The organism is Zongyangia hominis (genome assembly GCF_014385095.1).
GTDB lineage: Bacteria > Bacillota > Clostridia > Oscillospirales > Ruminococcaceae > Zongyangia > Zongyangia hominis.
In genome coordinates this window covers 1-44488 of sequence record NZ_JACRTC010000011.1, presented here as the reverse complement: position 1 = coordinate 44488, position 44488 = coordinate 1, and the positions used below count along the sequence as shown (strand labels likewise).

Annotated in this window: 41 protein-coding genes, 1 tRNA gene and 1 rRNA gene; 18 read left to right on the top strand and 25 right to left on the bottom strand. The window is 56.8% G+C overall.

Going from position 1 to position 44488, the window contains the following annotated elements; all coding sequences use genetic code 11:
* Nucleotides 1–496 precede the first annotated feature (496 nt).
* The 4 genes from H8709_RS11365 to H8709_RS11350 form a co-directional block, all read right to left on the bottom strand.
* The gene (locus tag H8709_RS11365; RefSeq protein ID WP_262398455.1) at nucleotides 497–1246 is read right to left on the bottom strand and encodes a cohesin domain-containing protein; all 750 of its coding nucleotides are present in this window, start codon (nucleotides 1244–1246) and stop codon (nucleotides 497–499) included.
* Between the two features lie 63 nt (nucleotides 1247–1309).
* The gene (locus tag H8709_RS11360) at nucleotides 1310–5989 is read right to left on the bottom strand and encodes a DUF2961 domain-containing protein (protein WP_262398454.1); all 4680 of its coding nucleotides are present in this window, start codon (nucleotides 5987–5989) and stop codon (nucleotides 1310–1312) included.
* Nucleotides 5986–6192, bottom strand: coding sequence for a hypothetical protein (locus H8709_RS11355; protein WP_262398453.1), 207 nt, complete (start codon nucleotides 6190–6192; stop codon nucleotides 5986–5988). The genes H8709_RS11360 and H8709_RS11355 overlap by 4 nt, the downstream gene beginning before the upstream one ends.
* A 620-nt stretch (nucleotides 6193–6812) precedes the next feature.
* Nucleotides 6813–7580: a DeoR/GlpR family DNA-binding transcription regulator gene (locus tag H8709_RS11350; RefSeq protein ID WP_262398452.1), complete on the bottom strand. Its 768-nt coding sequence runs from the start codon at nucleotides 7578–7580 to the stop codon at nucleotides 6813–6815.
* 264 nt (nucleotides 7581–7844) lie between these two features.
* Between H8709_RS11350 and H8709_RS11345 the strand changes: the two genes are divergently transcribed.
* Genes H8709_RS11345 through H8709_RS11335 form a run of 3 tightly spaced genes read left to right on the top strand, consistent with a single transcriptional unit; the run spans nucleotide 7845 to nucleotide 10790 of the window.
* Nucleotides 7845–9155 carry a transaldolase family protein gene (locus H8709_RS11345; protein WP_262398451.1) on the top strand — a complete coding sequence of 437 codons (1311 nt, stop codon included), beginning with the start codon at nucleotides 7845–7847 and terminating at the stop codon, nucleotides 9153–9155.
* Between the two features lie 21 nt (nucleotides 9156–9176).
* Nucleotides 9177–10292 (top strand): 4-hydroxybutyrate dehydrogenase, encoded by a 1116-nt coding sequence (locus H8709_RS11340; protein WP_262398450.1) that lies wholly within the window; start codon nucleotides 9177–9179, stop codon nucleotides 10290–10292.
* Nucleotides 10293–10316: 24 nt separating this feature from the next.
* Nucleotides 10317–10790: an RpiB/LacA/LacB family sugar-phosphate isomerase gene (locus tag H8709_RS11335; protein WP_262398449.1), complete on the top strand. Its 474-nt coding sequence runs from the start codon at nucleotides 10317–10319 to the stop codon at nucleotides 10788–10790.
* A 589-nt stretch (nucleotides 10791–11379) separates the two neighbouring features.
* On the opposite strand, the gene H8709_RS11330 is transcribed toward H8709_RS11335, so the two are convergent.
* Nucleotides 11380–13497, bottom strand: a complete 2118-nt coding sequence (locus H8709_RS11330) for a M56 family metallopeptidase (protein ID WP_262398448.1) — start codon at nucleotides 13495–13497, stop codon at nucleotides 11380–11382.
* A 2-nt stretch (nucleotides 13498–13499) separates the two neighbouring features.
* A complete protein-coding gene (locus tag H8709_RS11325) occupies nucleotides 13500–13862 on the bottom strand; it encodes a BlaI/MecI/CopY family transcriptional regulator (protein WP_262398447.1) in 363 nt (120 codons plus the stop codon).
* Nucleotides 13863–14052: 190 nt separating this feature from the next.
* Between H8709_RS11325 and H8709_RS11320 the strand changes: the two genes are divergently transcribed.
* Nucleotides 14053–14760 carry a hypothetical protein gene (locus H8709_RS11320; RefSeq protein WP_262398446.1) on the top strand — a complete coding sequence of 236 codons (708 nt, stop codon included), beginning with the start codon at nucleotides 14053–14055 and terminating at the stop codon, nucleotides 14758–14760.
* 124 nt (nucleotides 14761–14884) lie between these two features.
* On the opposite strand, the gene H8709_RS11315 is transcribed toward H8709_RS11320, so the two are convergent.
* From H8709_RS11315 to H8709_RS11280, 8 genes are all read right to left on the bottom strand, one after another.
* Nucleotides 14885–14961: transfer RNA gene (locus H8709_RS11315), tRNA-Met, on the bottom strand.
* A gap of 124 nt (nucleotides 14962–15085) precedes the next feature.
* On the bottom strand, nucleotides 15086–15283 hold the full coding sequence (locus H8709_RS11310) for a hypothetical protein (protein WP_262398445.1): 198 nt from the start codon (nucleotides 15281–15283) through the stop codon (nucleotides 15086–15088).
* Nucleotides 15284–15686: 403 nt separating this feature from the next.
* The gene (gene gpmI / locus H8709_RS11305) at nucleotides 15687–17204 is read right to left on the bottom strand and encodes a 2,3-bisphosphoglycerate-independent phosphoglycerate mutase (protein ID WP_316248759.1); all 1518 of its coding nucleotides are present in this window, start codon (nucleotides 17202–17204) and stop codon (nucleotides 15687–15689) included.
* A gap of 130 nt (nucleotides 17205–17334) precedes the next feature.
* Nucleotides 17335–18102, bottom strand: a complete 768-nt coding sequence (gene tpiA, locus H8709_RS11300) for a triose-phosphate isomerase (protein ID WP_262398442.1) — start codon at nucleotides 18100–18102, stop codon at nucleotides 17335–17337.
* Nucleotides 18103–18182: 80 nt separating this feature from the next.
* The gene (locus tag H8709_RS11295) at nucleotides 18183–19373 is read right to left on the bottom strand and encodes a phosphoglycerate kinase (RefSeq protein ID WP_262398457.1); all 1191 of its coding nucleotides are present in this window, start codon (nucleotides 19371–19373) and stop codon (nucleotides 18183–18185) included.
* Nucleotides 19374–19813: 440 nt separating this feature from the next.
* The gene (locus H8709_RS11290) at nucleotides 19814–20692 is read right to left on the bottom strand and encodes a DegV family protein (RefSeq protein WP_262398441.1); all 879 of its coding nucleotides are present in this window, start codon (nucleotides 20690–20692) and stop codon (nucleotides 19814–19816) included.
* 4 nt (nucleotides 20693–20696) lie between these two features.
* The gene (gene trmL, locus H8709_RS11285; RefSeq protein ID WP_262398440.1) at nucleotides 20697–21206 is read right to left on the bottom strand and encodes a tRNA (uridine(34)/cytosine(34)/5-carboxymethylaminomethyluridine(34)-2'-O)-methyltransferase TrmL; all 510 of its coding nucleotides are present in this window, start codon (nucleotides 21204–21206) and stop codon (nucleotides 20697–20699) included.
* A gap of 34 nt (nucleotides 21207–21240) precedes the next feature.
* Nucleotides 21241–22203 (bottom strand): type I phosphomannose isomerase catalytic subunit, encoded by a 963-nt coding sequence (locus tag H8709_RS11280; RefSeq protein WP_262398439.1) that lies wholly within the window; start codon nucleotides 22201–22203, stop codon nucleotides 21241–21243.
* A 389-nt stretch (nucleotides 22204–22592) separates the two neighbouring features.
* Between H8709_RS11280 and typA the strand changes: the two genes are divergently transcribed.
* Entirely contained in the window at nucleotides 22593–24416 is a 1824-nt protein-coding gene (typA, locus tag H8709_RS11275; RefSeq protein WP_262398438.1) for a translational GTPase TypA, read from the top strand.
* A 130-nt stretch (nucleotides 24417–24546) separates the two neighbouring features.
* Here the strand turns inward: typA and H8709_RS11270 are convergent, their stop codons facing one another.
* The gene (locus H8709_RS11270) at nucleotides 24547–24924 is read right to left on the bottom strand and encodes a helix-turn-helix domain-containing protein (protein ID WP_262398437.1); all 378 of its coding nucleotides are present in this window, start codon (nucleotides 24922–24924) and stop codon (nucleotides 24547–24549) included.
* Nucleotides 24925–24970: 46 nt separating this feature from the next.
* Between H8709_RS11270 and H8709_RS11265 the strand changes: the two genes are divergently transcribed.
* Entirely contained in the window at nucleotides 24971–25357 is a 387-nt protein-coding gene (locus H8709_RS11265) for an SLOG family protein (RefSeq protein ID WP_262398436.1), read from the top strand.
* A gap of 141 nt (nucleotides 25358–25498) precedes the next feature.
* Here H8709_RS11265 and H8709_RS11260 read toward each other — a convergent pair whose 3' ends face one another.
* The 3 genes from H8709_RS11260 to H8709_RS11250 all read right to left on the bottom strand — a co-directional run bounded on the left by H8709_RS11260 (nucleotide 25499) and on the right by H8709_RS11250 (nucleotide 29607).
* The gene (locus tag H8709_RS11260; RefSeq protein WP_262398456.1) at nucleotides 25499–26665 is read right to left on the bottom strand and encodes a phosphoglycerate dehydrogenase; all 1167 of its coding nucleotides are present in this window, start codon (nucleotides 26663–26665) and stop codon (nucleotides 25499–25501) included.
* Nucleotides 26666–26859: 194 nt separating this feature from the next.
* Nucleotides 26860–27945, bottom strand: a complete 1086-nt coding sequence (gene serC / locus H8709_RS11255; RefSeq protein WP_262398435.1) for a 3-phosphoserine/phosphohydroxythreonine transaminase — start codon at nucleotides 27943–27945, stop codon at nucleotides 26860–26862.
* Nucleotides 27946–28113: 168 nt separating this feature from the next.
* Complete coding sequence (locus H8709_RS11250; protein WP_262398434.1) at nucleotides 28114–29607, bottom strand: ATP-binding cassette domain-containing protein; 1494 nt, start codon at nucleotides 29605–29607, stop codon at nucleotides 28114–28116.
* A 55-nt stretch (nucleotides 29608–29662) separates the two neighbouring features.
* Here H8709_RS11250 and H8709_RS11245 point away from each other — a divergent pair, with 55 nt between their 5' ends.
* Nucleotides 29663–30043 carry a DUF6483 family protein gene (locus tag H8709_RS11245; protein WP_262398433.1) on the top strand — a complete coding sequence of 127 codons (381 nt, stop codon included), beginning with the start codon at nucleotides 29663–29665 and terminating at the stop codon, nucleotides 30041–30043.
* Between the two features lie 309 nt (nucleotides 30044–30352).
* On the opposite strand, the gene H8709_RS11240 is transcribed toward H8709_RS11245, so the two are convergent.
* Nucleotides 30353–30979 carry a nuclease-related domain-containing protein gene (locus H8709_RS11240; protein WP_262398432.1) on the bottom strand — a complete coding sequence of 209 codons (627 nt, stop codon included), beginning with the start codon at nucleotides 30977–30979 and terminating at the stop codon, nucleotides 30353–30355.
* Nucleotides 30980–31375: 396 nt separating this feature from the next.
* Here H8709_RS11240 and H8709_RS11235 point away from each other — a divergent pair, with 396 nt between their 5' ends.
* Nucleotides 31376–32137: a heparan-alpha-glucosaminide N-acetyltransferase gene (locus tag H8709_RS11235; protein WP_262398431.1), complete on the top strand. Its 762-nt coding sequence runs from the start codon at nucleotides 31376–31378 to the stop codon at nucleotides 32135–32137.
* Nucleotides 32138–32460: 323 nt separating this feature from the next.
* Here H8709_RS11235 and H8709_RS11230 read toward each other — a convergent pair whose 3' ends face one another.
* On the bottom strand, nucleotides 32461–32754 hold the full coding sequence (locus H8709_RS11230) for a (2Fe-2S)-binding protein (protein WP_262398430.1): 294 nt from the start codon (nucleotides 32752–32754) through the stop codon (nucleotides 32461–32463).
* A 209-nt stretch (nucleotides 32755–32963) separates the two neighbouring features.
* Nucleotides 32964–33146: a hypothetical protein gene (locus tag H8709_RS11225; protein ID WP_262398429.1), complete on the bottom strand. Its 183-nt coding sequence runs from the start codon at nucleotides 33144–33146 to the stop codon at nucleotides 32964–32966.
* A gap of 347 nt (nucleotides 33147–33493) precedes the next feature.
* On the opposite strand from H8709_RS11225, the gene H8709_RS11220 reads away from it, so the two are divergent.
* Both H8709_RS11220 and H8709_RS11215 read left to right on the top strand, forming a co-directional pair.
* Nucleotides 33494–34354, top strand: coding sequence for a pyridoxamine kinase (locus H8709_RS11220; RefSeq protein ID WP_262398428.1), 861 nt, complete (start codon nucleotides 33494–33496; stop codon nucleotides 34352–34354).
* Nucleotides 34355–34399: 45 nt separating this feature from the next.
* On the top strand, nucleotides 34400–34960 hold the full coding sequence (locus tag H8709_RS11215) for an ECF transporter S component (RefSeq protein ID WP_262398427.1): 561 nt from the start codon (nucleotides 34400–34402) through the stop codon (nucleotides 34958–34960).
* Nucleotides 34961–35326: 366 nt separating this feature from the next.
* Here the strand turns inward: H8709_RS11215 and H8709_RS11210 are convergent, their stop codons facing one another.
* A complete protein-coding gene (locus H8709_RS11210) occupies nucleotides 35327–35530 on the bottom strand; it encodes a hypothetical protein (protein WP_262398426.1) in 204 nt (67 codons plus the stop codon).
* Nucleotides 35531–35546: 16 nt separating this feature from the next.
* Complete coding sequence (locus tag H8709_RS11205) at nucleotides 35547–36815, bottom strand: AfsR/SARP family transcriptional regulator (RefSeq protein WP_262398425.1); 1269 nt, start codon at nucleotides 36813–36815, stop codon at nucleotides 35547–35549.
* A 272-nt stretch (nucleotides 36816–37087) separates the two neighbouring features.
* Between H8709_RS11205 and H8709_RS11200 the strand changes: the two genes are divergently transcribed.
* The 8 genes from H8709_RS11200 to H8709_RS11165 all read left to right on the top strand — a co-directional run bounded on the left by H8709_RS11200 (nucleotide 37088) and on the right by H8709_RS11165 (nucleotide 43392).
* A complete protein-coding gene (locus H8709_RS11200) occupies nucleotides 37088–38050 on the top strand; it encodes a transglutaminase-like domain-containing protein (RefSeq protein ID WP_262398424.1) in 963 nt (320 codons plus the stop codon).
* A gap of 97 nt (nucleotides 38051–38147) precedes the next feature.
* Complete coding sequence (locus tag H8709_RS11195) at nucleotides 38148–39221, top strand: type II secretion system F family protein (RefSeq protein WP_262398423.1); 1074 nt, start codon at nucleotides 38148–38150, stop codon at nucleotides 39219–39221.
* A gap of 30 nt (nucleotides 39222–39251) precedes the next feature.
* Nucleotides 39252–39593 carry a hypothetical protein gene (locus tag H8709_RS11190; protein ID WP_262398422.1) on the top strand — a complete coding sequence of 114 codons (342 nt, stop codon included), beginning with the start codon at nucleotides 39252–39254 and terminating at the stop codon, nucleotides 39591–39593.
* 162 nt (nucleotides 39594–39755) lie between these two features.
* Nucleotides 39756–40238, top strand: coding sequence for a DUF4860 domain-containing protein (locus H8709_RS11185; RefSeq protein WP_262398421.1), 483 nt, complete (start codon nucleotides 39756–39758; stop codon nucleotides 40236–40238).
* Nucleotides 40239–40294: 56 nt separating this feature from the next.
* A complete protein-coding gene (locus tag H8709_RS11180; RefSeq protein WP_262398420.1) occupies nucleotides 40295–40708 on the top strand; it encodes a hypothetical protein in 414 nt (137 codons plus the stop codon).
* A 56-nt stretch (nucleotides 40709–40764) separates the two neighbouring features.
* A complete protein-coding gene (locus H8709_RS11175) occupies nucleotides 40765–41274 on the top strand; it encodes a hypothetical protein (RefSeq protein WP_262398419.1) in 510 nt (169 codons plus the stop codon).
* A 19-nt stretch (nucleotides 41275–41293) separates the two neighbouring features.
* Nucleotides 41294–42376 carry a type IV pilus twitching motility protein PilT gene (locus H8709_RS11170; RefSeq protein WP_262398418.1) on the top strand — a complete coding sequence of 361 codons (1083 nt, stop codon included), beginning with the start codon at nucleotides 41294–41296 and terminating at the stop codon, nucleotides 42374–42376.
* Nucleotides 42377–42624: 248 nt separating this feature from the next.
* Entirely contained in the window at nucleotides 42625–43392 is a 768-nt protein-coding gene (locus H8709_RS11165; protein WP_262398417.1) for an exodeoxyribonuclease III, read from the top strand.
* Between the two features lie 91 nt (nucleotides 43393–43483).
* On the opposite strand, the gene lexA is transcribed toward H8709_RS11165, so the two are convergent.
* Together lexA and rrf are read right to left on the bottom strand one after the other, a co-directional pair.
* On the bottom strand, nucleotides 43484–44095 hold the full coding sequence (lexA, locus tag H8709_RS11160) for a transcriptional repressor LexA (protein ID WP_262398416.1): 612 nt from the start codon (nucleotides 44093–44095) through the stop codon (nucleotides 43484–43486).
* Between the two features lie 277 nt (nucleotides 44096–44372).
* Nucleotides 44373–44488 (bottom strand): 5S ribosomal RNA (rrf, locus tag H8709_RS11155).

Sequence of the window (44488 nt, the reverse complement as noted above, 5' to 3'; positions counted from 1 at the left end):
AGCGCTGCTGCTCATGGCGGGCGCTGCTGGAACAGCGGTCTTCCTTACCAGAAAGCGGAAGAAATAACGAAACCCTTCTTCTTCTCAATAAGACCCAGCTAAAAAAGCAAAAGGCGGAGTCGGACTTTTGTCCGGCCTCCGCCTTTTTGCCGCGCAATGGGGAAGGACGGCCTGGCCACTGGCACATGAGTGGACAGGATGGGCCCATCCTCCAAGAAAGCGGCCAGCTCCAGGGGACGGGCCCACCCGGTCCTTCCCATGCGCCTTCCTTGCGGGGGTCCCTGCGTCCCGACCTTCCTCACGCCCCTTTCTACACCGTGGTCCCCTCGTCCGGCCCCTACGCTCGCCTCTGCTAAAGGAAATCTGGGCCGCCCGGGACTTTGTAGCCTGAGACATGGCGGGAAATTTCTCGCTCGACGGCTCGCCCGAATATTACTCTCGAGGGCATCAAAAAAGGGCCCGCCAGATGGCGGGCCCTTTTACTATTGCCTTGTGCTTATTTCTTCCGCTTCTTGCTTGCAAGGAAGACGGCCGTGCCGCCTGCGCCCGCCAGCACCACCAGGGAACCGATCAACAGCGCCGTATCATTGGTTCCAGGGTTGGGCTTTTTGCCGGTATCCGTGGGTATCGTCACGCTGCCGCCGCCATTGCCGCCGGGGATGTGGGGCTTCTTGGTGGTGGTCGGCTTGGTGGAAGAGGTCACCGGGGGCTCTTCCGAAGTGACCGGCGGCTCACTGCTGGAGCTGCCGCCGCCCTCACCCTTGATGTTTACCGTGGTGCCCGCGCCGGCTGCTCCCGGCACCAGGTCGCCGTTGACGCCTGCCACCAGCAGGTCTTTGATCCCCATACCGGTGTCGCCCTCGGCCGCGTCGCTCTTCACCTGGAAGGTGATGAGAAACAGACCGGCTGCATTCTGCACCGGGGCGCTCAGATCCGCCGTGTCGTCATAGGCAAGCAATCGGATATTGCCTTCCCCCATATCAGCAGACTCCGCATACCAGGATGCGGGGGTCTGGGGCTGCGCACTTTTGTATTCCAGCACGGCTGGGTCATAGGTGACATCCATCTGGAAGCCGTAGAGGTCATCCGCGGTTTCGGTGGACACGGTAACAACAATGGTATCGCCGGGCTTTGCCTCCGCCACACCGGGGGTCAGCTTGACCGCCGGGGAAGCGGCGAACACCTGGCAGGCCAGCACAGCGGCCAGAATGCAGCACACGAGTAGGCTGCTTAGGATTTTCTTCATCTTAAAGTTTCCTCCCTCTCTATTTGGGACGGATCTTCTGCCGTCCTCTCTCCGCTGTGCGGGTTATTTTTTCACAAACTGGAGGTAGTCAATACCAAACACATAGTCCCTCGAGGACGCGTTTTTGCCCTTGATGACAAATTTGATGGTATGCTCTCCACCGGTGACAGTGCCCAGAGAGATTTCACCCGTGGGCTTCAGGTCGGGATCATAGAGGTCCTGGGTGCCGACGGAATTGCCGTCCACAAGGATTTCGATCTGGCCGAAATCCGCCGCCTTACTCAGTGCCGCGGAGAAGTCATAGCTTCCCGCGGGCAGGGTAATTTGGGTCTCGATAAAGCTGTCCTGCTGGCCGCGGATCACCACCAGGTGGGAATTCTGGCTCCAAGCAGAACCATCAAACCAGAAGAACCGCTGATTCCAAGGAATCATGCCATCGGATTTCCCAGTCACTTTCAGATCCTCGCCCTCCACCCGGATGGAGGTGGGGTTCGCTTCGGGGGTGTAGGGGGTCAGACGGATATAGTCCAGAGCATACACCTTGCCGGCATTGAGAGAATCCACGACGGTGGCTTTGAACTGATGATCGCCCGCCGTCAGGTGGATGCGGCCGAGGAAGGTCTCGCCGGAGGGAACGCAGTTGCCTTCGTTGAGGTTCACAAGGTTTCCAAAGTCCACGCCGTCGATGGCGTGTTGGACGATGCCGAAATCACCCGCCCGAGTCATGCCAACACTGACGATGTAGTCGCCCTCCACCGGTACGGGGAGCTTGAGAGTCATGTATCCGCCAAACTCGCTGGCCTTAAATAAATTGTGCTTATTGCCGCTCCATCTGTCATCCATATCTTGGAGGAGGAACATTTCCGTCTTATCGGAATCCACGATTTCCAGATTCTCGCCCTCGTAGAATACCTCCGTGGGCAGGGTGGCGGCGTCGCCGGTGCGGATCAGTTTGACAAGATCAAGACCGAAGAGGTATCCGACTGCGGCCTCGTTTTTGTCCTTACAGGTGATGGTCAGTTGATGCTTGCCGGCTTTGAGGTCCATGCTGCCCAATTTGACAAGGCCGGTGTTCACTAGGTTGGCATCATACAGGTCGACAGTGGAACCAATGTCCTTGCCGTCGATGGCATACTGGAAGATGCCGAAGTCTGCCGCCTTGGACATGGCTGCGGAGATATCATAAGCGCCGTCCTTGGGCACGTCGAGACTCAGGGTGATGGACTGATTCGCCTCGGTAAATTTGGTCACCAGATGGGAGCGCTGGCTCCAGGCGCTGGAATCGGTCCAGAAGATGTACTGGGCGAAGGGGGTGATGCCGTCGGGATGGGCGGTAACCTCCATCTCCTCGCCTTCATAGGTCCATTCGGTTTCGCTCTTTTCAGGGATATACTGCTGTAAGGTCAGGGTGTCCAGGGCGTAGAGCCAGCCATTGGAGGCCGGCGTTTTGTCTACCATCTCGATTTTGAGCGCGTGGTCCCCTGCCGTCAGGTGGATCTTGCCGAGAATGGTGTCCGGCGTGACCATTAAGTTACCCTCGTAGTAATCAATGGGGTTGCCGAGTTTGACGCCGTCCATAGAATGCTGGGCAAAGCCGAAGTCGTTGGCTCTGGTCATGGTGCCCGAAATGATGTAGTCTCCCTCTTTGGGGACGTTCACTTTGAGGGTCATGGAATCGCCCGCTTTGCTTCCGAACATCAGCTTCTGGGCGCCGGCGCTAAACTTGTCGCCGCTCTGGTTCTCAATCTTGATGCCCTCGGTCTGGGCGGTGACTTCCAGGCTCTCGCCCTCATACGTGACTTTGACCAGCGTGTCGGGGCCGCTCTTCTCCACCTTGAGGTAGTCAAGGCCGTAGAGGCGGTTGGCGGACGCGCCGTTCTTGCCGGCGATGCGCACTTCGAAGACATGCAGGCCACGGGTCAGATGGGTGGTGCCAAGCTCTGTCTCGGGTGTACGGCTGACGCCGTTTCCATACAAATCGATCTGACCGCCGATGGCTGTGCCGTCGATGTAATGCTGTGCAATGCCGAAGTCGGGTGCTTTGGTGAAGGCGGCGCTCAGCTTATAGTCGCCCTCCTCCGCCACATTGATATAGAACTTGGTGTAGTCGCCCACATTGTTGGATTTGAAGACAAACTGGGCATTGTTGCTCCACTGGTTGCCGTAACCGCTCATGTTCTGGGTCTCGGCCTGGAGCATGCCGGTGGATTCGATGATCTTGAGATCCTCGCCCTCGTAGAAGTCGGAGGCCGCAGGATAGGGATCTTCATAATAGGAGGTGCGGTCCGCCAGAGAGATGGGTCCGTAAGGATCGTTGCCGTTTTTATCTAAGTAGAAGAAGTTCGTGAAGACCCAGTTGGCGTACTCATCCCGGTGATATTTTTCCAGATAGGCGTTAAAGGACTCCTGGAAGGGGATGCTGTCGATGACATGGAAGCGGTTATTGAGCCGGCTGCCGATGCCGAACATGCCGCCGTTGGTAAAGGGCTGGCTATGGTAGGCCTGGGTGAAGGGCTTCCAGGTGCCCCAGGCGTAACCGAAGTAGTCCTCACACCCGGTACCGAACCAAGAGGGGAACTTCTCGCCGTCGACGAAGAATTTCTCGTCGCCCTCGCCCCACCACCAGTTGGGCTCGTAGGTGGGATCGCCGGTGCCGATGGCCTTATAGATGTGCAGGGAGGTCCCCACAAAGCGGCCGGTACCGGTGATGGAGAGGAATTGGGAATCCGGCCACATCTCGTTGCCGTTCTTGGGCGGGTCCTCGGCCCGGACCCATTTGGCGTGGAAGCGCATCAGATCCTTCGCCTTGGCCGCATCCAGCGGAGCGGCATTGACCGTATAGGTGATGGAGTAGTCCTCGTCCCCGTCGTTGCCGATGGTAAGCTGTGCCCCGCTTTCAAAGGGCATGTACCAGTTCGAGTACATGGTGCCGTCGTCCAGGACGCCCATGGGGAAGGACTCATATTCGTTGAGTCCGGTGATGCTCGAGAAGAAGCCGCCCAGGGTGGTCCAGACCGAGGGATTCGATTCCCCATCCCATTTGGCGGAAATGGTCATGTCGGAGAGGGACTTCCAGTCCTTGGCCACGCCGTCCTCACCGATTTCCATATCCAGGTCGTTGATCTTGACCTGCATCCCGGTGATGGCGCCGGAACCGATGGCGTCGAAAATATTCACGCTGCCGCCAGCGGGCACCGTAACAGTTGTGGTGACGGAATTCCCATTTTCATAGCTCTTGGGGGAGGTGCTCATATCCCCGGCAAAGACGCTGTTCACCGCTTTGATGGCGTTTTGCTGCTGTGAAGTCAGCGGCATCTCGAAGGGCTCCACTTGGGTGTCCTCGGGATAGGAGACGTAGTTGACCTGATAGAACATGCCCCAGCCCTCATAAAGGACCACCTTGCAGGACTCGTTGTAGGTGATGGGCACGTAGCAGTTTTTGCCTCTGGCCGCGTCATAGCACAGCTCCGACTGGTTAAAGGGGAATTCCCCGCTGCCGAAGAGCTGGCTGAAGGGCATGTCCACCGCGGGGGTGGGATCGCCGTCGATGAAGATTTTGATATGTCCCTGCTGGGGATTGGCCGACCAGATGCGGACGATGGAGCCGGGGCCCTCCATCTCAGCGATGATGTAGCCGCCGTCCTCCGAGCGGGGCGCGTCGTAGCCCTCGTCGCCGTTCTGGCCCCAGTTTTCGTAATGGCCGGTTGTTTCATTGTATTTCGATTTCTTGTTATAGGCGGAACTTTCCCAGCACTTCTCGCCCGCACGGGCAGGAGCCGCCAGGGATTCCAGATCGGTCATCCGGGAAACCACGTCGGCGTAGCTGAGCTTCTCGGTGACTTCGCCGCTGCCGGACATCAGCATTTTCACTTTGAGGATGTCGGCCACGGTGATGGCGCCGTCGCCGTCCAGGTCGCCGTTGACCAACTGCCAGGACTCCGGGACCGCTCTCTCAAAGATAAAGTCCCGCATCAAGGCGATATCGTCGGCGTTTACCTGTTTGTCGCCGTTCACATCCCCCGCCAGCCCTCTGGCCCGGCGCACCTTGATGAATTTGTACATCTCAATGCCCTTGTCCGGATTGATGAGCTTGAGGGTGATGGTGGTGTAGCCCTGACCGATGACGATATCGGGGGACTCCTCGCCGGAAGCGAGGTCGATTTCTCCCAGGACCTGCCCCGTCTCGTTGGCGGCGCTCACCTTCATGGCGACGCCGTCCTCAGCCACGGCTTTGATCTTGACGCGGGTCATGGAGAAGTCCACCCGGCAGGTATAGGTATCGGCCGCCGCGTCAAAGCTGAGGGCGTCCTCGGCCCCCACCAGGGTGAGACCGGTGAGCTTGGGAATCGAAGCCTCATCCACGGGGGTGAAGTTGACGCCCTGATAGAGCACGTCACAGGAAAAGGTCAGCAGACCGAATTTTCCCGAGGTGTACGCGCTGTCGGTGGCGTTGACGGCCAGAACGCCGTCCACATACATTTTTAAGCTGGAGCCAATGGCCTCCACCCGCAATGCAAATTCCCGCTTGGATTTGTCGGGCAGGGTGTACTCGCCGATATCGTGGCCACCCTCTCCGAAGGAGAAGATGCGGGCGGTGCCCCGCCCTAAATCCACGTTGGCCACATAGGAGCCGTCCCCCTTCGGGTCGTTGCCCGACCGGAAGACCAGGGAAGCCGCACCGCTGTTGCCGGTGAGCTTCACCTTTGCCTCATAGATAAAATCGCCGCCTGTAGAGTCGCTCATGGCGAAGCAGTCGCCACTGCCCTGGCCCGCAGACCGTTGTCGGTCTCGGTCCAGTTGCCCTGCTGGCCCGTCAGGTTTACCAAATTGGTGATGAAGCCCTCGTCCGCAGCAAACGCCGTGACCGACGCCGGGATGAGCATGCACAGTGCAAGCACCAATCCCAATACCCTGCGGCCGAAGCCTCTCTTCTTTGACAGTCGCATGTTGTTGTTACCCCTCTTCCTCTCGTTTTGCTTGGTGTCGCGCCGTCGGGGCGACACACTCATATTCTTTCGCGCAGCTTCTTTGTCCCCGGCTGGGGGATATCTCCTGCCCCGCTTGCCCTCTTTGGGACCTGGGTGCGTTGTGCCGTTTGATCGTTTCCTTGGTTTTCTGCCGTTTGGTAAGAAAATCGTTCCAATGGGTTCCATCTGGGCGCAAAACATCCCATTTGGGCTTGAAAGATATATGTTTACATTATAGTAAAACGGGGATAAATTTGCAATAAAAGGTGAGATTGTATAAATATTTTGTTTATTTCAACATAAATCGCTATGGTTCTTTGGAAATAATGCCCTTGTTCCAACGTACTACTCAATGAAATCGGTACAAATAGGGCAAAAAACGCCCTTAAAAAATGGACCCGCCCCGCAGGGTGGGTCCGCCAAAGGAAACGGCCGCTATTGGACCGGCGCGCAAAAACGAAGCGGCGTCATCGCCGCGCCGCTACCGGGCTGCAAGGCAAGGACCGCCCTCCTCCGCACTGCCGCTCCGTGGGCCCCACAGCCGGGCGCGAAGCACTCTGCAACCGGTCAGCGAAGATCAGTGGGAGCGGGCCGCGCCGCTACCGGTCCGCATAGATGATTTCTACCCCGGACTTTCGCAGCTGGTCTTCCAAGCTCTTCTCCAGTATCCCGGTAGTGATGAGCACATCCACGTCGGCAAAATCGGCAAAGGTATTGATGCCGTAGGCCCCCACCTTGCTCTGGTCCATCAAGATGAAGACCTGTTCGGCGGCGGCGATCATGCTGCGCTTGGCCTCGCTCTGAAAGGGGGAGCAGACGGCGAAACCCTGGCCCGCCCGCAGACTGGTGGTGCCGATAAATGCCTTGGACACCGAGATGGAACGAAAGAAGGCCTCGCAGTCGGGGCCCACTAAGGACATCATCTTGTCATCGAAAAAGCCGCCGCTAAACTGCAAGGAGATGCCGCTGCCCGCAAAGGCGTAGGCGGCGGAGATAAAGTTGGTAACCACCGACAGGGCGGATCGCTCTTGCAGGCTCTCAGCCATCTGAAGCACCGTGGTAGAGCTGTCGAGGATGAGGGAATCCCCGTCCTCCACAAAACGGGCCGCCGCCCGGGCAATGGCCTCCTTTTCACCCAGGGAGCGCCCCTCCCGCTCGGCGGGCGGCGCCACCGTGGTGATGGCCGAGCCGATGGTCGCCTTGCCCCAGGAGCGGGTCAGGGCGCCGATGCCCTCCAAATAGTCTAAGTCCCGGCGAATGGTGGCCGGCGTGGCCCCAAACAGCTCGGCCAGCTCCTGGTTGGACACGGTGCCGTGCTTTTGCAGCAGTTTGATGATCTGATCCCGGCGTTCACTCGCGTTTTTCATTCCACTTTTCCCCCATTTTCTTTCTTTTGCGCGGCCGTCCCCGTGCGCGCTTTCCTGGCTTTATTATAACAGATCCCACGGTATCTGTACAGTCAATTCGATAAAATAGACATACAAATTCAAACATTTTCTTTTTATATGTGTTCGTTTTTATGCAAATCGGCCTCAAAACGCAAATTTACATTGACAATTCGATAAAACGATCATATACTGGACCTGTAAGAAAATCCATCCCTTTGATAGAAGCGGCAGGAGGCAGCCAACATGATTTTAAGCAGCATGAAGTGTACATTCGGCGCGCTGGTAGAATCCGGCAAACTGTCGGTGGCATTGGACACCGACGCCGGCCTTTTTGAAAGAATCAAAAACCTGGAACTGGACTTTGACGATTACGAGAGACTCTCCGGGGTCTCCTCCACGGTGGGCGTCACCGAAGAGTTCCAAAAGGTCCTGCGCACCTTCCCGGTGCCCCAGGGGGAGATTCCGGCGGGCTTTCGTCCCGAGCTCCTCTTAGGCGGGGACGGCAGCGTGCGGGTGGACCTCAAACGGGACATCTCCTATGAGAAAAACGGGAAGAAGCGCCCCACCAGCGTCCTCTACTCGGCCAATTCGGCCAACCCCTTCGAGGTCTCGGCCATGAAGGACATGATCGCCAGCCTGACCACCAATCCCCAGATCATCTACGACCACTTTCTTCATAACCCCAAGGCCAATGTGGGCGGCCAATTTAGGGACCGCTTCGAGGTATTGGAGGAGCTGGCCCGCATCGTGGGGCCGGGGGTGGACATCAGCGTGGAGGTCAACGACCCCTTCGCCCCCGAGAGCGAGCTGATGGAAGAAATCGCCCGGTGCGAGGAGATCCTGACCCCCTACCGCCTGGTGGTCAAGGTGCCCCACACCGGCGCCCTCAACAAAGAGAACGTGGGCGATTTCCTCGCGGGCACACTGGACGTCCCCTACGACGGCGGCAGCGTGGAGGACAACTTCTACGGCCACAACTTCGCCTACAAGCTCTCGGAGCAGGGCTACCGGGTCAACTTTACTTTGATGTTCGACCCCCACCAGACGGCGCTGGCGCTCTTGGCAAAGCCCTACTTCATCAACGCCTTTGTGGAAACCCGGCATTTGGACACCCTGAAAATGCGGGATCTCCTCCAAAAGCTGGATCTGACCGGGGACGAAGGCTACGCCCAGTCCCTGCGGCAGTTCATGATCGACACCGACACCCTGCCCCGGTCGAGCCTGGGCGCGCCGGTCAAGGACGCGGTGGAAAAGGCCCGGGCCCTGGTTTCCTACCGGCAGGCGGACACCCATGAGGGCAGCGACGGCCTGGACAGCGTCCGCCACAGCCTGCGCCTGCTGCGCCAGTCGAACCTGCCCGACACCCGTCTGATCATCTGCAACACCAACTACCCCCAGATCTACTGGGACATCGACAAGATGCTCACCGAGCCCGAATTTGCTGACATGGCAGGCCGGGTGGTCATCACCGCCACCCCCACCTATTTCGGACAATTCACCTGCGCCCCCGGCATCTTCAGCTACCAGCGCAAGTTTTTAACGGCATCCAACTAAGGAAACGGAGGAAGCTGCATCATGAAAGAAATCATTTTCCGCCCCGAACTCTATGAATTTGAATCCTGCGCCGATTTTGCCCGGGAGTTTCAGCTGGGCGAGGGGGATCTCATCCTTACAAACGCCTTTCTCTTCGAAGACTATTTTAAAGGGCTTGATCTGCCGGTGTCCACCCTCTTCCAGGAGCGCTACGGCGCCGGGGAACCCACCGACCTGATGGTGGACGCCATTTTGGAGGACGCTGCCAAAACCGGCTGCAAGCGGATCATCGCCGTGGGCGGCGGCACCATCATCGACATCGCCAAGGTCATGGCGGTGTCAAGCGGCGAAACGGTGGACGATCTCTACGCGAAAGCCGCCGCCCTGCAAAAGAAGCGGGGGCTCGTCATCGTGCCCACCACCTGCGGCACCGGCAGCGAGATGACCAACATTTCCATCATCAACCGCACCCGCATCGGCACCAAGATGGGGCTGGTGTCGGAAGCCATGTTCGCCGACCAGGCGGTCCTCATCCCGGCGCTGCTCACGGGCCTCCCCTTCCCCGTCTTTGCCACCAGCTCCATCGACGCGCTGGTCCACGCGGTGGAATCGAGCCTCTCCCCCAAGGCCACCCCGTACACGAGGCTCTTTGGCTATAAGGCCATCGAAATGATCCTCCGCGGCTATCAGCGGCTCACCAAGGAGGGCCCCGACGCCCTGGTTCCCCTGCTGCGGGACTTTCTCATCGCCAGCAACTACGCGGGCCTTGCCTTCGGCACCGCGGGCTGCGCGGCGGTCCACGCCCTGAGCTACCCGCTGGGAGGCAAGTACCACGTCCCCCACGGGGAATCAAATTACGCCATGTTCACCGGCGTCCTCAAGGCGTACCAGTCCATCCGGCGGGACGGGGCCCTCCAGGAACTGAACGCCTATCTTTCAAAACTTCTGGGCTGTGAGGAAGCGAAAGTCTACGACGCCCTGGAAACGCTATTAAACCACATCCTGCCCAAGAAGCCCCTCCACGCCTACGGGGTCACTGAGGCGGACCTGCCGGAATTTGCCCGCAGCGTCATGGAGACCCAGGGGCGGCTCATGGGGAACAACTTCGTCCCCTTAGACGAAGCCCAGGTACTGCATATCTATCAGTCCCTTTACTAAAACAATTTACCAGGAGGAAACATGATGAAAGTCGTATTATCCAACGACCGGGGCGGCTACGGTCTCAAGGAGGCAGCCGCCGCGTTACTCAAAGAACAGGGGCACCAGGTCATCGACCTTGGCACCCAGTCCCCCGACGAGATCAAAGGCTACACCGACGCCGGTGTGGCGGTGGCCAAGGCGGTCCAGAGCGGCGAGGCCGACCGGGGCCTGCTCTTCTGCGGCACCGGCATGGGCGTCAGCCAGACGGCCAATAAGTTTAAAGGCGTGTATGCCGCCGTAGTGGAGAGCGTCTTCGCCGCCCGGAGCTGCCGCCAGATCAATAACTGCAACGTCATGTGCTGCGGCGGCTACATCTTAGGCGAATATATGGCCCGGGAAATGGTGGACGCCTTCATCAATACCGGCTTTACCGAAGGCTTCGCGCCCGAGCGCGCCGCCGGCCTCAAAGCCCAGTTTGCGCGTTTGCAGGAGATCGAAGCGGAAAACCTACGATAAACGCCTCACAACCACATAGAAAACGCAGAACGCCCAGACGGAAATTCCGCCCGGGCGTTCTGCGTTTTTTTGTGTTAAGGAAGAAGATAGCAAAATAAAAGAAGGCGGCGCCAGCTGCCCTGGGAAAACCCGCCCTGTTCTTTTCCAGGCATGTCCTGAGAAAAGCGGTCAAAGTATAGATCGGGAATATTCTACATTTCATGGAAAAATAGGAGACGTTTGTTTCATAAAAGCAACAGAACGTTCTATCAAACCTTGATAAAAGCAAGAAATAACATTGCGAAACCATGCGAATTGGCTCTATGGTCATTATACTCACATCGTCTCGCTTCGTCAATCGTTTCTTCCCGTTCCTTCTAAAATCGTCAAATTGACAAAAAATCCTCGCTTGCCTTTGTGAAGAGTATGACTTTCTCCACCATCCGGCCGTAGACCCAAAAGCTATCTGGAACACCATAGCCGTGAAACGGTTCTAGCTCCTGAGTCGTTAACCCCATGCGCCGGCTGTCGCCTCCCAGCGCAAAACACCGCAGGCGCTTTCGCGGCTGCGGTGTTTTGGGTGGACTCATTTGTCATAGGGCTTGCCCGGTCATCTCAGGACAATGCTGCGGGCGATGGCGTCCACTTCGGCCTGGGTGGCGGATCCCTCGGCCAAATCGATGACGATGTAGCGGAGCAAGTCCGTGTTATAGGCTAGGATGCCGGGGCTGTACCACACCTCCCCCGACGCGTCGCCCTCCCGGTGATAGACCCGGCAGGTGGCGGTGCAGGTGGTGTCCGTCTGGTTCACGGGGGTGTATTCGTTGTCCCAGTTGGCCATGGAGCCCAGCATGAGCCGGTTATAGACCATCCGATAGAAATTGTCCTCCGTGGTCCCCTCGTAAATTTCAAAGTCGCTGTAAGAGATGACGCCGATGCGCTCTTCGCCTCTGTAAACGGCCACGGGTCCGTAGAACCCTCTTTCATCGGCGCTCATCAGCCGCAGCGACCAGTCGGACGGGAGGGCCGCTTGGAGCCGAAACACATGGCCGTCGGCCTCGGTGTAGGTAAGCGTCGCGTTCTGGGTCTTGCCGCCGACCTGCTCGGATGTCACTTGCACCACGGTGTCGGAGAGTGAGACGGGAACCACGGGTTTGCCGTCGGTAAACACCCACTCCTTCTGGTCCCAATAGCGGACGATGCCGGTGTGTTCCCCAGGGGCGTCCGGCTTATAAAAGGAAACATAGACGCTCAGCTCCGTCGAATCGGGGACAGTCTCGTCAAACATCTTTTCCCGATAGGTCTTCCCCTGGACCCAGTTATTGTCTAAGCTCTCCTGCTCAAAGGCGTGCAGGGACATGTGGGAGCCGTCGGGCAGCGGCATGAGTCCTCGGACCTCCATGCTCAGCGCGTACCGCTCCGGCATCCCCTGAGGTATGGTCACCGATACCGTGCCGTCCTCAAAGGTGGCGCTTTGCAGCACCGCCTGGATATAGGCTTCCTCGCTGTAATGGAGGGCCGCCGGGTTCCAGGCGTTTTTGGTGGCGTCGTAAGCCAAGACTTCCCCCGTGACCTTGTTGACTCCCGCCAAGAGCGAGGAAGGCGCCTGGTCCCCCTCCACCGGCGGCAGGCTCACCCGGAAGCGGGCCAGGACTTGGCCTTCCACCGTCTCATCTCCATCCGCCTCAATCACATAGCCAGGATAGGTTTGCTCCGCCTTGGCAGAAATCTCGTCAGTGGAGAGTGCCGTCTTCTGGAGGGAGGAGGATTCTTCCGGGACCTGTTCGGCCCCCTTTTCCTTGGGGTTGGTGAGTAGCCCCACACAGATGCCCGCAACCACAAGGAGGGCAATGAGCGCCACCCAAAAGGCGGGCTTTTTGTAGCGCAGCACGTTTTTGATCCGCCCTTTGGTGTCCCCCTCGCCGAAGGCCAGGGGGGTGCCGCCGATCACCCTTCGGCCGGTGGCCATGCTCAGCAACGTGGAGGAATACCCCCGCTTTGCCTCGCTGCCAAGGCGCTTGATGACGTTCTCGTCACAAGACATCTCCATATCCTTGCCGCTGAGGAAGAACGCGGCCCACACCAATGGGTGAAACCAGTAGGCGCACACCAGCAAAAAGCTAACAAATTTCACTACATGGTCGCCTCTGTGGATATGGGCGCGCTCATGGAGAAGGATGTAGCGCCTTTCCACTTCTGTCAGCCCCGTTGGCAGGTAAATCTTTGGCCGGAAAAGGCCGACCACAAAGGGGGTGTCCAGTCCCGGCAGCAGATAGACGTTGCCGCTTTCCAGTGTGGCGCCTTTGAGTACGCTGCGCATCCGGAAAAACTTCCACAGGCTGTACCCGAACAGGACGGCGATGCCGGTAAGCCAGATGACGGCCCCCGTCCAAATCCACACCTGCATGGGATTGACGCTAGCTGTCGCCGCCGGCGCCGGCAGCACCGGATTGACCACCCGGTCGAGGACGCGGATACCCGTGTCAATCCGGGGCGCCTGGGCCTGCATGATATCCACCGGAATGGGCTTTGCCCGGGTGGGCAGCAGGCTCAGCACGCTCTCGAAGGAGAACGGACAAGTGAGGCGGAAGAGTACGACGCTCCACAGGGCATAGGAATAGATTTTCGGCGCCCGTTTGAGGAAAAGACGGGCGACCATCACCAGTAAGATGACGAAGCTCGCGGTAAAAGCCATGTTGAGAATTTGCAAAAATACCTGTTCGAGCATTGTTATCCCTCCCTGTGGTTTTCAATCAGCCGTTCAATCTCCAGGACTTCCTGGTCACTCAGACGGTTGCGGCGGGTAAACGCCGCCAAAAACTGGGGCAGGGACCCGCCGAAAGTCTCTTGTAAGAACCGCTCCCCCTGCATGGCCCGGAAGTCCTGCCGGGGAATGAGGGCCACCACCGTGCCGCCCTGATTCTCGAAAATCTGCCGTTCACACAGCCGTTTGAGCATGGTGTAGGTGGTGGATTTCTTCCAATCAAATTCTTTTTGACACAGCCTTACCAGCTCCCCCGAGGAAACCGGCGCATGCTCCCAAATAAGGTCCGCAAATTTCTGTTCCATTTCTCCCAGTTTGTATCTGTCCATTTGATTCTCCCCTTTGGTCTAATATCGTTAGACTCCTTATTTGTAAGTCTACTACCATTAGACTAAGTTGTCAACTGTTTTTTCGTCAGTTTCTTCCAAAGATTACGCTTTATTTTCTCTCCCCATAATTCGACAATATCTATGATCAATAGCCAAAATATGTTATAATTCGAAAAAAGGAGGGAAATTTATGAAAAAATTTATAACCCTAGTCGTTTCTCTGGTCCTCATTTTAAGCTTGTCATCCTGTGCAGCGCCCCCAGAAACTTCCTCCTCGGCACCGGTAACGGAGTCTCATTCCGTCGTACAAACGACACCCGCCCCGGTGACTACAACGCCGCCGGTGACAACCACCGCACCCATCACCACAAAACCGGAGCCCATTGTGTATGATGAATCCGGCAGCGGCGATACCGTCCTACAAAACATCACGATCAAGTCTGCATACAATGTCCTCACCTTTACCCATTCCGGTTCCAGTAACTTTATTGTCAAAGGCCACCGGGAAGACGGCAGCTATGAGCTGCTCGTCAACACCATCGGTCCGTATCAAGGTACTGTTCTTCTCGACGATGCGGCAGCCTTCATGCTGGAAATTAAAGCGGATGGCAACTGGACGGTTCATGATGAGACCATTCATGGCGATACGGCTACCTCGTTTTCCGGAAGCGGCGATTTTGTCACCACGGTGACCCAACCCGGCACTAAAATTTTTGAATTTACCCATGACGGCAGCAGTAACTTCATTGTCCGGCAGCACTCCGATGTGGGCACAGAGCTGTTGGTCAATGAAATTGGCGCTTACAGCGGCCAGGTCGTTTCGAGGATTTCCGCCAGTGAACCCTGCCTCTTTGAAATCATCGCCGACGGCAACTGGACGATCAAGCCCGTTTCCTGATAGAAAAACTCATTCCTATCTCTTGCCCTGCAAAAGGACCGGTTTCCCCACAAAAGGGAAAACCGGTCCTTTCATTGAATGGAAAAAAGAGTCTGAACGCGATTACGTTCAGACTCTTTCGAGTTGGTTGCGGAGGCAGGATTTGAACCTACGACCTTCGGGTTATGAGCCCGACGAGCTACCGGACTGCTCCACTCCGCGATATGATTTTTTAGTGCTTTATTATTATAGCGCATCCTAAAGAAAAAAGCAACCCCTTTTTTCTTAAACAAAAAACCCTTTATCATTTTATACATGATAAAGGGTTTTTATTCCTTTAAAATGGCTATTCTTCCGCTGCTGTCTCCGGCTCTTCACCCAAATCTGGATCTTCATCCATCAGTCCTATATCGTCCTGGGCATAGAACTCCATGTCCATATCGTCATCCATAATATCCTGCTCGTAGTCGTCGCACAGAGCGCAGGTTCTCTTCTTTAGGTAAGCGGCCACCGCAATCAGAACGCCAGCCAGTGCAATGATCAACGCAATCAGCGATATAAATGTACCCTTTTTCATTCCAGATACCTCCATTTAAATCCATGTGTCCTTTGCACGCGGCAAATTCTGCACTTGGATCTAGTATTCCAGTTGTCCCTATTATAATACGGGCTGAAAAAAATAACAACTGAAAAGAGAAAAGTTCATAGTTTATCGCATAAATTCTCGTTTCCCGCGCCTTTTATAGGCGAAACCATCGAGAAGTGGGCGAGAGCCGCAATAGTAGAACGCAAAAGGGCACGTGCTCCCAGGATATTGGAGCCTGCACTTCTGGAAACGGCGTCCGCTTTCCAAAGGGTTTTTCCCACCCGCTTTGCGGGCGACGGCTGATACGCGGACGCAAACAAAAAGCCCCGGCTGAGAGCCGGGGCTTTCACGCGCGATGCGCTTATTTTGCAAACAGGGATTTCCCCGTCATCTCTTGAGGCTGGGGCAGTCCGAGGACCTCCAGCATGGTGGGCGCAATATCCGCCAGGCATCCGCCCTCTCTCAGCTTGCAGTCGTAACCGGCCACAATAAAGGGGACGGGGTTGGTGGTGTGGGCCGTGAAGGCGCTGCCGTCCGGCTCGTACATCTGGTCCGCATTGCCGTGGTCCGCGGTAATCAGGGCCACGCCGTCTTTTGCGAGAATGGCGTCCACGACCTTGCCCATGCAGGTGTCCACCGCCTCCACGGCCTGGACCGCCGCGTCGAAGACGCCGGTGTGTCCGACCATGTCGCAGTTGGCAAAGTTGAGGATGATGACGTCGTATTTATCGGAAGCGATGCGGGAGAGGACCTCGTCGCAAACTTCATAGGCGCTCATCTCCGGCTTCAAGTCATAGGTTGCCACCTTGGGGGAGGCAATCAATGCCCGGTCCTCGCCCTCGTAGGGGGCTTCCACGCCGCCGTTAAAGAAGAAGGTGACGTGGGCGTATTTCTCCGTCTCCGCGATGCGAAGCTGGCTGAGGCCCTGCTTGGCAATGTATTCGCCGAAGGTGTTGGTTAGCTCCTGGGGCTTGAAGGCCACATAGACGTTGGGCATCTGTGCGTCATACTGGGTCATACAGACAAAGTATACCTTAAAGAAGCCCTTGGAGCGGGTAAAGCCGTCAAAGTCCGGGTCCACAAAGGTGCGGGTGATCTCTCGGGCCCGGTCGGGACGGAAGTTATAGAAAATAATGGAGTCGTTTTCCTTGATGCCCGCGTTTTGAGCGACCACGGTGGGCACCACGAACTCGTCGGTGACGTCCGCCTCATAGGATTTTGCCACAGCGTCCACCGGGTCGGAATTCTGAATACCCTCGCCGTCCACCATGGCTTTGTAGGCCTTCTCCACCCGCTCCCAGCGGTTGTCGCGGTCCATGGCGTAGTAGCGGCCCATGACCGTGGCAATCTCGCCTACGCCGATCTCTTTGAGCTTGGCGGCAAGCTGTGCCACAAAGTCCTTGCCGGAGGTGGGGGGCACGTCGCGTCCATCCAGGAAGCAGTGGACATAAACTTTCTCAAGCCCCATCTTTTTCGCCATTTCCACCAAGGCGTACAAATGGGTGTTGTGGCTGTGGACGCCGCCGTCGGAAAGCAGGCCCATCAGATGCAGGGCGCTGCCGTTCTTTTTGCAGTTTTCCATGGCCGCCACAAATTCCGGATTCTCATAGAAGTCCCCGTCCTTGATGGCCTTGGTGATGCGGGTCAGCTCCTGGTAGACAATGCGGCCCGCGCCGATGTTGGTGTGTCCCACCTCGGAGTTGCCCATCTGGCCGTCGGGAAGCCCCACGTCCATGCCGGACGCGCCGATCAAGGTGTTGGGGTAGGTGGCGAAAATTTTATCCAGATTCGGCGTCTTGGCAGCCTTGATGGCATTGCCATAGTCGCTGGTATTGTTGCCGAAGCCATCCATAATCAGGAGCGCTAAAGGTTTTTTCATCATATGTCCTCCTATATCCATTGGTTTAAAACAAAACGGCCGCCCATTCGGGCAGCCGTTTTTATTGCTTCACAAAATGTTACACAATAAAAGCTCGCATCGGTTCATGCAGCCGGCCGCTAAATCGTGGTTATTTGGAGGCGGCGGCGATGATGGCTGCGAAGTCGGGGGCCTTCAGGGAAGCGCCGCCGATGAGGCCGCCGTCCACGTTGACTTTGCCCAGCAGCTCGTCTGCGTTCTTCGCGTTCATGGAACCGCCGTACTGGATGGTGGTTGCCTGTGCGGTCGCGTCGTCGTAGAGCTTGGCGATGACGCCGCGGATGGCGCCGCAGACTTCGTCCGCCTGGTCGGCGGTGGCGGTTTTGCCGGTGCCGATGGCCCAGACAGGCTCATAAGCGATGATGATGTCCTTCATTTCTTCTTTGGAAACGCCGGCCAGCGCAATTTTGGTCTGCATGGAGCAGATTTCCTCGGTGATGCCCTGCTCGCGCTCATTGAGCAGCTCGCCGACGCACAGGATGACTTTCAGCCCCGCATCCAGCGCCGCGCGGACTCTCTGGTTGACGGTGACGTCGGTCTCGCCGAAGTACTGTCTTCTCTCGGAATGGCCGATGATGACATACTCGACGCCCACTTCTTTTAACATATCCGCAGAAACTTCCGCGGTGAATGCGCCGGATTTTGCCCAGTGGCAGTTCTCAGCGCCCACTTTGATGTTGGTACCCTTGGTGGCCGCGATGGCGGTCTCCAGGTTGGTGTACGGGACACAAATAATTACGCCGCAGTCAGCGTCTTTGACCAGCGGAATCATCTCTTCGATGAGGGCCTTTGCCTCGGGACGGGTCTTGTTCATTTTCCAGTTGCCGGCGATGACCGCCTGACGGGTAGCCTTATTCATAAATGATACGCTCCTTTTTTGTGATTATACACTTCGTCCAAAAAGGCACGGGGGACCGTGCCTTTTCTTTTTAGTCAAACTTATTTGTCGTTGAGGCAATCGATACCGGGCAGGACTTTGCCTTCCATGAATTCCAGAGAAGCGCCGCCGCCGGTGGAGATGTGGCTCATCTTGTCGGCAAATCCCAGCTTGGTGACAGCAGCCACCGAGTCGCCGCCGCCAATGATGGAAACAGCGCCGCTGTCGGCCACCGCTTTGGCAACGCTCAGGGTGCCTTCCGCGAATTTAGCAAACTCGAAGACGCCCATGGGGCCGTTCCAGATGACGGTACCGGCGCCTTTGATGGCGTTGCAGAACGCCTCGATGGACTTCGGACCGATGTCCATACCCATCCAGCCGTCGGGGATATCGTCGGAATTAACGACCTTCTCGTTGCAGTTCTCGTCGAATTTATCGCCGGTGTTGTTGTCGATGGGGAGAATCAGGTTGACGCCCTTCTTCTTGGCGTCTTCCATGATCTGGCGGGCCAGATCCAGCTTGTCGTCCTCGCAGATGGAGTCGCCGATGGGATGACCCTGGGCCTTCATGAAGGTGTAGGCCATGCCGCCGCCGATGATAAGGGTGTCGACTTTGTCCAAGAGGTTGGTGATGACGCCGATTTTATCGGAAACCTTGGCGCCGCCCAAGATGGCGACGAAGGGACGCTTCGGATCGGCCAGAGCGCCGCCGATGAAGTTGATTTCTTTCTGCATCAGGTATCCGCAGACAGCGGGCAGATAAGCGGCAACGCCGGCGGTGGAAGCATGGGCTCTATGGCAAGCGCCAAAGGCGTCGTTGACATAAATTTCCGCCATGGATGCCAGCTCTTTGGCAAAAGCGGGATCGTTCTTGGTTTCTTCCGCATGATAGCGGACGTTCTCGAGGAGCATGACCTCTCCGTCACCCAGCTCGGAAGCCAGTTTCTTCGCATCCGGACCGATGACGTCTTTGGCCATCTTGACGTCCTTGCCCAGCAGCTCGCTGAGTCTTTTGGCTACGGGAGCCAGGGAGAACTCGGGTTTGAACTCGCCCTTGGGACGGCCCAGGTGGGAGCAGAGAATCAGCTTTGCGTTATGATCAAGCAGGTACTTGATGGTCGGCAGAGCCGCTACAATTCTTTTGTCGTTGGTGATGACGCCGTCCTTGAGGGGGACGTTGAAATCACAGCGGGCCAGAACTTTCTTGCCAGCTACATCGATATCTTCGATGGACTTTTTGTTGAGAGAGGTCATGGTTGCCACCCTTTCCTTTAATGATAATTCCTGTAAGCGGAGGAGTCTCCGCTGACCTATCGTATCCTTTTCCCGGGAAAACCCGAAAAAAACGCGGATTGTTTCATTTCTCACAATCCATCTCATATTCTATCTTAAACCCGTCCATTTTTCAAGTATTTTCCGCTATATTTTCCCGCCCTTTCCCTTGTATTTTCCCGCTTTCCGCCCCTGGCGGACCCCGATCCTTCCAGGGCCCTCACTCCTTTGCCCGGGGTGCGTTTTCCCCATTCGCTCCGGCCGTCGCCTCCCCGCGCTCCCGGCTTATGCGCCAAAAAAGCAACCTACCGGCTGCTTTGCTCGCTTCGCTCTCAAAGTTTCCATGCGCGGCCGTTTCGCGCTCCCGCGCTCCCGGCCTATGCGCCAAAAAAGCAGCCGATTGGCTGCTTTTTTATCCTCTACTATCCTCTTTTTTTATCGCCCAGATAGACCACCGCCACCGTGTTGGGACCGATGTTGATGGTGATGGCCGCGCCAATTTCGATAATGGCGGCCGGGTCACGCTTGGTCGCCTTTTTACACTGGGCGATCAGGTTCTCGTTTTCACTGTCCATCCTACCGATGGCGACGAGATAGTCGTCTTTGGGGTTCTCCCGGTCGGTGAGAAATTTGACCAGACGCGGCACAACGCTCTTGTTGCCCCGGACCTTGTCCACAATATTGCTCTCGCCGTTGATGAAGGAAACCACCGGACGGATGCCCAGCATCTCGCCCACAAAGGCAGCGCCGCCCTTAATGCGGCCCGACTTTTTGAGCTGGTCCAGGGTGAAGGTGGAGGCGTAGACCTCGACCCGGCTGAACCAGTCGTTCAGATAGGCGATGACGGTGTCGGCGTGGGCGCCCTCTTTGACCATTCTGGCCGCCTGCATGATAGGATAGCCGTAGCCCAAGGAATAGGTCCCCGAGTCGATGATGGTGATACGCATCTGTTCTTTGGCCTCGGGATGCTCGTCATAAAAGGAATTCTTGGCCAGTCCCGCCGCCTCGAACATGTTGGAGCCCTGGGAATTGATGGTGACATGGATGAGATCGGTCACCCCTTCCTCCCAGCACGCCGTATACTTCTCCTCGAATTGCAGGTGGGTGATGTGGGCGGTGGTGGGAATGGTCTTCGCCTTGGAGATAATATCGTAAAACTGCCGGGGGGTAAAGTCCTTGCGCTCATAGTATCCCTGCCCGTCCACCGTCACGGGGATGAGCATGATGTCGATGTCCAGCTCCTGCCGGTCTTTTTCCGGGATGTCACAGGCGGAGTCGGTCAACAGTTTGATCTTTTGCATCGGTTTATTCTTCCTCCCATTGAAATTTCGTCAGCTGCCCTTTGGTTTTGAGCCCCTGAAAGTCCCGCTGCCGCAATGCCTCATACACCGCGATGGCCACCGTGTTGGATAGGTTCAGGCTTCGCGCGCCCTCGATCATCGGAAGGCGGACACAGCGGTCGGGGTGGGCGAAAAGGAGCGCCTCCGGCAGCCCCGCGTCCTCCCGCCCGAAGACGATATACCCGTCCTCCGGGTAGGATACGTCGCTGTACCGGTGTTGTCCCTTGGTGGTGAAGTAATAAAACTCCCCCTGGTTCTTCTCAAAAAAGTCGTCGAGGCCATCATAATAGGAAATGTCCAGCAGATGCCAGTAGTCAAGCCCCGCCCGCTTGAGCTTTTTGTCGTCGATCTGAAAGCCCATGGGCCCCACCAGATGCAGCCTTGCCCCGGTGGCGGCGCAGGTCCGGGCGATGTTGCCCGTGTTCTGGGGGATCTGGGGTTCGACCAGCACAATGTTGAGTTTCTTCTCCTGCATTTTGTATTATTTTCCTTCTGTTATACTTATTGTATTAGATTTCACAGGTCATGACCCGGCATTTTCCCGCGATTTCACACGCTCCCAGCCCGGCAGGCAGGAAGAAGCTGTCCCCTTTTTGAAACGCCATCCCGCCGCCGGGGTAACGGAGGGTACCGCTGCCGTCGAGTACGGTGAGGGCGCGGAAGGACTCCTCGTCCACACAAAGGGGCGCCTGGGTTTTCACTTCCATTAACGCGGTGGTGAAATAGGGGCAGCGCACCAGCAGGGTCTTCGCGTAGCCGTCCCCTTCCTCCCGCTCCCCCTGGGGGCGGGTCGAACGGGTCTCCCGCGTGAGCTTCGTGACGTCCAGCGCCTTCTCGATGTGCAGTTCCCTGGGCTTGCCGTCGGCGCCCACCCGCCCGAAGTCATAGACCCGGTAGGTGGAATTGGAGCTCTGCTGGACTTCCGCGATGAGGAGGCCCGGGCCGATGGCGTGGAGGGTGCCGGCGTCGATGAAGAGGCAGTCCCCCGGATGGACCTCCACCCGGCGCAATACGTCAGTGAGGGTGTTGTCCCCGATGCGGGCGGCAAATTCCTCCCGGGTGATGTCTTTGGCGAAGCCGTAGTAGAGATAGGCTCCCGGCTCGCAGTCAAGGACCAGCCACATCTCATTCTTTCCCTGCTCCCCCTCCACCCGGCGGGCGTAGTCGTCGTCGGGGTGGACCTGCACCGAGAGGCTCTGCTTGGCGTCGATGAGCTTGATGAGGACCGGGAACTCTTCCAGCGCCGCGCCGTGGGCGCCCAGGCACTCCCGGCCCAGGGTTTCAAGCGCTTCCGGCAGGGTCTTCCCGGCCAACGGGCCGTTTTCCACCCGGCTGGGGCCGTCCTTGTGGCAGGACACCTCCCAGCTTTCGGCCACAATGGAAAGATCGGACTGCTTGCCAAATTGGGTTTTGAGCCGGGTTCCTCCCCACAGATAATCTTTAAAGGCGGGGCGCAGTTTGAGCGGTGTCATGCTGAATCCTTCCTTTCTCCTGGGCGCTCTTGCCGCCCGCCATGCAGACGGACAGACAATACCATTTTTATTAAACACCATTGCGGGCCCAGAATCAAGGATATTTCATCTTGTTATTTAAATTTTTACAATGGACCGATGCGCGCAAGGCTGAAACTTCCGGCCCTTCGAGGATATTCTTCCCGCACAGACGGCCTTTTCGTCAGATTGACAGAAAAATACAGTGGGAAAAGACGGGATTTTGTTTGTTTAAATGGCCAAAAATGCAAAGATTTTTATAGTAAAGCTGACGAGATTGATGTATAATAATACGGTGAGAATTCTATAAGAAACAGAAAAAAGCCGCCTGGAAATGGGAGCGGCGCAAGGATGTAAGAAGGGAATTTATTTTGATTAGAGAAGATCTGAGAAATATTGCAATTATCGCCCACGTCGACCACGGCAAGACCACCCTGGTGGACGAGATGCTCAAGCAGTCGGGCGCTTTCCGTCAGAACCAGGTGGTGGCCGACCGAGTCATGGACAACGGCGACCTGGAGCGGGAGCGGGGCATCACCATTCTGGCCAAAAACACCTCGGTCTACTACAAGGACATAAAAATCAACCTGATCGACACCCCGGGACACGCCGACTTCGGCGGCGAGGTGGAGCGGGTGCTCAAGATGGTCAACGGCGTGCTGCTCCTCGTCGACGCGGCGGAGGGTCCCATGCCCCAGACCCGTTTTGTCCTCCAGCGGGCCCTGGCCCTCGGCCACAAGGTCATCATCGTGGTCAACAAGATTGACCGGCCCGACGCCCGTACCGACGAGATCGAAAACGAGGTACTGGAACTACTCCTAGACCTGGACGCGGCCGAGGAACAGCTGGAAAGCCCCATCATCTACTGCTCCGGCCGGGACGGCACCGCCACCAAGGACCTCCACGGGGAGGGCACCGACCTCATCCCCCTGTTTGAGGAGATCATCCACTATATCCCCGCCCCCGAGGGCGACCCGGAGGGCCCCATGCAGATGCTGGTGTCCGCCATCGACTACAACGACTATGTGGGCAGAATCGCCGTGGGCCGTGTGGAGCGGGGCGTCATCCGCCAGAACCAGGACATTTCGGTATGCAACTTCCACGACGAGGAAACTTCCTATAAAGGCAAGATCGCCAACCTCTACGAGATCGAGGCCCTCAACCGGGTCCCCTGCGACGAGGCCAAAGTGGGCGACATCGTCTGTGTCTCCGGCATTGAGGGCATCACCATCGGCGACACCATCTGTCAGGCCGACACCCCCGAAGCCATTGAATTTGTCAAAATTTCCGAGCCCACCCTGGAGATGACCTTCTCGGTCAACGACAGCCCCTTCGCGGGGCGGGAGGGCAAGTTCGTCACTTCCCGCCAGATCCACGACCGGCTCTTCAAGGAGCTGCTCAAGGACGTGTCCCTGCGGGTCTACCCCACCGATACCACCGACAGCTTCCGGGTCTGCGGCCGGGGCGAAATGCATCTGTCCATCCTCATCGAGACCATGCGCCGGGAGGGCTTTGAGTTCCAGGTGGGCTGCCCCAAGGTCATGCTCAAAAAGAAAGACGGCGTGGTCAAGGAGCCTATGGAGCGCTTAGTCACCGATGTCCCCGAGGAGTGCGTGGGCTCGGTCATGGAGAAGATGGGCGTGCGCAAGGGCGAGCTGCTCCATATGATGCCCCAGGGCAGCCGGATGAAGATGGAATTCCTCATCCCCTCCCGCGGCCTCTTCGGCTACCGCAACGAGTTTCTCACCGACACCAAGGGCGAGGGCATCATGAGCTCGGTCTTCGAGTGCTATCAAGAATATAAAGGCGACATCCCCCGCCGTTCCACCGGTTCCCTCATCGCGTTTGAGACCGGCGAGGCGGTCACCTATGGGCTCTATAACGCCCAGCAGCGGGGCGAGCTCTTTATCGGCGCGGGCGTGCCGGTCTATGAGGGCATGATCGTGGGCCAGTCCCCCAAGGCCGAGGACATGGCGGTCAACGTCTGCAAGAAGAAGCACGTGACCAACATGCGCGCCTCCGGTTCCGACGAGGCCCTTCGTCTGACGCCGCCGAGAACCTTCAGCCTGGAGCAGGCGCTGGAATTTATCGCCGACGACGAGCTGGTGGAAATCACACCCAAAAACATCCGCCTGCGCAAGAGGATTTTGGACAACGCCCAGCGGATGAAGACGGTCATGAAAAATAAAGAATAGCACAAAGAAACCGCGCGGCGCAAAGGGCCGCGCGGTTCTTCATTTCTAGCAGAAAGCCGTCGGGAATCTTCCCGGCGGCTTTCTGCAGGCAATACAAAAAATAGGAAAAAGGGGAGGGTTGGCTCGCCTTTTATTGTTCTTCGTCAGGTTCCATATCTTGATCCAACAATCTACGGATTTTGCCATAGTCAAGTTCGGCAGCGACCTGCTCGTCAATAAAAACTACGTTGGGTGGAAGAAACAATTTAAACAGAGGGATCTCCAACGCATCGGCGATGTTCATGAGGACATCCAGCGAACAAAAATGCTTGTAATTCTTGGCCTCGATTTGGCTGAGATAGCCTTTGCTGATATGCGCTCGCAAAGCGAGACCTTGTTGTGTGAGGCCGCGTTTCTTTCGATATTTCTTGATATTAGCGATGATCAGCGCGTAATTTTCTTTATTTTCCTCATACAATAGCATCACCAGATTCAGTATAACAACAAACCATGCGCAAAAGACTAGCATATCGTTAGTTTTCCTCGTATAATAGAAGAAATACCTAGTGATGGGAATGATCTGTATGAAAGTCGCGGTCATAGGCTCCCGCTCCCTTAAACAGGTGAGCATCGGCTCTTTCCTCCCCGCCGGGGTGACACAAATTCTTTCGGGCGGCGCCGCCGGTGTGGATCACCTAGCCGCTGTTTACGCCCAAACGCATGGTATCCCTGTGCAAGTGTACCGGCCTGATTACCGCCGGTACGGGCGCGGTGCGCCTTTTGTTCGCAATCGGGCGCTGGTGGACGCCAGTGACATGGTCATCGCCATCTGGGACGGTGAGAGCCGCGGCACCGATTACACCATTCGCTATGCCCAGCAAACCGGAAAACCTGTCCGGCTTTTCCGGCTCAAGCAGGAAAAGGCCGCATCCCCCCACTGCGGCGCTTCCGGCCTGGATTGATGCGCGTCGTTTCTATTCTTTGAATCCTTCCCCCCAGCCAAGGCTTATCTCTCTTTCGCCTTGGTCACCGTACTCTGTTATAAAAAAATGGAGGCTCTTGGGAAAACCCCAAAGCCTCCATTTTTATTGTTCCTATTGAATTTATTTGTAAATAAAGACGCGGATGATACCTTCAATTTTTTCCAGCTCGGCAATAATCTCCTTATCCACATCGCCGACTACATCGAGCACCGTGTAGGCATAGTCCTTTTTGGACTTGTTGGTCATGTTCTCGATGTTGTTGCCGTGGGCGGAAACAGTGGCGGCAATCTGGGTCAGCATGGTGGGGACATTGCGGTGGATGACGCCCAGACGGGTGTCGGTAGTCCGGGGCATGGAGACAGACGGCAAGTTGACGGAGTTGGTGATATTGCCGTTCTCCAAAAAGTCGATGAGCTCATCAGCGGCCATGACCGCACAATTGTCCTCGCTCTCGGGGGTGGAGGCGCCCAGATGAGGCAGTCCAATGACGCCGGGATGATCCAAAAACTCATCCTCCAAAAAGTCAGTGATATAGACTTTGACCGCCTTTTCGTCCAGCGCGGCCAGAATATCTTCCTTGACGACCAGGTCGCCGCGGGCAAAGTTCATGATCCGCACACCGTGCTTCATGGTCTGGATGGACTCGGAATTGATCATACCCTTGGTCTCGGGGGTGGAGGGCACATGGATGGTGATGTAATCACTGTTCTCATAGACTTCGCCCAGTGTTTTCGCGTGCTTGACGGAACGGGACAGGCCCCAGGCCGCATCTACCGAGATATAGGGGTCATAGCCGTACACTTCCATTCCCAGATGGATGGCGGCGTTGGCCACTAAGATACCGATGGCGCCCAGTCCGATGACGCCCAGCTTCTTGCCCTTAAGCTCCGGTCCGACAAACTGGGATTTTCCCTTCTCAGCCAGCTTCGCCACATTCTCGCCCTCGCCCTTGAGGCCCTTTGCCCACTCGATGGCCGGGACAATTTTGCGGGAGGAAAGCAGCAGCGAACAGATGACCAGCTCCTTGACCGCATTGGCGTTGGCGCCGGGGGTGTTAAAGACCACGATGCCGGCCTCGCTGCATTTGTCCAGCGGAATGTTGTTGACGCCAGCGCCCGCCCGGGCAATGGCCTTCAGCGAGGGGGAAAACTCCATCTCATGCATGGAGGCGCTGCGCACCAGTACGGCGTCGGGGTTCTCGATCTCGCTGGCATAGCTGTACTTATTCTTGTCGAACTTTTCCAGCCCAATGGGGCTGATCTTATTGAGTGTCAATATATTGTACATATCGGTTACTCTCCTTTTCATGACGGACCTCCGGTCGGGATGACGCGAACTGGGTTTTCTCCGCGACACTGCCGCGTCGCCCGCGTTTGTGCTGCCGATGCGTTACAGCGCGATATCCCCCGCCGGAAGGCGGCGCGTCACACGCGTTTATGTTGCCGACGCGTTACAGCGCGGTATCCTCCACCGGTAGGTGGTTATTGGTTGTTCGCTTCAAACGCTTTCATGAAGGCGACCAGCTTCTCCACGCCTTCGATGGGCATGGCGTTATAGATGGAAGCGCGCATGCCGCCCACGGAGCGGTGGCCTTTGATGTTAATGAATCCTGCTGCTTTGGCTTCGGCGATGAACTTTTTGTCAAGCTCCGCGTCGCCGGTGACAAAGGGAACGTTCATGAGAGACCGGTCCTCTTTGACGACGGTGCCTTTAAAGAGCTTGGAACTATCGAGGAAGTCGTAGAGGATGGCTGCTTTCTTCTGGTTATAAGCGTACATTTTCTCCAGGCCGCCCATTTCGTCCCGAATCCACTCAAGCACCATCTTGCAGATGTAGATGGCGTAGGTGGGCGGGGTGTTGTACATGGAGCCGTTGTCGGCATGGGTCTGGTAATTGAACATGGTGGGGGTCACTTCTCTGGCGTTGCCGATCAAATCCTCGCGGATGATGACCACGGTGAGGCCCGCCGGTCCCATATTTTTCTGTGCGCCGGCGTAGATAAGGCCGAACTTGCTCACATCAATAGGCTGGGACAGGATGAAGGAGGACATATCCGCCACCAAAGGCACATCACCAGTGTCCGGCGCTTCTTTGAAGCAAGTGCCATAGATGGTGTTATTGTAGCAGATGTGGAAATAATCCGCGTCCTTGTCAAAGGTAGACGGGTCCAGCTTGGGGATATAGGAGAAGGTCTTATCGGCGCTGGTGGCCACGACATTGCACTCTCCGTAACGGGACGCTTCCGCATAGGCTTTTTTCGCCCACTGGCCGGTCAGGACAAAGTCTGCTTTCCCGCTTTTATTCATCAGATTCAGAGGAATCATGGCAAATTGAGAGGAAGCGCCGCCCTGTAAAAACAGTACTTTGTAATTATCCGGGATGTTCAGGGTCTGACGGAGCAGGGCTTCACATCCGTTTATAATCTCTTCGTACTCTTTAGATCGATGGCTCATCTCCATTACGGACTGCCCGGTTCCATTGTAATCCAGCATTTCACTGGCTGCTTTTGCTAATACCGGCTCCGGTAAGGTAGATGGGCCTGCCGAAAAGTTATAAACTCTTCCCATAAAGATACCTCCTGCAAATCATTGATTTCATGTCTCCTCAGCGCAAGCTCCCTATTGTCAAAATTATGTCAAATGGAACGGCGCTATACCTATCATTATATTTTTTTGCTTACGAATAGTCAATCATAAAGGCAAAAACGCCAAAATTTTTGGCGTTTCTACAAGATTTTACTCAACTAAATTGTTAATATTGTTCTTTGTTACATGGTCACCTGTCAGCACCTGGACGACACGGCCGTTTTTGAGAGCCACCACGGTGTTACACACGGCGCAAAGCTCGTCCAAATCATTGGAAGTGATCACAAAAGAGACCCCGTCCTCGCACTCTCTGGCCATGTCGTTGTAAAACCGGGTGGAGGCCACCACGTCCAGGGGCGCGGTGGGCAGATGCATCAAATAGACCTTCGCCTCCTTGGCAAAGGCGCGGTTGAGGCTGTCCAGCTTCTTTTGCAACGCGGTGTCCTTCTCCCCTTTTGGCTTTTTAAAGGAAAAGATCGTGCCAAACGCGCCGCCGAAGGTCTCGAGACTATCCTGGAACTGGATCATCCGGCGCTTGGCCCCGCCCGCTTTGCCTGTATCGGCGATCTGCCGGGCCAGTTTCTCAAACTTGAGACAGTAAAGCTCGTCTTTGGTATCGGTCACCGTGACGATGCCACGGGCCATGGGGTCGGCCGGGGATGAGATCTGGAAGCTTTCCCCCTCCACGGAAACTTCCCCCTTGCAGGGAGTGAGGCCCGCTAGGCCGCGGAGAATCTGGTCCCGGCCGCTTCCGTCGAGCCCCGCCAAGCCCACGATCTCCCCCTTGCGCACGGTGAAGGAGATGTCGGCAAAGCCCTTCCCCGTCAGCTTCTCAACCCGCATGACTTCCTCGTCCCGGGGAAGGGGCTTGGGCGGATAAATGGAGCCGAACTCCGTCCCCAGCAGCGCCTCCACCAGTTTTTCATAAGCGGTGTCGGTCAGCTCGTGGGAGAAAGCGCCCTCCTTCATCACCACCACCTTGTCGCAAAGGGCGGCAATCTGCCGCAGGTCGTGGGAAATGAGGATGACGGCCCGGCCGTTTTCCCTGAGCCTTTGGACTACCTTTTGCAAAATCGAGGCTTCCCGAGGCGTCATATCGGCGGCGATGTCGTCGAAAACCAGGACCCGCGGGTCCCGCAGATAGGCTTTGGCCACTGACAGCAGGGCGTTCTCCGCCCGGCTCAAATTCTTGACCGGGGTGGACGCGTCGATATCGATACCCAAAGTCTCAAAGACCTCCCAGGTCTTTTCCCGGTATTTTTTCATATGGAGAAAGGGCCCGTCCTTCTCCGACTCCTCAAAGAACAGGTTCTCCGCCACGCTCATTTCAGGGAAGAGGAAATTTTCTCTGGTCACCACCACGATACCCGCCCGTTGGGCGTCGGCGGGGCTGCGCAGATTGACCTTGTACCCCTGCACATAGACTTTGCCGGTATAGCCCGCGCTCACCCCGCCCAAGAGGGATGCAAGCGCCGATTTCCCCGACCGGTTGAGGCCGATGAGACCCACGATCTGGGGGGACTCGATGCTCAGGTTGAGGTCCTTGAGGGCAAAGCCCGCGCCGAAGACCCGGCTCAGGTTTTCAAGGCGGAACAGGATGTTTTCATTTTCCAAAGCGATCACCTGCTTTTTCGTTTTCTTCACACATTTTACGGATAGATATGCTATACTGAACCCACACAGAAAGGGGGGCTGTCCCGTGCAAAAGGACTGGATTTTGGAACAGATCGAAATGATGACCCAGTTTTTGGGCAAGGTCTTTTTCCAAAAGGATTTGGTACCCGAGGAATTTTATCTGGTGGACGCCAATTCCCTCTCCGAAGGGGATTTGACCGCCATTACCGTCAAGCGGCTCCTCTCTCAGCGCCGGCTCAACGAGGCGGAAAACCTGATCTTCGAGGAAGTGGAGAAGGATCCCTCCCCCCGCATGCTCAAAATCGCCTGCGACTTTTACGCCGCGCTGATGGAACTCGACGAGGGCGCCCTGGAAGCCGCCCAGTTCGGCGCCGACGAAATCATTGAGGGCATCCGGGACATTCAGCGCATCTACGGCATCAAGGACCTGGGCGTGTCCGGCTAAAGAAGAACGCAAGAGCCATCCGCTTCCGGGCGGATGGCTCTTTTCCTGCTTGGCGGACAAAACCCAGCCGTCCGGGAAAGGGTGGGCCACCGCCGTTTTGCGCCCCATGACACAGCGGGCACACGCGCCTCAAGCGCCGCCTCGGCGGTGCTTCACCTTCCCCCACCCGGATGGGGGCGGCATACGCGCTCCGGCAACGGGGGGTCGCGTTCCACAGCGTCCTGCCGGTGTCGAGCCGGGGGGCTGCCGCTTACCCGCCGCTTCCGTAGCGGGACGACCTGGCGGCTGACCGCGCGCCTTCCCTTTCCGCTAGTTTTTCCGGTACTGTTCGATGAGGGAGACCACCCGCGGCACATCCACGTTGTTGTCCTTGTCGTATTTGACTTTGTCCAGGTGCTTTCTCAGCTCATTGACACGCAGATAGGGGATGGATTCGCTCAGATAGATTTCGGTGCGCTTTTTAAACGGGGAGAGCAGCACCATGGGCTCCATCTGGACCTTGTAGACGTCGTTGGCGGCGAAGATGGTGCGGATGACGTCGATGTCCCGCTCCAATTTCACCACAGCGTTGGGAATCCGGGTCTTGCGCAGATCCTTGCTCACATAGGCCCAGGTCTCGTCCTTGAGGTTGCCGTAATACTCCCCTTCGAAGTCCTCCACTTCAAAAAAGAGGATGCCGAAAAAGCCCACCAGCATTAAGTCGATGTGGGCGCTGCGGCCATTAATTTCCACGGTGACGTTCTGCAACACCTTGAAGTTGCGCACCGAGGCGTACCGGCGCAGAATGGAGAACGCTTTTTTCTGATTGTATTTTCCCTTTTTTAATAAGTACATCCGGCGAAATGTCAAAAACAGCACGCCGATCACCAGCAGCACCATGGCGGCCACACAGGCGGCCAATATCCACTGGAAGGTTGTAAAATTACGAAAATCCATAGCCACTTTCCTTCTCTGTCATTCTTTTGCCGCGTCCCCGCGGGGGCTGACGCCCGCCTGAAGAGCGGCCCTCGTCGCGCCTGCGGCCGCTTCGGAACTGTCCATACGCCGAAGGGGACCTGCGCGGCACACTGTCCGCGCTCCATTTGGCAGGCTAGACTCCGGATCGTAGTCCGCTCCCGGCTACGCGACGGCGCTGTAAAGAATATTCTATCACAAAACCCCTGGAATGGAAATAGGAGCCGCGCCAAATAGGGCGGCGGTTTCTGAACAATCTGTAAACTTGCCGCAGCTGTGTAAATCGCGCAATTGAGCCGCAACGAGGCGGAATCTTTGGAAAAACGGGTAAACTATGGTATACTGGCAAAAGACAACCACAAAAGGGAGGAAAAAACGATGACAACCATCCAGCGGCAGGGCCAGCGCGTCCACCTGATCGACGAAATACGGGGCTTTGCCATCCTTTGCATGGTGATCTACCACGGGGTTTACGACCTGCTGACCATTTTTCAAATTTCGTTTCCCTTCTTTTTCTCCCCCTTTATGAACGGCCTGCGCACCTTTTTCGCCGGCATGTTCATCTTTATTTCCGGCACCGCCTGCCAGTTTTCCCACAACAATCTCAAACGGGGTGCCGTCTGCCTGGGGCTCGGGCTGTGCATCACCCTGTTTACCGCCCTCTTTCTCCCCTCCGAGCTCATTGTCTTCGGGATTCTCCACATGCTGGGCGTCTCCATGATGCTCTACGCCCTTTTGCGCCCCCTTCTTTCCAAGGTGCCGCCGCTCCTGGGCGCTTTGGTGACGCTACTCCTTTTTATCTTTACCTACGGCATTGTCGAGGGCTATGTTGGCATCCCCGCCCTGTGGGAACTCTCTCTTCCCGCCGCCTGGTATACCACCAAGTTTCTCTTCCCCCTGGGTCTTCTCCCCGGCGGGTTCTATTCCGCGGATTACTTTTCCCTCCTGCCCTGGTTTTTCCTCTTCCTCATGGGCTCCTTCGTGGGGGTCTACGTCAAGGAGGGCCGCTTCCCGCCCTTTTTCTACCGCCGTCACAGCCGCCTGCTCTGCACCGTCGGCCGCAATACCCTGCTCATCTATGTCCTCCATCAGCCGGTGCTCTACGGCCTCATGAGCCTCATCGCCATGTTGATTCACTGATGCGAAACCCGCCCGGAGACTTAGAAATAAAACCGCCGTTCTTTTTGGATGGCGGTTTTTTTGCTTCTCAAACATCCTGGGCGGCTGATTTTAGGCGTCCGGCCGTTTGATCCCCATTGTTCCCGCATCCCGCCTTTTAGAGCCAGGACCCGCTTTTCCAAGACGAGACCGCCCGCGCCGGGCCACATATCCAGATGCTGCGCCCACACGACACCCGACGGCGGCCCGGAGGGCGCGACAGAGGCGCTTTTTAAAGGGTGCTACCGAAAAAGCCCATGAAAAAAGCGCCTATCCGATAAAACGGACAGGCGCGTGGACACAATTTATTTGCCGTCGTGGAGCAGATAGACCTTGGCGTTGCCGTCAATGCGGGTCATGCAGGCCAGCCGCACGCCCTTCTCCACTTCTTCGGGGGTGAGCATAGCCATCTCCTGATCGGTGAGGGTGCCCACCAGGCCCGTGGCAATGACTTTGCATTTGCCGCAGATAACGTTGCCGTTGCAGGGGCATTCGATAGGAATGCCGTTTTCCCTGAGCAGGGACAGCAGATTGTCTCCCCTTGTGGCGTCGATATAGGTGACCTGATCGCCGTCATAGACTGTGAGCCGATAAACCATAACTGCCCCTCCCCTAGAAAGAATATGGTTCTATTCTACAACATTTACAAAAGAATCACCAGAGTTTTTTACAAAAAAGACGCGTTTTCCCACTTCTTTTTTAGTAAGTGTACAGTTTTTCCCAGATTCCCTTGCTTTTAGGCCTGTATGGCACACAAAAAAACAAATAGGCCGCCCATAAAGGGCGGCCTATTTGCAAGGGGGCAAATTTATTTTACCATATACGTGATGTTGTCGACGATATTGGACAGGGTTCCCATGGCCTTATCCACGCCCTTTTTGAGTTTTTTGCGCTGGGGCTTCATGGACTTGCCGGACATCATGTAGGCGGCGGTCCCGACGGCGATGCCCACAGCAGCGCCCTTCATGGCATTGACAGCGGTTTTGTTCATAGCAGTTTACCTCCATTTGAATCTCGTTTGTCCTTTATATTCTGCCCGCATTTGCGTGCAATACTACAATTCTTTTCTTTATCTTTTTCCGCATATTTTTACCATTTTACCAACAAAACCGCCTTCTCGCCTTTCTCTTTTATGCACTTTGAATTCCCATCCACTTTGCTCTCTAAATTCTTTGCCGCTTCCTTGTGATTGTGCCCGATTTTATGATAAAATGGACAGGATAAAACTGTGAAGGTTAGCAAAATTGCCGAAACGCCGCGGAAAAATTTTGATTTTTGCGTCTGGCGTCCGGGGAGCTTATAATCAAATTACACTGCGAATGCGGGTGAAACAATATGATGGATCGACCCATGCGGGTGGCGGCCATTCACGACCTGTCCGGCTTTGGACGGTGCTCGCTGACCGTCATTCTGCCGGTGCTCTCAGCCATGGGGGTGCAAGTGTGCCCCGTGCCCACGGCGGTCTTCTCCACCCATTTGGGCGGACTGGGCGAGGTGGAATACCGGGACCTGACCGACTACATGGAACCGGCGCTGGAGCACTACCAAAAGCTGCAAATCGGTTTTGAGGCCATTTACAGCGGATTTCTCAGCACGAAGGAACAGATCGGCCACTGCCTCCGTTTTTTTGAGTGCTATCCGAAGGCCCTCAAGGTGGTGGACCCGGTGATGGGGGACCACGGCAAACCCTACCGCACATGTACCCCCGCCATCCAACGGCGGATGGGGGAGCTGGTGGCCGCGGCGGACATCATCACCCCCAACCTGACCGAGGCGGCGGTGCTCCTAGGGGAAGCCTATCCCTTCGCGCCCCTGACCCGGGCCCAGGGCAAAAGCATGCTGGTGCGCCTCTCCGAACGGGGGCCGGGTCAGGTGGTGATGACCGGGGTGAAATTGGCTACCGGGGAAATGGCCAACATCGGCTACGACCGGGAGAAAAACGCCTTTTGGGCGGTGGACTGCGACTATGTGCCCGTTTCCTACCCGGGGACGGGGGATATCTTCGCCAGTGTGCTCACCGGCGGCATGCTCACCGGGGACAGCCTTCCCATGGCCATGGACCGGGCCACCCGGTTCATCGAAATCTGCATCAAGACCACCTTCGGCTACGGTAGCGACACACGGTATGGGGTCATGCTGGAAAGCTGCCTGCCGGAACTCATGCGCCGGGACGTTCCCGAGCGCTACCACATCTTTTAATGTTGCCCGCTTTCGCAAATATAGGAACATAAGGATGGGGATACCATGAAAAAACTGACCACCAGAGATCTCGTGCTCACCGCGCTCTTTGCGGCGCTGAGCTTTGTGGGGACCTATATCAATATCCGGATACCCTTTCCCGGTGGCGCCGGCAGCGCCATGATCCACTTCGGCAACATCTTCTGCCTGACCGGCGCCCTGGTATTGGGCGGGGTGAAGGGCGGCCTTGCCGGCGGCATCGGCATGGGGCTGTTTGATCTCGTTAGCGGCACCTACGCCCTCTACGCCCCCGGCACCTTTGTGGGCAAATTCCTGACCGGCCTTCTCTGCGGCGCTATCATGCACCGTGGGAACAAACCCTTCTCGGCCAAGCGGGGCTTTGTGGCGGCGGCCTGCGGCATCTTGGTCAATGTCTTCGCTTCCCCCCTCAACAGTATGATCGTCCTCATGCTCACTTCCGACGGCATGACCCAACCGGTGCTCTTCGCCGCGCTCGGCGACTTCTTACTCTCCGTCCTCAACGCCGTCATCGCGGTGATTGTTTCGGTGCCCCTTGCCAAAGGCATCGACGTGGGACTCCATAAAACCCAGCCCGCCCATCAGTAGCAAACGCCGAGGGGCCGCTCGAAAGAGCGGCCCCTTCTTCTATGACCAAAGCGGGCGGGACTGGGGCGCGCCGGGGGAGGGCGGGGCCATGATCCCGAGGAAAACGGCACCATCCCCAGTCGTGGTCAGGCGGGGACGTGGTATCCAGCGTTTGCGGGCTCGCCTGGGATGGGCCAGGATGCAGGTTCCCCATCTGGTAGTGCGTCCCTCTTTGCCCTCGATGGCTCTTAGGCCCCAGGCCCCGCCATGACCGCCCGCGAGGAGGCATGATGCCCCGGCCGCTCGCCGTGATCGCCTGGCGAAGGTTCCCCGCCTCGCCGCATCCTCCCAAACGCAAAAACAGCCGCTCCATGAGCGGCTGCTTCTCTATGCGTCGTCTTCGTCTTCTTTGCGGCCCTCGCCGAGAGCCTCGTCCATCAGTTTGATCATTTCCAGGGTGCTGCGGAAATACTGGGTCTTATTCTTTTCATTCCAATGGATGCTGCCCTGCCAGGTGGCGTTTTGGCGAAACTGCACCTGGACGATAAACGTGGCCTTTTTATCCTTTTGTTTTTTCTCATCCGCTGCCATGGAAGCCCCCCCCTATCTATTTACTCTTCGTCATGTCCTTCTTTTGCTCTGCGTTCTTCTGCAAATCCACCGGATCCAGCGGCTGCAATTTGGTGTGAATCACCACCGGCAGACGGGGATGCTCCCGATTAAACCGCTTGATGATACGGTTTAAGACCATCAGCCCGTTTTCGTAAGTCAAGGTGGGCAGCATCAGCACATACTGGGCGGCACTGAAGCGGGCCACCACGTCCCCCTTGCGCAGATCTTCCCGGATGACCTTGAGCAGGCAGTCCATGGCGTTGTTGAGCAGTTCCACCTTGGGCTTTTTGTTGTCGACGGTGGTCACCGTCAGCAGTCCGATAAACACGGCCTGCCCCAGCCGCTCGGCGCTGCGGGCTTCCAAGCGGTAGATCTCCTTGAAAAAGGCGTATTCACAATAAAATGCGCCCTTGGCCGCCTGGCTCTCGGACAGATCGTTCTTGATGATATCCAGATCCGTTTCCATGGCCTTTTCGGTTTTGACAATTTCTTTGTAGAGCTCCCGGATATCCTCCCCCGGTTTGACGCCCAGCTTCCGGTAGAAAAGCTCGGTGACATAGTTATAGTGGGAGAGGGCTTTCTGGGGCTTCCCAGTTTTGATGAGGCAGCGCAAATATTTTTCATGCAGCTCCTCTTCAAACTGGTCGATGATCAACGCCTGTTCACAGATGGCCTCCATCTCGTTCCAGCGGCTCTCCTCTTCCAGCAACTCCACATAGTGGGTGACAGCCCGCAGATACAGCGCATGGTAATGGGTATGCAGCGGCACCACCCATTCGTCGTAGGCGGATTTGGGGAGAAAGTCCCCCTTATAAAGCTTGACGGCCGCTTCATATTTGGCCAGCCGCTCCTCTTTTGTGATGGCTGGATCCATGGCCTCCTTGCAAAGGCGTTCAAACTCCTCGATGTCCACCTTGCAGGGAAAGGCGCTGTTCCAGCAGTAGGAATTGCGTTTATGGACAATCAGTTCCTTGCCGTGGGGAATATCGTAGTTAATCAAAATCGTCCGCACACGGTAAACCAAGTTTTTCAGCGCGTTGACCGGATTGTCGCTTTCCCCCCCCGGCCAGAGCGCGTCGATGAGCTCCTGTTGAGAAATTTCCTTGTCCTTGAAGGTGATCAGATATTCCAGCAGGCTCCACAGCTTGTTGGTGCGGTTGATGCTGTCGTTGATCATATGCTCCCCTACCCGGATTTCAAACTGGCCGAGCATCGTCACTTCAATCATCACGTCGTCGGACAATGGAGTCCTGTTTTCATCCATTGCAATCATCTCCCCTCATGGCAAGCGCGTCGTTTCATCCCGTCGTTTTCATGGCTGATGGTCCATAGTCATACTTTTCATTTTTATTATATCAGCATTCTTTTACTCTGTCTATAAATTCTAACCTGATCAAGCCTCTGAGCCCAACAAAATTTCTGCTTTCTTTTTTATAGCAGGCAGGCTATAATGAATGCATACGGTTTGCCCGGGAAATTGCGGACAAACCGCTTCGGGCCGCGGCGCCCCAACGCGAAAAAGGAGGAGTCCCGGCAATGTGTAATGTCCCATTCCCGTCCCGGGCATTTCTCCTGGCGCTCGCCTCTCTTCTGCTGGTATTTCTGGCCGGGTGCGGGGAAAAATCGGCCCCGCCATCCTCCTCATCCGGGGAGCAGAGTCAGCCGCCTGGAACCGCCGTCTCCAATGTGCTGACCCCCACGGCTTCCGGCGTGGAGGTCTTGGGCAACGAAAGGGTGGAAATCGACGCCTCCAACGCCTCCCAGGGCTACCTGATGATCCGGTATCTGGGGGAAAACCCGAAGGTCAAGCTCCGCACCCAGAAGGACGGCAGCCCCATTTATACCTACGCTTTAAACTCCGACGGGGCGTATGAAACCTTTCCCTTGAGCGAGGGGGACGGCGCCTACACCGTCACCGTGTATGAAAACGTCTCAGGAAAGGAATACGCCACCGCTTTCTCTACCACCGTCAATGTGACTCTGGAAAATGAATTTATTCCCTTTTTATACCCCAACCAGTACGTCAATTTCTCCGCCGGGAGCCAAACGGTACAAAAGGGCGCCCAGCTCGCCGCCACTGCCGGCGATGAAATCGGCGTCATCGAAAACATTTATCACTACTGTATCGACAGCATCTCCTACGACACCGAAAAGGCCAAACAGGTGGAGGACGGGCGGCTTTCCGGCTACCTGCCTCAAGTGGACGAGGTGTTGGCAAGCGGGCAGGGCATTTGCTTTGACTATGCCGCCGTCATGTGCGCCATGCTCCGCAGCCAGTCCATCCCCACCAAGCTGGTGGTGGGCTATTCGGGGGAGGTTTACCACTCCTGGCTCAATGTCTACTCCAAGGAGGAGGGCTGGATCGACGGCGTCATCTACTTCGACGGCAAGTCCTGGAAGTTGATGGACCCCACCTTTGCCAGCGGCGGCAAAGATAACCCGGAAATTCTCAAATATATCGGCGACGGCGACAACTACACCCCCAATTATATCTACTAGCGCTTCCCGCGTCCTTCGTGACGCTGCGGGGAAGCATGACCATAGCCCCCACTTTTGCCCGCGGGGCGGGCCTCACCTTGACGAGGAGGACGATCTTATGGCAGAAAACGCAGAACAAGTCAAACAATCCAAAAAGGAGCAGCTCAGTTCCAGCGATATCGCAGCCTTTTGCTCCCAGCTTTCCCTGATGCTCCGGGCGGGGATTCCCGCCGCCGAGGGCCTTGGCATTCTGCGGGACGACATCCAGGACGCCAAGGGAAAAAAGCTCATCTCCGGCATTGCCGCCCAGGTGGACATGGGCGAGCCCCTCTTTGCGGCGCTGCGCGCCTCGGGGGCCTTTCCCAAATATATGGTGGACATGGTGGAAATCGGCGAAAAGACCGGCCGTCTCGACGACGTCACCGCGTCCTTAAGCAGCTACTACGAGCGGGACGAATATCTGTCCCGCACCATCAAAAACGCGGTGGCTTACCCGGCTGTGATGATCGTCATGATGGCGGTGGTCATCGTGGTACTCATCACCAAGGTGCTGCCCATCTTCTCCGACGTCCTCTCCCGCCTGGGCGCCACCCTCAGCCCGCTGGCCCAGGGGCTTTTAAACTTCGGCACCGCCCTCGCCCGGTACGGCGCACTGATCCTGGGCGTCATCGCCGTCATCGCCATGGCCTATCTCATTCTTAGGAACACCCGCTGGAGCGGGGCTTTCCTTCATAAAATCTACACCCGCGGCTTTGCTACCAAACGTTTTGCCGCCACCGTGGCCGCGGGGCGCTTCGCCAACGCCATGGCTCTCATGCTCCAAAGCGGCCTGGACACCCAGGAATCCCTGGACATGGCCTATCAGCTGGTGGACGACGAAGCCATGCGGGACAAAATCGAGCGGTGCGGGGCGCTGATGAAGGAGGGCGTCACCTTCTCCCAGGCGGTACAGGACACCGAGATTTTTTCCGGCGTCAATGCCCGGATGCTCCGCGTGGGCTTTCAGGCCGGGGCCTTGGACAAGGTGATGGCCGACATCGCCCGCCGGTATGAGGACGAGGTGGACGAGCGGATGGGCCGTGCCATCTCCCTGCTGGAACCCACTCTGGTGGCCGTTCTCTCCATCATCGTGGGGATGATTCTCCTGTCGGTGATGCTGCCGCTGATGAGCATCATGTCCTCCATCGGCTAAACAAACGATAACGAAAGGGCGGCGAAGGCCATGAAGAAACATCTGCTGAGCAGAAAGCGGGGCGGCGGGATGGCGCGGGCCATTCTGCTGCCGGTGTGCCTGTTTGCCGCCCTATTGGGACTTTTCTTCTGGGGGTTGCAGGGCGTTTCCCAGTCCGCCGGACAGGAGGCGCTGCGCTCCACGGAAGAGAGCATCCGCCGCGCGGCGGTCCACTGCTATGCGGTGGAGGGGGCCTATCCCCAGAGCCTTTCCTATCTCAAAGAGCACTACGGCGTCCAGGTCAGCGACGACTACATCGTCCATTACGAGAGTTTCGCCTCCAACCTGATGCCCGATATTTCCGTCTATCCCAAGCACCCCGACGCCGGCTAGCGGGGGGCAAAATCCAGGTAGAGACGCCTGTGAAAGAACGGAGCGGGAAATTCCCACCTAGAAGGAACCATACCCGGGAAAAAGCGGCGCCCAAGAGAAGGCGGCTCACAGAAAGCAGCTTGCAGCAAGGTACGATCACAGGGAGAAAGGAGGGGACAGCCCATGATGCGCATGACCCAGCAAAAGCATATGACCGACTTTTTCTTCACCGTGGCCCTCTTTGCCGTCTTTGTGGTCTCCTCCCTTTTGGTGCTCCTCTTTGGGGTGGACGTCTACCGCTCCTCCACCGACCGGATGGAGCGCAATTTTACCTCCCAGACGACGCTCGCTTACATCGCCAGCAAGACCCGCCACAGCGATGCGAGCGGCTCCCTCTCTTTGGGCGAGTTGGACGGCGTCCCCGCCCTCATCCTCTCCAAGGAGGAGGCGGGGGTTACCTATGAAACCTACATCTACGGCTATGAGGGCACCCTTCGGGAACTGATGGTGGAGCGGGGCCACGCCCTCTCCCCCGAAAGCGGCGCGGTGATCACCGATATCGGCGCGCTCACCTTCTCCCAGGAGGACCGCCTCCTCCGCGTTGCCCTCACTGGAACCGACGGCAGCCGGGAGGAACTCATTCTCTCCCCCCGTTCTCAAACCTAATTGTATTTTCCCAATAGTTTAATACTATTTGTAAAAAATAGAGAAAGGAGCTTTCTATGCAGCGGCGCACTTCCTCCAAGTCCAGCCTCTTTCTGCTGGAGATGATCTTCGTCATCCTGTTTTTCTCCCTGGCCGCCGCCGTGTGCGTCAGCCTGTTTGCCCAGGCCCACGCGGTGAGCGTGAAAAGCTCCGATCTCAACGCCGCCGTTCTCCGGGCCCAAAGCGCCGCCGAGTGCGTCAAGGCCGAGGGCGCTGGATTCGCGGAGCTTCTCGATCACGCCCAAAGCGACGGGGAGGACACGCTCCTCTACTACGACGGCGAGTGGCGCAGCACGTCCCAAGAGGGGGCTGTCTACTGCCTGCGGGTGACCCCCGTCCAGACTGGGGATCTCTTCACCGCCCAGATCGCCGTATCCCGGGTGGGGGAGGAAGAACCCATTTATTCCCTGGAAGCGGCTAAGTACTTGTAAATACAGTCCGTCCGTGAAAACCGGGCGTCACACAACGGCAGAAAGGAGGCTTCGCTTTGGCGCGAGAACAAAACCGGAACGCGCCCAGCCTGGCGCTGGGCGGCTCGTCGATTCTCATGGTCTTTGTCATCCTCTGCCTGACCACCTTTGCGGTTCTCTCCTTGGTTTCGTCGAGCGCCGATTGGAACCTGACCCGGCGCACGGCCCAGAGCGTCACCGACTACTACGCCGCCGATGGGCAGGCCGAGCGGGTCCTTTCGGGAGCCAACCAGAATCTGCAAAGCGCCTGGGAAACCTCGGGCGGGGGTATGGACGCCTACTATCAGGCGGCGGCTGATTCCCTGTGCTTTTGTAGCGGGATGCCCTTTACGGTGGATGGCTCCCGCATCTATTACAGCGTCCCGCTGGGAGAAAACCAGCACCTGGACGTAATTCTGGAAATTGTCCCCCCTGATGCCGAGGGGCGCTGCTATCGCATCCTCTCCTGGCAGCAGCGCGCCGACGAAGAGGGGGATTCCGATGAAATGCAACTTTGGGACCCGGGCGATCAGCGCCCGTCTAAGTAAGAAAGGAAGGTGACGCACCATGAACGAACTCCTTCTCTCCATGCTCCGCTCGGCGGTGGAACAGGGCGCCTCCGACATTTTCATTGTCTGCGGCATGCCCGTCTCCTATAAAATCAACGGCGCCATCCTTCCTCAGAACGAGGAACGCATCCTCCCTGAGCGCAGCCAGGAGATCATCTTTGGGCTCTATGAGGCCGCCGATCACCGCAGTCCCGACCATCTGCTGGATTGCGGCGACGACGACTTTTCTTTTTCCATTCCGGGCCTCTCCCGCTTCCGCGTCTGTACCTTTAAACAGCGCGGTTCTCTCTCCGCCGTCATCCGGGTGGTCACCTTCACCTTGCCCGACTCCCGCACCCTGGGCATTCCCGACGCGGTGATGAGCATCGCGGAGCGCTCGAAGGGCTTCGTACTGGTCACCGGGCCCGCAGGCAGCGGCAAAACGACGACTTTGGCCTGTATCATCGAGGCCATCAACCAAAACCGCAACGCCCACATCATCACCTTGGAGGACCCCATTGAATATCTCCACCGCCATAAAAAAAGCGTAGTGAGCCAGCGGGAAATTTCCTCCGACACCGTCAGCTATGACGCGGCTTTGCGGGCGGCGCTGCGCCAAGCGCCCGACGTGATCCTATTGGGCGAAATGCGGGACTATGAGACCATCCGCACCGCCATGACCGCGGCGGAGACCGGCCATCTGGTCATCTCCACCCTGCACACCGTGGGAGCGGCCAATACCATCGACCGCATCATTGACGCCTTCCCCTCTTCCCAACAGCAGCAAATCCGCACCCAGCTGGCCATGGTGCTCCAGGCGGTCGTCTCCCAGCAGCTCATCCCCACCACCGATGGGAAGATTGTCCCCGCCTTTGAAGTCATGTTCCTCAACAGCGCCATCCGCAACATGATCAGAGAATCCAAAATCCATCAGATCGACACGGTACTCTATTCCTCCGCCGGGGAGGGTATGTGCACCATGGATGGAAGCCTGTTGGAGCTTTATAAAAAGGGGACGATCTCCGCCCATCACGCATTGCAGTATGCAACAAATCCCGACACCATGCTCAAAAAGCTGACCGCCGCCGGCGCGAAGTTTTAACATAAGAGCGCCTTTCCCGCCGCCAATAGCGCGGCGGCGCTACGGAAAATGCCGCGCGTGGAGGGGGCGGCGATCCCCCTGCGCGCATGGCCCGCAAAACATCCGGCGGGGTGGCCTATACTAGAGCTTTTGGCGATCCGCCGCTCCCTCTCCCCCGCCGCTCCATATGCCACAGAAATTGCGGGGGGTGTCGCCATGTTTTCCCGCCTATGGGAGCAATTTGTAAAACCACAGAAAGGAATCCCTCTATGAAACTCATTTCTTGGAACGTCAACGGCCTGCGCGCCTGCTTGGGCAAGGGCTTTCTCGAATTTTTCCAACAAATAGACGCCGACATTTTCTGCGTCCAGGAGACCAAAATGCAGCAGGGGCAGGCGGATATCGACCTAGCCGGCTATCATCAGTACTGGAACAGCGCCGAGAAAAAGGGCTACTCCGGCACGGCGGTCTTCTGCCGCCAGGAGTCTGTAAACGTGACCTACGGCCTGGGCCTCCCCGAACACGACAGCGAGGGGCGGGTCATCACCGCCGAGTTCGGCGGCTTCACCCTCGTCAACGTCTACACTCCCAATGCCCAGCGGGGTCTCACCCGCCTCGACTACCGGATGGCGTGGGAAGACGCCTTCCGCGACTATGTCACCGCCTTGGATAAGAAAAAGCCGGTCATCATCTGCGGGGACATGAATGTGGCTCACGAGGAGATCGACCTAAAAAACTACAAGACCAACGGCGGCAACGCAGGCTTTACCAAAGAAGAGCGCCAGAAAATGACCGCTCTCTTAAGCAGCGGATTTGTGGACTCCTTCCGCCATTTTTATCCCGACAAAACCGGGGCCTATTCTTGGTGGTCCTATATGTTCCACGCCCGAGAAAATAACGCCGGGTGGCGCATCGACTACTTTTTAGTCTCCGAAAAGATAAAGGCGCAGATGGAGGACAGCCTCATCTACGCTGATGTGATGGGAAGCGATCACTGCCCAGTCGGCCTATTGCTCCAAGATCCCATCAAACTGTAAAAAACCAGGGCCTTCGATATAAGGAGTTCCCGTAAGCATGGACATAAAAAGAAGCCAGATGGCCTTGCCATCTGGCTTCTTTTGCGCTAAGTTAAAGCATATTCTCTTCTAAATACTCCTCATAGAAACGAACCGAGGAGATCACCTTGCCCAAAATTTGGACATGATCAGTATAGATGGGGGCCATGGTATCGTTCTCCGGTTGGAGGCGGTATCCGCCGTTTTCCTTATAAAAGCGTTTGACCGTAGCCTCGTCGTCAATGAGTGCCACGACAATCTCCCCGTTTTCCGCAGTTTGGGCCCGCCTGACAATGACCAGGTCGCCGTCAAGAATTCCCACCTTGATCATGCTTTCGCCCTTGACGCGCAGCGCATAGAGCTCCCTGAGGTCCTTTCGGACGCAGGGGAGGTAACCCAGCACCTCTTCATAGGCCAGAATGGGGCTGCCGGCCGTTACGGTACCGATAATGGGAATCCGGCGCTGATCACCGCTGCGGTCAGTCAGCTTGATGGTCCGGTTAAGTCCGTCCTTTTTGGTGATGTAGCCTTTATCCTCCAAAATACCCAAATACTTATGGACTGTGGATGTAGAGCGGATGCCCACCCCCGCCGCGATCTCACGGACCGTGGGGGGAATATCATCGCCGCTGTGCTCTTTGAGATAGCGGAGAATCTCCTGTTCAAAGTCTATCGTAGCATGCATGTTGCATCAGCCTTTCTACACTCACTTACTATGTCTATCATAACACAAACAAACGTTCCTTGTAAACGCTTATTTTTCTAGTTTTCTACTTTTTTCCCTGTTCATGGTGATATCTCAAAAAATCACGCCCAATACTTCCGAACCCATTGTCGGAGACCCCCCAAACGGAAAAACGGGCCCGCTCCAAATTTACACGGGCTCTTTCGTTTCCATATGGAGAAGGCAAATATCTCCGAAAAAAGAGCGGAATGAAAATCATTCCGCTCTTCAAAGAAGAAGCCGGCACCGACCTATCTTCCCAGGCAGTCACCCACCAAGTATTTTCGGCACAGATGAGCTTAACTACTGTGTTCGGTATGGGAACAGGTGGGACCTCATCGCAATAGGCACCGG

Excerpts from the sequence above, each read along its gene's own strand:
- H8709_RS11365 (WP_262398455.1), bottom strand. The coding sequence starts at position 1,246 with ATGAAGAAAATCCTAAGCAGCCTACTCGTGTGCTGCATTCTGGCCGCT.
- H8709_RS11360 (WP_262398454.1), bottom strand. The coding sequence starts at position 5,989 with ATGAGCGACTCTACAGGCGGCGATTTTATCTATGAGGCAAAGGTGAAG.
- H8709_RS11355 (WP_262398453.1), bottom strand. The coding sequence starts at position 6,192 with ATGCGACTGTCAAAGAAGAGAGGCTTCGGCCGCAGGGTATTGGGATTG.
- H8709_RS11350 (WP_262398452.1), bottom strand. The coding sequence starts at position 7,580 with ATGAAAAACGCGAGTGAACGCCGGGATCAGATCATCAAACTGCTGCAA.
- H8709_RS11345 (WP_262398451.1), top strand. The coding sequence starts at position 7,845 with ATGATTTTAAGCAGCATGAAGTGTACATTCGGCGCGCTGGTAGAATCC.
- H8709_RS11340 (WP_262398450.1), top strand. The coding sequence starts at position 9,177 with ATGAAAGAAATCATTTTCCGCCCCGAACTCTATGAATTTGAATCCTGC.
- H8709_RS11335 (WP_262398449.1), top strand. The coding sequence starts at position 10,317 with ATGAAAGTCGTATTATCCAACGACCGGGGCGGCTACGGTCTCAAGGAG.
- H8709_RS11330 (WP_262398448.1), bottom strand. The coding sequence starts at position 13,497 with ATGCTCGAACAGGTATTTTTGCAAATTCTCAACATGGCTTTTACCGCG.
- H8709_RS11325 (WP_262398447.1), bottom strand. The coding sequence starts at position 13,862 with ATGGACAGATACAAACTGGGAGAAATGGAACAGAAATTTGCGGACCTT.
- H8709_RS11320 (WP_262398446.1), top strand. The coding sequence starts at position 14,053 with ATGAAAAAATTTATAACCCTAGTCGTTTCTCTGGTCCTCATTTTAAGC.
- gpmI (WP_316248759.1), bottom strand. The coding sequence starts at position 17,204 with ATGAAAAAACCTTTAGCGCTCCTGATTATGGATGGCTTCGGCAACAAT.
- tpiA (WP_262398442.1), bottom strand. The coding sequence starts at position 18,102 with ATGAATAAGGCTACCCGTCAGGCGGTCATCGCCGGCAACTGGAAAATG.
- H8709_RS11295 (WP_262398457.1), bottom strand. The coding sequence starts at position 19,373 with ATGACCTCTCTCAACAAAAAGTCCATCGAAGATATCGATGTAGCTGGC.
- H8709_RS11290 (WP_262398441.1), bottom strand. The coding sequence starts at position 20,692 with ATGCAAAAGATCAAACTGTTGACCGACTCCGCCTGTGACATCCCGGAA.
- trmL (WP_262398440.1), bottom strand. The coding sequence starts at position 21,206 with ATGCAGGAGAAGAAACTCAACATTGTGCTGGTCGAACCCCAGATCCCC.
- H8709_RS11280 (WP_262398439.1), bottom strand. The coding sequence starts at position 22,203 with ATGACACCGCTCAAACTGCGCCCCGCCTTTAAAGATTATCTGTGGGGA.
- H8709_RS11270 (WP_262398437.1), bottom strand. The coding sequence starts at position 24,924 with ATGCTAGTCTTTTGCGCATGGTTTGTTGTTATACTGAATCTGGTGATG.
- H8709_RS11265 (WP_262398436.1), top strand. The coding sequence starts at position 24,971 with ATGATCTGTATGAAAGTCGCGGTCATAGGCTCCCGCTCCCTTAAACAG.
- H8709_RS11260 (WP_262398456.1), bottom strand. The coding sequence starts at position 26,665 with ATGTACAATATATTGACACTCAATAAGATCAGCCCCATTGGGCTGGAA.
- serC (WP_262398435.1), bottom strand. The coding sequence starts at position 27,945 with ATGGGAAGAGTTTATAACTTTTCGGCAGGCCCATCTACCTTACCGGAG.
- H8709_RS11240 (WP_262398432.1), bottom strand. The coding sequence starts at position 30,979 with ATGGATTTTCGTAATTTTACAACCTTCCAGTGGATATTGGCCGCCTGT.
- H8709_RS11235 (WP_262398431.1), top strand. The coding sequence starts at position 31,376 with ATGACAACCATCCAGCGGCAGGGCCAGCGCGTCCACCTGATCGACGAA.
- H8709_RS11230 (WP_262398430.1), bottom strand. The coding sequence starts at position 32,754 with ATGGTTTATCGGCTCACAGTCTATGACGGCGATCAGGTCACCTATATC.
- H8709_RS11225 (WP_262398429.1), bottom strand. The coding sequence starts at position 33,146 with ATGAACAAAACCGCTGTCAATGCCATGAAGGGCGCTGCTGTGGGCATC.
- H8709_RS11220 (WP_262398428.1), top strand. The coding sequence starts at position 33,494 with ATGGATCGACCCATGCGGGTGGCGGCCATTCACGACCTGTCCGGCTTT.
- H8709_RS11215 (WP_262398427.1), top strand. The coding sequence starts at position 34,400 with ATGAAAAAACTGACCACCAGAGATCTCGTGCTCACCGCGCTCTTTGCG.
- H8709_RS11210 (WP_262398426.1), bottom strand. The coding sequence starts at position 35,530 with ATGGCAGCGGATGAGAAAAAACAAAAGGATAAAAAGGCCACGTTTATC.
- H8709_RS11205 (WP_262398425.1), bottom strand. The coding sequence starts at position 36,815 with ATGGATGAAAACAGGACTCCATTGTCCGACGACGTGATGATTGAAGTG.
- H8709_RS11200 (WP_262398424.1), top strand. The coding sequence starts at position 37,088 with ATGTGTAATGTCCCATTCCCGTCCCGGGCATTTCTCCTGGCGCTCGCC.
- H8709_RS11195 (WP_262398423.1), top strand. The coding sequence starts at position 38,148 with ATGGCAGAAAACGCAGAACAAGTCAAACAATCCAAAAAGGAGCAGCTC.
- H8709_RS11190 (WP_262398422.1), top strand. The coding sequence starts at position 39,252 with ATGAAGAAACATCTGCTGAGCAGAAAGCGGGGCGGCGGGATGGCGCGG.
- H8709_RS11185 (WP_262398421.1), top strand. The coding sequence starts at position 39,756 with ATGATGCGCATGACCCAGCAAAAGCATATGACCGACTTTTTCTTCACC.
- H8709_RS11180 (WP_262398420.1), top strand. The coding sequence starts at position 40,295 with ATGCAGCGGCGCACTTCCTCCAAGTCCAGCCTCTTTCTGCTGGAGATG.
- H8709_RS11170 (WP_262398418.1), top strand. The coding sequence starts at position 41,294 with ATGAACGAACTCCTTCTCTCCATGCTCCGCTCGGCGGTGGAACAGGGC.
- H8709_RS11165 (WP_262398417.1), top strand. The coding sequence starts at position 42,625 with ATGAAACTCATTTCTTGGAACGTCAACGGCCTGCGCGCCTGCTTGGGC.
- lexA (WP_262398416.1), bottom strand. The coding sequence starts at position 44,095 with ATGCATGCTACGATAGACTTTGAACAGGAGATTCTCCGCTATCTCAAA.